This window comes from Parafrankia sp. FMc2 (assembly GCF_041008525.1).
In the GTDB taxonomy this organism is placed as follows: Bacteria; Actinomycetota; Actinomycetes; order Frankiales; family Frankiaceae; genus Parafrankia.
Window position 1 is genome coordinate 1 of the sequence record NZ_JBFLUG010000021.1, and the last position, 57,671, is coordinate 57,671.

Consider the following 57,671-nt stretch of genomic DNA (forward strand, 5'->3'; position numbering starts at 1 on the left):
CCGCGGCGCCACCCTGCGCACCCACCTGGTCAACATCCCCGCCCGCCTCGCTCGCCACGGCCGCGGACACATCACCCTGCACCTGCCCACCAGCTGGCACGCCGAGAACGCCCTGACCGGCCTGTTCCACGCCGTTCACGCGCTCCCACCCGCCCGCGCCGCCTGAACACCACCACCACCCCGCGGCCCGACACGCACCCGGTCAGCACCACCCGCCCCAGGCCCCCGATTCAGGACCCGGACACACCGCCCACGCGAGCGGCTGACCAGCCACACCCACACACGACTACCGAAAGTTAATAGTCGCTACAGATCGACTGGAATGAGCGCAGGAATCAAGCCGGTGCATCCAGGCTCAGGTGCGATGCGATATCGCAGGTAAGCGCACTTATCCCACGACGAACTTCACCATGTACCGCCCGACCGTCGGGCAGGTTCTGAACGTCACCCTCACGGCCCTCTGATCAGCTGGTTACGGCAGGTGGTGTGCCGGGGCGCGGACACACCACCTGCCGTGATCTGGACCAGCCGCCCTGACTCGTGGATGAGGCCGTGGGCCGGTGGGCCTGAACTGGCCATGGTGGGGTTGAACAGGATGAACCGCCACGGCAACCGCGTTCGTCGGCCACCGCCCTCGCCCTTCGCGTGCCCCAGGTAGACGTGGCGGCCCGTCAGCGCGGGCGCGAGGCTGGACGGATGACCGAGGTCGAAGCGTGCGTCCTGGTTCCCGATCGCGGCGGATGCGCGAACGTGGGCGATCTGGCCGAATTTGTAGAGCATTCACTTATGACCTAGGTTCTGCGCCGCTACGCCGAGGGTGGTCGGCAGAGATCAGGGGATCAGCGGCAGTTTCCGGACCCGGGCAAGACGGTCGGTGAGGACGATCATGCTGCCGTCCTTCAGTGCTTCTGCCAGCTGGTCAAGGTTCGCGAGGAGAAGCCGAAGCTGTTCGGCGGGGCGGCGACCACCTTCGCGGCGGAAGAGGATCACGGAAGGGCTGTCGAGTCCGCTCCGGGTGAGGATGCCGCCGAAGTCGGTATCGGCCGAGATCAGAACCCTTCGCTCGTCTCGCGCGAAGGCGAGGACGGTGGAGTCGTCGGCCGCGCCGAGTGCGACGTCTCGAACATGGAGAACGTCGTGCCCAGCCTCGCGGAGACCGGCCGCGAGAGTGTGCGACAGGTTGTTGTCGAGCAGGAAGCGCACGTCAGTCAGGCTGGGATGATCAGCGGCAGCTGCTGCTCGCGGACGGCTTCGGCTCCGAATCGGAGCGCCTCGCGGATGTCGTCCCCATCGAGGTCCGGCAGCTCGGTGATGACCTCGGTGGCGGACATGCCGTCCGCGATCATTCCGACGACCGTTGCTACCGGGATGCGCAATCCACGGATGCAGGGAACGCCGCCCATCTGCGCCGGGTTCACCGTGATGCGGGTGAAGTGCACTGGCCACCCCCTCTCTTACTTCAGCATACGATGATCATGGTGGTCCTGAGGTGGTCGCCACGAGACAGGCTGCAGGGGCGCGGCAGCGTGGTGCTCGTGGGCCCTGCGGCAGCCCGGGAGTTGGTGTCGCGTGCGTGTCCAGCTTCACGGCCCGCGGCAGCTCTCGATCGTCCCGTCCGCGCGTGCGGGTGCGAGGCTGGACCGGTGACTCTGTCGAAGCGTGCGTCGTGGTTCCTGATCGCGGTGGGTGTGTGGACGTGGGCGATCTGGCCTAATTTTCTCCGGAATATCTGGAACGATGACCGATCCTGGGATGACGGTCCGACCAGCTTCTTCACGGTCCACCTGGTCCTGACCGTCACGTCTCTGGGCGTCGGCTCGGTCGTCGGCTGGCTCGGCATCCGAGGAGCTCGCGCGGGTCGTGTCGATGCCGCCGGCGATGTTGCTTCGTCTGACCAGCTGATTGGTTCAAGTCGTTGACATGGGAGTCGCGAGGTCGCCCCTGGGCCCTGGCGCGTGGCCGGTGCCTCCCACTCGCTGGCTGGTGACCGCGGGGTAGCCGGGTGGTAGGGGAGCTGGCTTCGGCCGCGGGATCTGTGACGGCTCGGCGTGGCATGGAGGGCGTCCCGGGTAGCACCGGGAGCGTGGATGCGTCTGAGCTGGACATCGTGGACCGCCCGGCTGCCTCCGCTCGGGGCTGGCGTGTCCCCCTGCTCGCGTTCGCGCGGAATCCTGCCGGTTCCATCTACGGGACGGTGGTGGCCGACTCGGTGCTGGCAGTGGAGTCCGAGCGCCAGACAAAGCTGAATGACCTGATCTACGCCGAGCTGATCACGGTGATCGTGTACTGGTTCGCCCACGTGTACGCCGACTTCCTGGGCTCGCCGCCGAGCGGGAGCCGCCGGGCGAGCCTGCACCGTCTCGCGGTGACGCTGGGCCATGAGTGGTCCCTGGTGACGGCGTCCTTCTTTCCGCTGGCCGCGGTGCTGCTGGCGGCGGCCGCCGGGGCGTCCATCCAGACAGCGGCCCTGGCGGGGATGTGGACCGGGGTGGCCGCGCTGGTGCTGTGGGGGCAGCTCGCCGGCCGTCGGGCCGGGCGCGGTGCCGTGGTCTCCCTCGTCTACGGAATGACCGCTGGCCTGTTCGGGCTCGCCCTGATCCTGCTGCGGGTGCTGCTGCACTGATCTGCGAGCACTGACCCGCGGGTGCCGTGCTGCGGGTGCTGGTCCTCGGTCAGGTGTTGCGGCCGCCGTTGACGCCGATGATCTGGCCGGTGATGTAGCCGGCTTCCTCGAAGACGAGAAAGGCGCAGGCAGCGGAGATGTCCTCCGGGCGCCCGGCGCGGCGGACGGGTGTGCGGTCGATGACGGTCTGCGGGGGCGTCGCGAGGAAACCGGCCTGGGCGGTGCGCAGCATCGGGGTGTCGATGAAGCCCGGCGGGATGGTGTTGACGGTGATGCCGTTCGGGCCGAGTTCGAGGGCCAGGGCCTTGGTGAAACCGATGACGCCGGCCTTGGAGGCCACGTAATGGGTCATGTACGGCACACCGCTCTGGGCGCTGGAGGAGGAGATGTTGACGATCCGTCCCCAGCCGGCGTCGATCATGTCGGGGACGGCGGCCTGGCAGCAGTGGAACGTGCCGGTGAGGTTCACGGTCATGATCGACGTCCACGTGTCGAGGGTGATGTCGAGGAAGCTGTCGTGGCCGGTCCTTCCGGCGGAGTTGACGAGGATGGCGATCGGGCCGAGGTGCTCCCGGACCTCGTCCAGTGCCTGGTCGACGCTTGCACGGTCGGCCACGTCGACGCCGACGGCGTGGGCGGTGCCACCCGCGGCCTGGATCTCGGCGGCGACGCCCTTGGCGGGTGCCGCGTGGAGATCGAGGACCGCAACCCTGGCGCCGTCCTGGGCGAGCCGCAGTGCGCAGGAACGTCCGATGCCCGAAGCGCCGCCGGTCACGACGGCGACTCTGCCCGCGAGTGTCTGGCCCATGTGGCGCCCCTCCAGTGTCAGCTTCCTGTTGCCCGCTCCGTCTACCGGATGGCCGGGATTCCTATTGTTTCCCAGCAAGGACGCCGATGGGCAGGATTGTCCGGCGAACAGGGGAGCAGAGGAGTGGGAGCGAATGGCTCGCGGGGTCTCGGTGCCCCGGCCGATGCGGGATGGAGGAAGGCCGTTCGGGTCGCGCACGGCTGACTGATCGTTTCTACAGTGAGGCACATCGCGCCGCGGGCGGCTTCGGCGGGCGGGCCTTCGAGGTTCTCCGGGGACGAATCTTCGGGGACGGGGCTGGCCGGGAGGGGTCCGCGGGACGTGATGTCGGTGGTCATCGGGTCAGCAGGGAGGACGTCAATGCCGTTCGACGGGGTGTCGCATGTGGGTCTGACAGTTCGGGACCTGGAGCGTAGCTGTGGCTGGTACACAGCGGTCCTGGAATGGAAGGAGCTGGTCCGCGGTCGAGGGGAGACGACGTCGTTCGCCCACGGTGTGCTTCCTGGCGGTCTCAGCGTCGTCCTGCGGCAGCACGACGAGAGCAGAGCGGAGCTGTTCGACGAGCGGCGCCCGGGGCTGGATCATCTCTCGTTCTCGGTGTCGGAGCGAGACGACCTGGACGGGCTGGAGAAGCGTCTCGCCGCGGCCGGCGCGGTCTTCACCCCGACCCAGGAGCTGCCGTTCGGCTGGCTGTTGGCCTTCCGTGACCCGGACAACATCGCTCTGGAGGCCATGCTTGGCCGGGGCTGAGACGCCCGGCCGGCTCGGATAGCTCGGCCGGCTCGGGTGTCTCAGGTGTTGCGGCCGCCGTTGACGCCGATGATCTGGCCGGTGATGTAGCCGGCCTCCTCGGAGGCGAGGAACGAACAGGCGGCGGCGATGTCCTCCGGGCGGCCGACGCGGCGGACCGGGGTACGGGCGGCGTGCTCGTCCACACTCGTCCCGAAACGGCCCTTCTTCTCGCTGTCGCGCAGCATCGGGGTGTCGACGAAGCCGGGCGGGATGGTGTTGACGGTGATGCCGTTCGGGCCGAGTTCGAGCGCCAGGGCCTTGGTGAAACCGATGACGCCGGCCTTGGAGGCCACGTAGTGGGTCATGTACGCCTGGCCGCTGTGGGCGCTGGACGAGGAGATGTTGACGATCCGCCCCCAGCCGGCCTCGATCATGTCAGGGACGGCGGCCTGGCAGCAGTGGAACGTCCCCGTGAGGTTCACGGTCATGATCGACGTCCACAGTTCGAGGGAGATGTTGAGGAAGCGGTTCGAGGCGGTCTTCCCGGCCGAGTTGACGAGGATGGCGATGGGGCCGAGGTGCTCACGGGTCTCGGCGAGGGCCGCGTCGACGCTCGCGCGGTCGGCGACGTCGACGCCGACGGCGAGTGCGGAGCCGCCCTCGGTCTGGATCTCGGCCGCGACCTCCTTGGCGTCGGCGGCGTTGAGGTCGAGCACGGCGACCCTGGCGCCGTCGCGGGCCAGCCGCAGCGCGCAGGAACGTCCGATGCCCGAGGCGCCGCCCGTGACGACGGCGACTCTGCCGATCTGTGATCCGGCCATGTTCGTGTCCTTTCGACGTCGACCGCCCGCGAGGTGAGCGTGCGGCGGAAGAGGATGCTGGCTGCGCTGGACATCCGTCACGGGCGGCGGGAGCCCACCCGGACGCTGGGCCCGGGCCTGCGCCGGTCCGGACGCCCGCCGGATCGGAGGCCGGTCAGGTCGGATGTCCGTCGGCGGGCCTGCCGGGCTCGCCGCGCCGGCCGGGCCCGCTTGTCCCGATGGGCTCGGTGTGCTGGTCGATCTCGCCCAGGGCCTCGGCGGGGAGCTCAAGGCCCGTGGCGGCGAGGACCTCGTCCAGGTAGGCCGTGTTCCGGGCGTCGACGCGCACCGAGGCGACGGGCCTCGTCCACTGCCAGACCAGCGCCAGCTGGGTGGGCGTGCAGCCGACCCGTGCCGCCACTGCCTGCACAACGGCCGGGTGCGCGGGCCCGAGCCCGGATCCGGACGGGTCGGATCCGGACGCGGGCCCGGCGCCGGTCACGCCGATGAAGCCGAGGCCCTCCTCGGCGAGGAGGGGGAGGTGCTCGCACTCGACGGAGCGTGCCGTCGGGCCGTAGGCGGCCTGCAGGGAGACGAAGCGGGCGCGGCCGGTGCGGTCACTGGCGGCGAGCGCCTTCATGAGCCGGTAGGCGGGGATGCCCGCAGCGCCCGTGTAGAGGACCTTGCCGGCGCGCACGAGATCGTCGAGTGCCTCGACCGTCTCGTCCAGCGGGGTCGCCGGGTCGTCGACGGCGATCTGGAAAAGGTCGATGTGGTCGGTGCCCAGTCGGCGCAGGCTGGCGTCGCAGGCAGCGCGCAGGTGGCGGCGGCTGTTCCGGCTGCCGTGGCGGGCCGGGTCGGGTGCCGCGACGGCGGTGGTGGCCAGCACGACCTGTGCGCGCCGGCCGCGCAGAGCCGCACCGGTGATCTCCTCCGCCCGCGCGTGGATGTCGGCGTCGCGCAGCTCGGTGGGGTCGACGAGGTTCCCGCCGGCGTCGAGGTAACGGGTGACGAGCTCGGTCGCGGTCGGCTGGTCGCAGCCCCGGTGGGGGGCGCCGAGGACACCGGTGCCGAGGGCGAGCGGGGAGACGTACAGGCCCCTGCGGCCGAGCGGCTGGTAGCGCATCGACCCGGCGGTGGCAGCGCTGGACGTTACGCGCGGCCCGGCGGGGGTGCCGGGGGGCAGGCGCGGCTCGGCGGTGGCTGCGCTCCGGGCCACGGCACGGCCCGTGCCCGGTTCGGCCACGGGTAGATGGTTCGCTGCTGCTGCTGCTGCTGCTGCTGCTGCTGCCGGCGGCGGTGCCGGCGGTGCCGTGCCACGGGTGAGGATCCCGCTCAGGAAGAGCCGCACGGCGTGCTGGAGGCGTTCGTCCTCGGCCTCGGGAGTGCGGTAGATGCCGTAGGCGGCGAGCCAGGCGGGCATGGCGCCGACCATGGCGAAGAACTGCTCGGCGGCCAGGGCGACGTCCGGGACGGTCACGTCGCCGGCGCGCTCGCGGGCCTGCAGGAGATCGATGATGACCTGAATGCGCGGCGACCAGGTGGTGGCCTGGGAGCTGGCGGCGAACTCCGGGAACCGGGGGGACTCGGCGATGGCCATCCGGCTGAGACGGACGATGTCCGGGTCGACGGAGCGGGCGAGGATCGCCCGGGCGATCAGCGTGAGGGCGGCGGCCAGGTCGTCCGGCAGCGGTTCGAGGACACGGGTGTCGCGTTCCTGGCGGGTCAGCGCCCAGGAACTGACGGCGATGAACAACGTCCGCTTGTCGGGGTAGCGGCTGTACAGGGTGCTCTTGGTGACCCCTGCGGCGCGTGCGACGGCCTCCATCGTGGCCCCGTCATACCCGTGCTCGAGGAAGGTGTCGACGGCTGCGCGGCGGAGCTTCTCGGTGAGCCGGGCGGCCTCCGCGGACGTCGGCCGGCCGGCCCGGGAACGTCCGCCGTCGCTCTGTCTGGGCTCCACCGGAAAAACGTACGAGACCGTCGGCTTCTGGGTCAAGGCATCCCACCGCGCCGCCTGCGAGGCACGGTGCCGCCCCTGTCTCCGGCCACCGTCAGGCCTGATGGCAGGGGTGGTGGGCCGGCATCCAAGGGTGGTAGACCTAAACCGGACGGCATCGTATGTTTTCCTCCATCCCCTTTCCTCCAGCCCACCTGGTTGCAGTCACGGAGGCAGACCATGGCCCACTTCGCCAAGCCCGCCGAGGGCAGCTGGACAGAGCACTACCCCGATCTCGGGACGGGTCCGGTCTCCTTCGAGGACTCGATCTCCCCGGCGCACTACGAGCTCGAGCGCAGGGCGATCTTCCGGCGCACCTGGCTGAACGTGGGCCGGGTGGAGCAGATCGCCCGCGGGGGCGCCTACTTCACCAGGGAGATCCACGCCGCGAACGCTTCGGTGATCATCGTGAGGGACACCGACGGTGAGGTCCGCGCGTTCCACAACATCTGCCGGCACCGCGGCAACAAGCTGGTCTGGAACGACTTCCCGCAGGCGGAGACGAGCGGTTCGGCGCGGCAGTTCATCTGCAAGTACCACGCCTGGCGTTACGGGCTGGACGGTGCGTGCACCTTCGTCCAGCAGGAATCCGAGTTCTTCGACCTCGACCGGTCGAAGTTCGGTCTCGTTCCCGTGCGGTGCGAGGTGTGGGAGGGGTTCATCTTCGTCAACTTCGACGACGAGGCCGCGCCGCTGCGCGACTATCTCGGTCGTTTCGCGGCCGGGCTTGAGGGCTACCCGTTCGGTGAGATGACGGAGGTCTACCGCTACCGGGCCGACGTGGGCAGCAACTGGAAGCTCTACATCGACGCGTTCGCGGAGTTCTACCACGCCCCGGTCCTGCACGCGAAGCAGTACGTGGGCGAGGAGTCACGCAAGCTCCTGGGGTACGGCTACGAGTCGCTGCACTACGAGCTGGACGGTCTGCACTCCATGCAGTCCGCGTGGGGCGGTATGGCCCCGCCGCGGGACCTCAACATGGTGAAGCCGATCGAGCAGAAGCTGCGCAGCGGGAACTTCGGGCCGTGGGACCGCCCCGACATTCCCGGCCTGGACCCGCTGCCGCCGGGCGTCAATCCGGCCGGCCACAAGGCCTGGGGCCTCGACTCGTACGTCTTCTTCCCGAACTTCATGATTGTGGTGTGGGCACCGGGCTGGTACCTCACCTACCACTACTGGCCGACCGCCTACGATCGGCACATCTTCGAGGGCACCCTGTACTTCGTCCCGCCGAGGACCCCGGGCGATCGACTGCGCCAGGAACTGGCCGCCGTGACGTTCAAGGAGTTCGCGCTGCAGGACTGCAACACCCTGGAGGCGACCCAGAAGATGCTGGAGACCCGGGCCGTCTCGGAGTTCCCGCTCAACGACCAGGAACTCGCCGTCCGCCATCTGCACTGGGCCGCCGCCGAGCAGGTGGCCAGCTACCAGAAGCAGACCGGGGCGTCCTGAGCGGCCGGCGCCACCCGAAGCCGATGTGCATCGCGTGGTGAGGGCGGGGGTGCGCGTGCCGCAGTACCGGACTGTCGGTGGCGTTCGGTAGACAGGGGGCATGACGGAACTGGCGGCGGACGGCGCGGGCACCCTCCCGGCGGCACCCCGCGGTGCGGCACCCGGCAGCGTGGCACCCGGCAGCGTGGCACCCGGAGGCGACCCGGCAGGCGGGGGCGAGGCGTCGCGGGAGCGGGCTGAGGAGATGCTGCGCGCCCTCGCCGGTCCCGGCGCTGCGCTGCGAGATGACCAGTGGCGGGCGATCGACGCGCTGGTCACCGGCCGGCGCCGGGTGCTGCTCGTCCAGCGCACGGGCTGGGGGAAGTCCGCGGTGTACTTCCTCGCGACGGCGCTGCTGCGCGGTGGTGCGGGCGGAGGCCCGGGCCGGAGCGCGGGTCGGGTCGGGCCGACTGTGATCGTTTCGCCGCTGCTGGCGCTGATCCGCAACCAGGCGGCCGCGGCCGCGCGCCTCGGCGTGCGCGTCGGGGAGATCCACTCGGGCAACGTCACCGAGTGGGACGAGGTGTACGCCGCCCTGCGGGCCGGTGAGCTCGATCTGCTGCTGGTCGGTCCGGAGCGGCTGAACAACCCCACGTTCCGGGACGATTACCTGCCCGAGCTGGCGCGCACGACCGGGTTGCTGGTCATCGACGAGGCGCACTGCATCTCGGACTGGGGCCACGACTTCCGTCCGGACTACCGCCGCCTGCGGTCGCTGATCGGCGGGCTCGCGCCCGACGTCCCCGTCCTCGCGACGACCGCCACGGCGAACGCGCGGGTGGTCGAGGATGTGAGCGAGCAGCTCGGTGCGGGCGCGGCGGATGCGGCGGGTGCGCAGACCCTGGTCCTGCGGGGGTCGCTGGAGAGGGAGAGCCTGCGCCTCGCCGTGGTCTCGCTGCCCTCGGCCGAGGAGCGTTTCGGCTGGATCTCCGACCGGCTTGCCGAGCTCCCGGGCTCCGGCATCGTCTACACGCTGACCAAGCCCGCCGCGGAGGAGCTCACCGCCTTTCTGCGGACCCGCGGTCACCCGGTGGCGACCTACCACGGCGGGACCGACCCGGCCGAGCGGATCGCCGCCGAGGAGGACCTGCTGGCGAACCGGGTCAAGTGCCTGGTCGCCACCAGCGCGCTCGGGATGGGTTTCGACAAGCCCGATCTCGGGTTCGTGGTGCACGTCGGTGCGCCGAACTCGCCGATCGCCTACTACCAGCAGGTCGGCCGGGCCGGTCGGGCGCTGGAGTCGGCGGAGGCGATCCTGCTGCCGGCCGCCGAGGACCAGGCGATCTGGAAGTACTTCGCGGACACCTCCTTCCCGCCCGAGCACCTGGTGCGGGTGGTGCTCGGGGCGTTGGAGCAGGCCACGCGGGTGATGTCGACACAGGCGCTGCTCGCCGTGGTCGACCTGGGGCCGAGCCGGCTGGAGCAGATGCTGAAGGTGCTCGACACCGACGGTGCCGTGCGGCGGGTAAAGGGCGGCTGGGAGTCGACCGGCGTGCCATGGGCCTACGACGCGCCCCGCTACGCCCGGGTCGCCGCGGCACGCGGCGTGGAGCAGCAGGCGATGCTCGACTACATCGCGACCCCGAACTGCCGGATGGAGTTCCTGCGTCGGGCCCTCGACGACCCGCACGCGAGCCGCTGCGGCCGCTGCGACCGGTGCACGGGCCGGGAGTGGACCTCAGAGGTCTCGGCCGGGGCGCGGGCGGGCGCCCGCACCGAGCTGCGGCGCCCCGGTGTCGTCGTCGAAGCGCGCCGGATGTGGCCGACGGGCATGCGCACGCTGGGCGTCGAGGCCTCCGGGCGGATTCCCGCCGCGGCCGGCGCCCTCCCCGGCCGGGCGCTGGCCCGGCTCAACGACCTCGGCTGGGGCAGCCGCCTCCGGGCCCTGCTCAGCAGCCCACCGGCCGCCCGCGCCGCCGACCCGTACGCCGTCGGCGCCGACCCGGATCCGGGAGCACACAGCTCCGGGTCCGGCGATCCCGACAGCACCGCCGGCTCCGGTGTCTCCGGGCTTGACCGGCCGGTGCCCGACGACGTGTTCGAGGCCGTGGTGCAGATGCTCGCCGCGTGGGAGTGGGAGCGGCGCCCGGCCGCTGTCGTGACGGTCGCGTCGAGGACCCGGCCGCGGCTCGTCGCCAGTCTCGGCGAGCGCATCGCCCAGGTGGGGCGGCTTCCGCTGCTCGGGGAACTGCCCCGGGTCGCCGCCGGGCCGTTCGCCGGCCAGGTCCACAACAGCGCGCACCGGCTCGCCGGTCTGTGGTCAGCCTTCGAGGTGCCGCCCGGGCTCACCGGCGCGCTGGGTGACCTGCCCGGCCCGGTCCTGCTCGTCGACGACCTGATCGTCACCGGCTGGACGATGACGGTGGCGGCTCGTGCCCTGCGCGCGGCAGGCGCACCCGGGGTCCTGCCGCTCGCCCTCGCGGTCGAAAGCGGCTGAGGCCCGAGTCGTGTCTCCGCGCCAGCTCCCCGCCGGTGTCGTGACCTCCGCGATCGGCGGGCTGTACCTCGCCCGGATGCTCACCCGCGAATGCCGCTCGGGCCGGGCCTGAGCGGGCCTGACCGCGGGCTCCCTGAGAACACCGCCGAAAGCTGGTGGTGGGCGGCTGGGCCTGGTCCATAAACCACGTTCCGTGGTCGAGAATGACCGGATCAGTTCGGGGTGGGGGGATCTGGTGGCGCTGCGCGACGTGCCCGCTGCCCGGGTGGCCAGTTTTCTGGCCCCGGGGGAGCGGGTCGAGTCTGTCTTCCTGGCTCAGACCGGGTTGCCCTCGTACCTGGGAGCGGTTCCCCTGCTCGGAAGCACCGTGTTCCTCCCCCTCGCTTCTCGCCTCCCCTGGCCGTACCCCATGGCCGCTCTCGCCGTGTTCTCGGTACTGATACTGGCCGGGCTGTGGCTGCGCATGAGCCGGCTCCAGAACAGAGAATCATCGTCGTCACCGACCGGGCATCCTGGTACTACGGGCCGGCCTGTTCGCCTGGGCCACTCCGAGCGCGGAGGCACCGCTGGCGCGCCTGTCACGAGAGACTGCTCTGGGGCCGCTGAAAGGGTCCTTACGGGTCCCTCCGCCTGGCGGGCGAGAAGCTGTGGATATCCTTTCCCGCCCGTCGGCGTGTCGCCGCCGCGGACGCGATCCTGGCGGGCTCACACCGCGGACGCGCCGGGGTGCGAGCCCCGCTCTGCGGGGTCTCTGCTCAATCGGCGGCTCGGCGGCTCGGCGGCTCGGTGGTTCAATCGGCGGCTCGGTGTCGTGCTCAGGCTGAGACCGACCCTGCCCGTCGGGCAGGGATGCCCGCCGTCACCATGCGCCCGGCGCGCCTGCGGCCTACTGGTTGGTCAGCTTGCCGGCGATCTGGTCGATGAAACCCTGCTCAATGTCCGGCGGCGGGACGTCGCCGACGTTGGTGACGTCGAGCTCGACGGCCACCTGGCCGACGTAGAAGTAGATCGTGTCGAAGACGTAGCCGTAGGTGCCGTACTCGTCCGTGATACCCATCGTGGTGCGGACCAGCGCGGTGGTACCGCGCGGCGTGGGTGGTGTCTCCACCGCGACGATCTCGTATGTCAGACCGTTCTCGTTGGTGCCCGCGAGCTGCTCCTCCAGCGCCCCGCGGTAGCAGTCACCGAAAAGCGGGCTGGACACGATCTCGGCATTCTGGCTGATCTGGCCCGCGGGCAGAATTTTCGCTCGGCTGAAAGCCTGGAACTCGGATTCCTCGGTGCTGGTGAACGTGTCACCCGTCGTCTCGTCCGACGGCGGGGGCGGGTCGTACCCGGGGACGCCGACACACTCGGCGATCTCGGCGCGTATCGCGGTGCCGTCGCTGTCGGGCTCGTCGGCCCCGCCCGAGCTCTCGAAGCCTGCCGTCTCCGGGGCGGCCGTCAGCACGTAGTCGCTGGCCTGCAGGTCTCTTGCGGGCGCGGCGGCCTGCGTGGGCGGGACCGCCGGGCCGGTCGCGGCCACCGGTGCGACGCCCGGCGACGCCGTCGCCGTCGCCGGGGGGATCGCGAGGCTGCCCTCCTGACAGCCGGCGACCAGCACCGCCAACGCCGACGCGGCAATCCCGCCGGACACCGACCGGACTATGTTCCGCCCTCGTCGCATGCCGCCCATCTCCAGCCTCCGTGATATGCACCCGAGTCGTACGTGAACGACGACGACTTCCCTTATCGACCAGCAACACGATGCCGGAGAAAAACGGCTCCGCGCCAATTCCGAGGATGTCGTTCGCGGGACATCGGATGGCCGGGAGACTATTCGACAGGAATGTGGCCGGGTGGCTTCCGCGGGTTGTCGTGATGCCACCCTTGACAGCGGGACGCGCCGGGGATCGCGGCGGGCGCGGCCGTGCAGCGAAAACGCCAGGCCCGTCGGTGACGAGCCTGGCGATGATCAGGTACTGCGGGACCCGGCCGGGCCGGGTGGTCAGGCCTTGCTGATGGCGAGCTCGGCCCAGGACAGGCCGTCGCCGGTCGGTACCGGGCCGCCGGGCGGCAGCGGCAGCAGCGGCAGCTCGACGGCTTTCTCGCCGCGGACCTCTCGGGCCTGGATGTGGGTGGTCTCGGTCATCACGGCGCCGACGACCTTGGTGCCGAACAGATGGTTCATCCGGCCGACGCTGTAGGTCTGCATGGCGCCCGTGCGGTCGACCGCCGTCGCGAGGGACTCGGGGGAGGCGGTGAACCGCGCCGTGAGCGCGTCGCTGTCGGTCAGGGCCTTCTCGCCGGAGGCGACGTGGATGGAGTCGAGGCCTCGGTCGAGGAGGTCCTCGTCGTCGGAGACGTCCTCCGCGGGCTCGAAGCGGATCTCGGCGACGTCGGCGCGGAGGCGGTCAAGGGCGAGCGTGACGAGACGACCTCCTTTCGGGCGAGGCCCGCCGGGTCAGTTCTGCGGCTGGGCGTTGGGCCGGGGGTCGAGATAGGGCGGGTCGGGCAGGGACGCGTGGGGGATGCCCGGCGCGATCGCGGCCAGGGGCGCTTCGAGGTCCTGGCGGCGCAGGACTGACCCGAGGATCTCGCCGGCCCGGATCGAGATGTTCGACAGCAGCGACGAGGAGATCCCGTGCGCGTACTCGCTCGCCCCCGGGATGTAGATGCCGGCGCTGGTGTCGGGCGTGGTGTCGACGCTGTAGTCGCGGCCGACCTGGAGCTGGCCGTCCTGCCCGACGAGGCAGAACGAGTCCATCCCGCCGAGCACCTTCCGTGGGTCGCGGGCGTGGTAGCCGGTGGCGAGCACGACGATGTCGGCCTCCACAGCCCGCCGCTCGCCGGTCGGCAGGTGCCGGATGTGCAGGCGGGTGCCGTCGGCGAGCTTCTCGAACGACTCCACCCGGGACGCGCGCAGGAAGTGCAGCCGGCGCGGCCCGCGGACCTTCTCCTGGTAGGTGCGGCGGTAGAGCTCGTCGATGAGATCGAGGTCGACCGCGGAGTAGTTGGTGCCGCGGTGGTATGTCAGCAGCATCGCCCGGACGCTCTCCGGGGCGTGGTAGAACTCGCCGACCGCGTCCGGGTCGAAGATCTGGTTGACGAAGCCGCTGTTGTCGGCGGGGCTCAGCCCGTACCGGGAGAACACCGCGTACACCTCGGCCTGCGGGAAGCGGGTGTGCAGGTGCTCGGTCACCTCGGCGGCGCTCTGGCCGGCGCCGATCACGACGAAGCGCTGGCGCGGCGTGGTGGGCATCGCGGCCAGTCGGTGCAGCAGGTCGGTGTTGTGCCAGGTCCGCTCGTCGAGGACCACCCCGTCGGGGATGCGAGGCGTCAGCCCGGCGGCGATGACGACGTTGCGGGCCCGGCGGACGACGGTGCGGTCCGGCTGCCCCGGCCGCCGGCTGATCACGTCGATGTAGGTGATGACGCCGTCATGGACGACCGGCCGCAGGTCGAGAACCTCGGAGTCGTACTCGACGAGGTCGTCGAGCCGGCCGGCGGCCCACTCCAGGTAGTCATGGTACTCACACCGCAGCGGAAACATCGTCTTGTGGTTGATGAAGTCCACCAGGCGGTTCTGCGCGTGCAGGTAGGACAGAAAGCTGAAGCTGCTGGACGGATTGCGCAGCGTCACGAGGTCCTTGAGATAGGACACCTGCATCGTGGCCCCGTCGAGCAGCATTCCCCGGTGCCAGCCGAAACGGGGCTGGCGTTCAAGGAAAACCGCGCGTAGGGCGGCCCCGGCGGAGACGCTGCTGTTGTGTTCCTCGATCGCGATGGCCAAGGCGATGTTCGAGGGCCCGAAGCCGACTCCGATGACGTCGTGCACACCGAGTTCCGCGGTCGGTGGACGGTCTCCCACGGCTGCCCCTCTTGTCAGTTGATCTGACCGGACGTATCCGATTAGACGTCGATTTAGGTTAACTTAACTTATGTTCGGGATGGCATGTTGTCCTGTCAAGGAGTTCGCCGAGGTCGGGGCGGCTGGGGCGTGAACTGCGGCCCGAGTGACGAGGGTCTGATGGGGCCGGGTTCGCGTGGCCGCGGGGCATGTGGCCGCAGGGCATGACGGGCGTCGAGTCGGCCGGCCCGCCGGACCTGACGGACTGGCGGGCTGGCGCGCCGGCCCGCGGCGCCGGTCTGGTGGTGGCGGTGCGCTTAGGGGTGGACGCGTCCGTCCACCTCTACGGTAGCTAACTATAGGTTAGCCTAACTTTATATTTGGCGTGAGCGGATCGCTGTCCTCCGGTCCGCCTGGCGAGCGGTCAGTGGGCGCTGGCGGCCACGACCGCCCGGCCCGTGCGGGGGTCGCCGCCCTCGCCGGTGCTGTGCGGCATCGCCGGGGCCTCCCGCGCGAGCTGCCGGCGGCGGGTCCGGGCGGCGGGCACCACCAGCGGCGTCCCGGTCTCCGGGTCGGGCACCACGATGCACGGCATCCCGAAGACCTCCTCGACCAGCTCCGCGGTGACGATCTCGCTCGGGTCGCCCTGCGCGACGATACTGCCGGCCTTCATCGCCACCAGATGGTTGGCGTAGCGGCAGGCCTGGTTGAGGTCGTGCAGCACCGCGACGAGCGTCCGGTTGCTCTCCTCGTGGAGGTCCGCGCACAGGTCGAGGATCTCGATCTGGTGTGCGACGTCCAGGAACGTCGTCGGCTCGTCCAGGAGCATGATCGGGGTCTGCTGGGCCAGTGCCATCGCGAGCCAGACCCGCTGGCGCTGCCCGCCGGAGAGCTCGTCGACGTAGCGGTCCGCGAGGTCCTGGGTGTTGGTGGCGGCGAGTGCGTCGCGGACGGCGTCCTCGTCCTGCCGCGACCACTGGCGCAGCAGTCGCTGATGCGGGTAGCGGCCCCGGGTAACCAGGTCGGAGACGAGGATGCCGCTCGGGGCGATCGAGGTCTGCGGCAGCAGCCCCAGTCGGCGGGCGACCTCCTTTGACGGCAGCGACCGGATGAGCGCCCCGTCGAGGTAGACCGCCCCGGAGCGGGGGCGCAGCATCCGGGCCAGCGCGCGCAGCAGCGTCGACTTGCCGCAGGCGTTGGGGCCGACGATCACCGTGAACGAGTTGTCCGGGATGCGTACGCCCAGGTCGGTGGCGACGACGCGCTGCTCGTAGGCAAGGGTCAGGTCCTCGGCGTACAGCCGCGGCTCACCGGACGACGTGCCCGCCACCGTGCCCGCGAGGCCGGCAGCCGTGCCGGCTGGGGCCGCCGGGGCCGGGGTGTCAGAGGTGGCCTGCCCGGCTTCAGTCCCGTAGGGGGGTGGGGAGCTGTCGGTCCCGTGCTGTGCCGCCGCCTGGCGCCGTCCGCGTCGTATGTCCAAGGCCTCAACCAATCCGATCATATTAAGTGAGCCTCACTTATCGTGTGGGCTGGTCCCGTTGCTGGTCAAGGGCGGTCCGTGGCGACGGGTGCGGCCCGTGGCGGGTTCGTCCCGCGATGATTTGACTCCCGCAGGTAAGCCTGACCTAAATATCCAGGTGGACCAGGGAGCAGTGATCCGGTTGCCTGCCGAGCAGGCGGTGTCGGCGGCGCGAGGGCCCACGTCGGCGGAGGGGAGCCGCGGCGGCTCGGCGGAGCAGCCGGCGCGTCACGCTGTGCGGCCGCTCGGGTTCGCGGCCGCGGTGGCGCTGCTCGCGGCCGGTCTCCTTCTCAGCATCGCTCTCGGCGCCAAACAGCTGCCGCTCGCCGATGTGTGGCATGTGCTGTGGCACGACGACCGCTCCGAGACCGCCGTCATCGTCCACGACCTGCGTGTCCCCCGGACGCTCGTCGGCCTCGTCGTCGGTGTGGGGCTGGGGGTGGCCGGCGCGCTGGCGCAGGCCCTGACCCGCAACTCCCTCGCGGACCCGGGCCTGCTCGGAGTCAACCTGGGCGCCTCGGCGGCCGTCGTCGCCGCGGTCTCGTTCCTGGGGGTGACGACGCCCGCCGGCTATATCTGGTTCGCCCTCGCCGGCGCCGGCGTCGCGTCCGTCGCGGTGTACGTGCTCGGCGCCACCGGCCGCGCCGCGGTGGCCCCGGAGCGCCTCATCGTCGCCGGGGCCGCGCTCAGCGCGGTGCTCGGCGCTTTCACCTATGGCGTGGCCTTCCTCGACCACGAGACGTTCGACCGGCTGCGCTTCTGGGACGTCGCCGCCCTCGACCGGGCCGACCTCGGGCAGCTCGGCGCCGTCACGCCGTTCATCGGCGCGGGGGTGCTGCTGGCCGCCGTGATCGCCTCGGCGCTCAACGCGATGGCGATGGGGGAGGATGCCGGCCGCGGCCTCGGGGTCCACGTGGTTCGTACCCGGGCGCTGGGCGTGCTCGCGATCGCGCTGATGTGCGGCGCCGGCACCGCGGCCGCCGGGCCCATCACCTTCGTGGGGCTGGCCGTGCCGCACGTCGCCCGCGTGATCTGCGGGCCGGACCAGCGCTGGGTGATCGCCTACTCGGCCGTCCTCGCGCCGACGCTGCTGCTCCTCGCCGATGTGGTGGGCCGCCTGATCATCGCCCCCGCCGAGCTGGAGGTCGGGGTCGTCACCGCCCTCGTGGGCGCTCCGGTGTTCATCGTGCTGTGTCGGCGCGCACGGTTGGGCCGTTTGTGAGCGGGCCGGGCGTCAACCTGGCGACGATGACCACGGCCACGGCCACGGCTGGTGCGGGGAGGTGAGCGGGCGATGACGCGGGCGGCGGTGAGCGGTGCGGCGAACGCAACGGTGGACGGGGCGGTGGACGGGGCCACGACGCGCGGGTGGGTCTTCCGCGACCGCGGTGACCGGATGTCCCTGCGGGTCGACGGCCGGGTGGTCGCCGTGTGCACGGGCCTGTTCGCCGCCATCCTGGCAGCCAGCGCTGTGACCATGACGACGGGCGACTACCACGTCTCGGTCGGGGCGGTGGTCGACAGCATCCTCGGCCGGGGCGGCTCGGGAACGGACTTCGTCGTCCGCACGCTGCGGCTGCCGCGGCTGCTCACCGGGATCATGGTGGGTGCCGCCCTCGCGGTCAGCGGGGCGATCTTCCAGACGATGACGGCGAACCCGCTCGGCAGCCCGGACATCATCGGTTTCACCGCCGGCTCGTCCACGGGTGCTGTCCTCGTCATCCTGGTCCTGCACGGCACCGTCTACGAGACGTCCCTCGGCGCACTCCTCGGTGGGGTGGCCACGGCGGTCGCGATCTACCTGCTGTCGTTCCGCCGCGGGGTCGCCGGCCCGCGGCTGATCCTGGTCGGGATCGGGATGGCGTCCATGCTCACGGCGGTGAACTCGTACCTGATCGCCCGGGCCACGCTCGGCGACGCGATCACCGCGCAGACCTGGCTGCTGGGTAGCCTGAACCGGCGGAGCTGGGACAACGTCCGTCCGCTCGCGATCGCCATGGCGGTGCTGCTGCCGGTCGCGTTCTATCTGAGCCGGCGGCTGTCGATGCTCGCGATGGGGACCGACACCGCGCGGGCGCTGGGCGTTCCGGTGGAACGCACCCGGCTCGCCCTGCTCGGGACGGGCGCGGCGCTCGCCGCCTGCGCGACGGCCGCGGCGGGCCCGATCGGTTTCGTGGCGCTGGCCGCGCCCCAGCTCGCCCGGCACCTGACGCGCACGGCGGGGGCGGGGCTCCTCCCCGCGGCGCTGCTCGGCGCACTGCTGGTGGCGGCAGGGGACCTGGCCGCCCAGCGGGCGTTCGCGCCCTCGCAGCTTCCGGTGGGAGTGGCGACGAACGCGGTCGGCGGTCTGTACCTGGTGTGGCTCCTGTCCCGGCAGCGGCGGCGGCTGTGAGGCCGGTATCGATTGACTATCGACAATCATTAAACTTAAGTTTACTTAAAATGCCAGTGGTGCATCGTGTGACGATGCGTGGCTGTCCCGTCGTAGGCACTGCGACCCCGTCTCTTCGCCCCGCGCACCGGGCGCGCCCTCCGGCGCCGCCCGTCCGGGCCGGGCACCCATCCTGGAGTGGTCCCAGATGACCATGTCGGCCGGCAACACCGTCCTGTGGGCACAGCTCCGCTCGATGCCGGGGCCGCTGTCGCTGAGCGTGCTTGCCACTCTCGTCCAACAGCTGGCGATGCTCGCGCTGCCCTGGTGCATCCAGCGCGCCCTCGATGACGGGATCACCCCTCTAGACGTCGGGCAGACGGTGCGCTGGGCGCTCGTCACCGCGCTGGTCTCCCTCGCCTTCCTGCTGGGCGGGATGGGCGGCCAGTGGTGGTCGGGCATCGCGGCCAACCAGGTCGCCCACGGGCTGCGCGGTGCCCTGATCGACAAGGTGACCGTGCTGGACCGCCCGGCGCTGGCCCGCTTCGGGCGCGGCGACCTCGTGATGCGGGTCACCCGGGACGTCGACCTCGTCCGGATGTGGCTGCAGAACCTCGGGATCTGGGTCCGGGTGATCGTCACTCTGGTCGTCGTCCTGCCGGCGCTGGGCCTGCTCGACCCGCTGCTGCTCGTCGTCGGCCTCGTCACCGTCCCGTTGGTCGGCCTGGCCAACGCGTTCTTCCCCGGCCGTTACGACGCCGCCAACGAGGCGCTCTCCGAGGCGCACGGCACCCGCGCGGACGCCGTCGAGGACCTGCTGGCCGCCAGTGCCGCCGTACGGGGCCTGGGCGGCGAGCGGGTACTGGTCCGCCGCCACCACGACCTCTCCCGCTCCGTGACCAGCTCGTCGCTGCGGGTTGCCGGGGTGTCGGCCTGGTGGTCCGCGGTGCCGTCGGCGCTGCCCCGGCTGGCGATCGCGGTCGGCCTGGGCATCGGCGGGGCCGCCGCGATCCGCGGCGACCTGACGATCGGCGGCCTGGTCGCGTTCACGTCCTGGATGACCACACTCGCGCTGGCCGTCGCGATCCTGGTGGATCTGCTGGCCGGCCGCGGCCAGGCCCGCGTCGCCGCCACCCGCATCGCCGAGGTGCTCGGCACCCCGGGGATGGCCGACGACGCCGACCCGGTACCACTGCCCGCCGTCGGCGTCCTGCAGACCGAGGCGGTCGTGGTCCGCCACGACGGGCGCACCGTCCTCGGGCCGGTCGACCTGTGCGCCGCGCCCGGCGAGTTCGTCGCGGTCACCGGGCCGACCGGGTCGGGCAAGTCCACTTTGGCGCGCCTGCTGTGCCGAATCGATGATCCGGATTCGGGCGCCGTCCGTTTCGGCGGGGTCGACCTGCGGTCGGCGGCGCGGACCGAGGTGCTCTCCCGGATCGGGCTCGTCCCGCAGCGCCCGCTCGTGCTCTCCGGAACCATCGCCGACAACCTGCGCCTCGGCCGCGACCTCGAGCTGGCCGACCTGCGGGCCGCCTGCCACGCGGCCTCGCTCGACGAGTTCGTCATGAGCCTGCCCGACCGGTACGACACCGTGCTCGGCGAGCGCGGCGGCACCCTGTCCGGCGGGCAGGGCCAGCGTCTGGCGCTGGCCCGCGGGCTGCTCGGACGTCCTGCGGTGCTGGTGCTCGACGACGTCACCTCGGCACTGGACGTCGAGACCGAGGCGGCCGTCCTGCGGCGGCTGCGCGCGTGGAGCCCGGACGGCGCGCTCGTCATCGTGTCGCACCGGCCGGCGGTGCTCGCCGCCGCGGACCGGGTCGTGACCCTGCCACCCCCCGACCGGACCACCGCATCCGCTGACGGCGGGGCCACGGCGCCGGCCGGCGGCGGGGCGGCCCTGCCCACCACCGGAGGCCACCGTGGCTGAGATCCGCCTGCTGCGCGAGGATCCGGACACCTCCGGGGTGGTGCGCCACGGGTGGGGGTACCTGCGCCCGCACCGCGCCGTGCTCGTGCTGGCGCTCGTCGTCACGGTCGCGAGCACCGCGGCTGTGGTCGGGATCGCCCCCGTGGTCGGCCGCGGCGTCGACGCGGTGATCGCCCGGGACCGCGCGGCGCTGGGATGGGTGGTCGGCGGTCTCGCCGTGCTCGTCCTCGCCCGCATGCTGCTGCTGCGCTGGTCGGAGGTACTGCTGGCCCGCGCCGGCGAACGGGTGGTGCAGGACCTGCGCGACCTCGTCGTGGAACGTCTCGCCGGCGCACCGCTGCGGTTCGTGGAGGCGCACCGCACCGGGGATCTGCTGCGGCGTGCCACCGGAGAGATCGCGGACCTGGCCCTGTTCATCCGCGAGCAGGTGCCGAACCTGCTCGGTGTCGGGCTCACCGTCGTGCTGACGACGGGCGTGCTGATCGTCTACTCGCCGCTGCTGTCGCTGGTACTCATCGTGCTGTTCCTCCCCGCGGCGGTCGCGGTCGTCCGCTGGTTCGACCGGGTGGCCGGCACGGCGTTCGGCGGGCAGGCCACGGCGGACGCGTCGATGACCGCGACCTTCACCGAGACGCTGGCCGCCGGCGAGGCGCTGGTGGTCGTCGGACGTCCCGGCGAGTGGGTCGAGCGGTTCCGCCGGGAGAACGACGAGCTGCTGCGGGCGTCCAACGGGACGATCGGGGCGCAGAACCGGCTGGAGCTGTTCAACCTGCTCGAAGGACTGGCGACGGCCACCCTGCTGCTGCTGAGTGTGTGGCTTGCCCGGGCCGGCCATCTCGGTGTCGGCACTGTCGTGGTCTTCGTGTTGGCCACCCGCAACCTGTTCGAGGGGATGGCCGGGCTGTCCCGGCTGGTCGGGCAGCTGCAGACCGCCCGGGTGGGCGTGGCGCGGCTGGCCGACCTGCTCGACGCGACCGACGTCGCGGCCACCGACATTCCGGCGACTGCTGTTCCGGCAGCCGCTGCCCCGTCCACCGAGGGCCCTGCCGCGGAGGGCGCGGTCGTCGGGGGCGCTGCTGCCGACGGGCCGGCGAAAGGCGGGTTGCTGCCGGCGCGCGGGGAGCTGGTGGCCACAGGGCTGCGGTTCGGGTACGGGGCGACGGGGGACGAGGTGCTCCGCGGGGTGTCGGTGACCTTCCCGGCCGGCGACCGCGCCGGTCTGGTGGGCACCACCGGCTCCGGTAAGACCACACTCGCCAAGCTGCTCTGCGGGCTCTACCAGCCCGACGGTGGGGTGGTGGCGTTCGGCGGGGTCGATCTGAGCACCGTGTCGCCCACCGAGATCCGTCGTCGCATCGTGCTGGTGCCCCAGCAGGTCCACATCATCACCGGCTCGCTTGCGGAGAACCTCGCGCTGGCGCCGGGAGAACCCGACCGGGCGGCGATGGAGCGGGCGGTGGCCGGCCTCGGTCTCACCGAGTGGGTGGCGGGCCTGCCCGGCGGGCTGGACGCGTCGGTCGGGGCCCGCGGCGAGTCGTTGTCCGCGGGCGAACGCCAGATCGTCGGCCTGGTGCGGGCCGCGCTGGTCGACCCGCCGGTGCTGGTGCTGGACGAGGCCACCGCCGATCTGGACCCGGATGTGGCACGCCGGCTGGAGACCGCGGTGGAGCACCTGCGCCCCGGTCGGACCCTGATCGTCATCGCGCACCGCCAGTCCACCATTGACCGGTTGCCGCGCCGCATCGGGCTGGTCGCCGGACGGATCGTCGCCGCCGATGCCGCACCTTCCGTGCCTGGTCAAACGCAGAGCGGCCAGGTTGCCCGCGATCGCGCCTAAGGGCTGACAAAGGCGTACTCCTTAAGCTAACCTCACTTAAGGCCGACTTAGGTCGGCTTTACTCTGTTGGTGCGATCCAAGGAGACGGCAGGCATGTCGACGAATCCCTTCGACGACGAGAGCGGGAACTTCTTCGTCCTGATCAACGACGAGGGACAGCACTCGCTGTGGCCGAGCTTCGCCGCCGTCCCGGCCGGCTGGACCGTCGTTCACGGCGAGGAGACCCGCCAGTCCTGCCTGGACTATGTCGAGGCCAACTGGACGGATCTGCGTCCGCGCAGCCTGGTCGCCCAGATGGCCGCCGCCGCGTCCGCAGGTGCCCCCGACTCTGACGAACCCACCCCGCGGTGAGCTCGCCGTCGAACAGCCATCGCAGGACCGTCCCGCTCGCTCAGCCGCCGGCCACCGTCGCCGCACGCCTCGCCCGCGGCGCCGGCGGGCCGTTCGTGGTCTACGAGCGTGCCGGCGAATGGTCCTTCGGCGTCGGCGTGCTCGCCGAGATCGAGCTGCGGGCCGGCGAGCTGCGCCACCGCACCGGCACCGGGCCCTGGCACGTCGAGCCACCCGGCCCCGCCCCGCTGGGCAGGGTCGCCGACATCCTCGCCGGTCTCGGTTTCACGGACTGGCGGGCGTACGGCTGGGCGGCGTTCGAGCTCAGCCACCTGCTGGCGGGCCTCGCCGTGCCGGCCGGTCCCGACCCGCTGCTGCACCTGGTCATTCCGCGCAGGGAGGTGCGGCTGACCGACGGGGTCGCCGTCGTGCGGTCCCTGGACGCCGACGACCCGCGGGACCGGCCCGACCTGGGTCAGGTCGGCGCGTCCGAGTCGTCCGAGTCGTCCGACCTGGACGACCTGGACGACCTGGTGGAGGTCGTCATGTCGGCGCCGCCGCCGGCAGCCACCGGTCCGCTGCTCACCGTCGACCTCGAACACGGGGTCGACGCCTACCAGCGATCGGTGGCCACCGCGGTCGCCGACATCCGCGCCGACCGGCTGCGCAAAGTGATCCTCTCGCGGGTCGTGCCCGTTGACGGGGACGTCGACCTGGTCGCCACCTACGAGGCGGGGCGGGCCGGGAACACCCCCGCCCGGTCCTTCCTCCTGGACACCGGCTACCTGCGTGCCGCCGGCTTCAGCCCGGAGACCGTGGTCGAAGTGGCCGCCGACGGCCTTGTCTCCACCCAGCCGCTGGCCGGCACCCGCGCTCTGACCGGTGAGCGCGCCACCGACGGCGAGCTGCGGGAGGAGCTTCGCTCCGACCCCAAGGAGATCTACGAGCACGCCGTCTCCGTGCAGGCCTGCCAGGACGAGCTGAGCCGCTTCTGCCGGCCTGGTTCGGTGACCGTCGACGAGTTCATGACCGTGCTCGAACGCGGCAGTGTCCAGCACCTCGCCTCCCGCGTGGCCGGGCGCCTCGCCGCCGGCCGCGACGCCTGGGACGCCCTCGGGACGGTCTTCCCCTCCATCACCGCCTCCGGTGTGCCCAAAGCCGCCGCCTGCGCGGCGATCTCCGGCTACGAGACGGGCCCGCGTGGGCTGTACAGCGGCGCGGTGCTGATGGTCGGAGCGGATGGCTCCATGGACGCCGCGCTCGTGCTGCGCACCGTGTTCCAGCGTGACGGACGGACCTGGCTGCGCGCCGGCGCCGGGATCGTGGCGCAGTCCGACCCCGTCCGTGAGGCCGAGGAGACCCGGGAGAAGCTGCGCAGCGTCAGCCGCTTCCTCGTCGCCGCCCCCGCCCCCGCCCCGGCGGCCTCCGCTCCCGCACCCGCTCCGGCCGATGCGTCCGCCGCCGCCGCGGCCGGCCCGGTGCTCGGGTCCGACATCGAGGCCATCCGGGCGATGGTCGCCGAGCTGCTGGACGAGGAGCCCGCCGCGATCGGCGACGAGGAGAACCTGTTCGAGCTGGGGCTGGAATCCATTGCGCTGATGAAGGCCGTCGGGCGGTGGCGCCGCGCCGGGGTGCCGGTCTCGTTCGGCGAGCTCGCCGAGAACCCGACTGTCGACGGCTGGTTCAAGATCCTGTCCATCCGGGCGCCCGAGGCCGCCCCGGCCGGTGCCCCGGCTCGCCACGGTGAGCCCATCGGCGGGCGCGGTGGCGGCCGTGGTGACGAGGCAACCCCCGTCGGCCCCGGGCTGACCGCCGGCACCGCGGCCGAGTCCGTCGCGGGTCCGGCGCTCGACACCGCGGGGAAGCCGGGTGCGCCTCCCACGGCGGGTACGGCGACCGAGGCGGCTCCGGGAGCGGGCGGCGAGTTCCCGCTCGCGCTCATGCAGCACGCCTACTGGGTGGGCCGGGACGGCGGCCAGCCGCTCGGCCAGGTCGCCGCGCACCTGTTCACCGAGTTCGACGGTGACGGCGTCGACCCCGAGCGGCTGCGTCTCGCGGTGGAGAAGCTCATCGCCCGCCACGACATGCTCCGCATGCGGGTCACCGACAACGGCGCCCAGGTCATCGAGGAGACGTCCGGCTGGCGCGGGCTCACCGTCCACGACCTGCGCGACCTGGACGAGGCGGCGGCCCAGGCCCGACTCGCCGAGATCCGCGACCTGATGTCGCACGAGAAGCTCGACATCGAGGCCGGCGAGGTGTTCGCGACCGCGCTGAGCCTGCTGCCGGGCGATCGCAGCCGGCTGCACCTCGACGTCGACATGGTCGCCGCCGACGCGGTCAGCTACCGCGTCCTGCTCGCCGACCTCGCGCACTTCTACGACCGGCCGGCGGAGGTGCTGCCGCCGCCGGGCTACACCTACCGTGAGTACCGCGCCGCACGCGGCCCGGCCCGGGCAGCCGCCGCGCGCGCCGCGGCGGAATGGTGGCAGGGCCGGCTGCCGAGTCTGCCCGGAGCCCCCGGCCTGCCCCGCGCCGCGGCGACCACCGACCTCACCGCGGCTGCCGGTCCCGCGGCTGCCGGCGCCGGCGCCGGGGCGCAGGGACGTCCGACGGTCTCGCGCCGGTACTTCGTCCTCCCGCCGTCGACCCGCGAGGCGCTGCTCCGGGCCGCCCACAGCCGGGGCGTCACCCCGGCGATGGCGGTGGCCACGGCCTTCGCCGAGGTCCTCGCGGGATGGAGCACCGAGTCGCGGTTCGTGCTGAACGTGCCGATGTTCGACCGCGAGCCTGTCCACGCCGACATCAACCAGGTGGTCGGCGACTTCACCAGCTCGGTGCTGCTCGAGGTCGACCTGACCGAACAGCTGCCGTTCGCCGCCCGGGTGCGCCAGGTCCAGGCCCGGCTGCACGCCGACGCGGCGCACGCCGAGTACTCCGGCGTCGAGGTGCTGCGGGACCTCACCCGCCGCACCGGCGAGCAGGTCCTGGCCCCGGTCGTGTTCACCAGTGCGCTCGGGCTCGGCGAGCTGTTCGACGCCGGCGTCCGCCGCCACTTCGGCGACCCCGTCTGGATCATCTCGCAGGGTCCGCAGGTGCTGCTGGACGCGCAGGTCACCGAGCTCGACGGCGGCCTGCTGGTCAACTGGGACGTCCGCGAGGACGAGTTCCCGCCCGGCGTCGTCGACGCGATGTTCGGCGCCTTCGAGCGGCTCGTCCGCGACCTCGCCGGTGCCGCCGGTGCCGCCGGTGCCTGGGACACCGCCGTGGACGACCTGCTGCCGGGCACGGCCCGCGACGTCCGCCGGGCGGTCAACGACACCGCGGGGCCGTCGCCGTCCCGCCTGCTGCACGAGGCGTTCTTCGCGCGGGCCGGGCACACTCCCGACGCCCCCGCCCTGCTGTGGGACGGCGAGCACGGTCCCGCCGCCCTGACCTACGGCGAGCTGCGCACCCGGGCGCTGGCCCTCGCCGGTGCGCTGGCGCGCCACGGCGTGCACCGCGGTGACCTGGTCGGCGTCAGCCTGCCCAAGGGACCGTCCCAGGTGGCCGCCGTCCTCGGCGTGCTGGCGGCGGGCGGGACGTACGTGCCGGTGGGCGTCGAGCAGCCGTCCGCCCGGGTGGAGCGGATCGCGAGGGCCGCCGGGTTCACCGTCCTGATCACCGACGCGCCGCGTGACGGGGTCCCCCCGGCGATCATCCAGATCACGCCCGACCAGACGACCACCGACGAGGCCCCTGACCCGGCCTCGAACCAGGCCTCGAACCAGGCCGCGAACCAGCACTCGGACCAGGCGACCGACCCGGCCGCCGACCCGGCCGCCGGTCCGGCTGTGGAGCCGGACGTGCAGGCGCCCGCCGAGCTCGGCGGGCTGGACAGGCCTGCCTACGTGCTGTTCACCTCAGGGTCGACCGGCCAGCCCAAGGGCGTCGAGGTCGGGCACCGGGCGGCGGTGAACACCATCGACGACCTGGCCGAACGCCTCGGCCTCGGCGCCGGCGACCGCACCCTGGCGGTGTCGGCGCTCGACTTCGACCTGTCGGTGTTCGACCTGTTCGCGCCGCTGTCCGTCGGCGGTGCGGTCGTGCTGGTCGACGAGCATTCCCGGCGGGAGGCGCGGCGCTGGGCCGAACTGGTCCGCGACCACCGGGTGACGATCCTGAACTGCGTGCCCACGGTGCTCGACCTGGTGCTGTCCGCCGGGGTGGAGCTCGGCGGGTCGCTGCGCGCCGTCCTGCTCGGTGGCGACCGGGTCGGCGTCGACCTGCCGGGCCGCCTGGTCGCTGCGGTTCCCGGTGCCCGGTTCCTCGGCCTCGGCGGCACGACCGAGACCGCGATCCATTCGACGGTGTGCGAGGTCGCCGGCGCCGAGCCGGTGCCCGGCTGGTGGCGGTCCGTGCCGTACGGGACGCCGCTGCGCAACGTCCGGCTGCGTGTCGTCGATCCGCTCGGGCGGGACTGCCCCGACCACGTCGCCGGCGAGCTGTGGATCGGCGGGGACGGTGTCGCCCGCGGATACCTGGGTGATCCGGAGCGGACCGCGGACCGGTTCGTCGAGCACGCAGGCCTGCGCTGGTACCGCACCGGTGACCTGGCCCGCTACCAGCCCGACGGCACGGTCGAGTTCCTCGGGCGGCGCGATCACCAGGTCAAGATCCGGGGTTTCCGGATCGAGCTGGGCGAGGTCGAGGCTGCGCTGGCGACCCTGCCCGAGGTGCAGGCCGGCGTAGCGGTGCTCGTCGACGGTGCCGGCGGGCATCCCGCCGCACTCGGCGCCGGGATCGTCCCCGCCGGTGCCCCGACAGGCACCGAGCTGTCGGCCGCCGTGCGGGAGGGCCTGCGGCGGGTACTGCCGCCGCACATGGTGCCGGACCTGGTCGTCACGTTCGACGCCATGCCGCTCACGGCGAACGGGAAGATCGACCGGAGGGCCGTCACCGCGGCCGTGCGCCGGGCCGTGGGCGGCTCCGGTGACCGCACGCCGCCGCGCAGCGACCTCGAACGGGTCGTGCACACCGTCTGGTGCGACGTGCTGGGGATCACGGAGTTCGGCGTCACCGACGAGTTCTTCGCACTCGGTGGCGACTCCGTCCTCGCCACGGCCGTGGTGCGGCGGCTGCGCGACGAGCTGGACACGACCGCGGTCAGCGTGCGCTCCCTGTTCGCGGCCCCGACCGTGGCGACGCTCGCCGACCGGATCCGCGCGGCCGATACCGTGCCCGGCCGGTCGGAGCGGGTCGCCACGATCGTCCTGGAGATCGCGGCGATGACGGACGAGGAGGTCGCCGACGAACTCGGCGACACAGGAGGCCCCCGATGACCGCTCCGTCGACGGCACCCGTGCCAACCCCCCACCCGGGGGAGGCGAACGAGGGCTGGGTGCGGTGGCCGGCCGAGTTCGTCCAGCGCTACCAGGACGCCGGGTACTGGGGCGACCAGACACTGGACGGCCTGCTGCGTGAGTGGGCCCGCCGGTTCGGACCAGCCACCGCGCTGGTCTCGGGGTCCGAGCGGATCAGCTACGCCGCGCTCGACGAGGCGGTGGACGACCTCAGCGCCGGCCTGGCGTCCCTCGGCATCGGCCCCGGCGACCACCTGGTGGTGCACCTGCCCAACCGGGCCGAGTTCGTGACCGTCGTGTTCGCGCTGATGCGCCTCGGGGCGATCGGTGTCATGGCGCTGCCCGCCCACCGGCGGGTGGAGATCGAGCACTTCGCGCGCCTGTCCGGAGCGGTCGGGTACGTCGTCGCCGACCGGCACGAGGGCTTCGACTACCGGGAGCTGGCCCGCGAGGTGGTCGACGCCGTCCCCTCGGTGCGCCACGTCCTGGTGGCCGGCGACCCCGGACCGGGCTCCGGCCAGGGCGTGTTCACCGGGTTCGCCGAGCTCGCCGCCGCCGGGCGCTCCGCCCGCCTGGCCGCGACGTCCGGTGCTGCCGGGGTGGGGCGGGAGCCGGGTGACATCGCCCTGCTGCTCATCTCCGGCGGGACGACCGGCAAGCCCAAGCTGATCCCGCGCACCCACCGGGACTACGCCTACAACGCCCGGGCCAGCGCCCAGGTGTGCGGGCTCACCGCGGACGACGTCTACCTGGTCGCGCTGCCCGCCGCGCACAACTTCCCGCTGGCGTGCCCGGGGATCCTCGGCGCGTTCGGCGTGGGCGCCACGGTCGTGATGGCGTCGGCGTCCAGCCCGGACGTCGTCTTCGACCTGATCGCCCGTGAGGGTGTCACCGTCACCGCGGCCGTGCCGCCGCTGGTGCGGCTGTGGGTCGAGGCCGCCGGGTGGGAGGGGCCTGACACGACCAGCCTGCGTCTGGTCCAGGTGGGCGGGGCCAAGCTCGACGAGGGTCTGGCCCAGCGGATCGCCCCGACGCTCGGGGCCCGCGTCCAGCAGGTCTTCGGCATGGCCGAGGGGCTGCTGAACTTCACCCGCCTCGACGACCCCGACGAGCTCGTCTTCACCTCGCAGGGCCGTCCGCTGGCCGAGGCCGACGAGATCCGGGTGCTCGACGGGTCCGGCCGGCCGGTGGCCGCCGGGCAGGTCGGGGAGCTGTGGACCCGGGGCCCCTACACCATCCGCGGGTACTACCGGGCCGCCGAGCACAACAGCACCGTCTTCGGCTCCGACGGCTTCTTCCGCACCGGCGATCTCGTCCGCCAGCTCCCGACCGGCCACCTGGTCGTCGAGGGCCGGGTCAAGGACGTGATCAACCGGGGTGGGGAGAACGTCTCGGCCGGGGAGCTGGAGGAGCACCTGCTGACCCACCCGGCGATCGCCCTGGCGGCGGTCGTCGGCCTGCCCGACCCCGACGTGGGGGAGAGCGTCTGCGCCGCCGTCGTCCCCGTCACGGGCGGCGCGGTCCGGCTCAAGGAGATCAAGAACTACCTGCGGGACCGCGGCCTGGCCCGGTTCATGCTGCCCGACCGCCTGGCCGTCGTCGACGAGTTCCCCTACACGGCCGTCGGGAAGATCGACAAGCGGGAGCTGCGTCGCCGGCTCGAACAGTGACACCACCCCGCTGACCCCGGCCGGTGCCCGCCCCTGTCCCCGGCGGCCCGGCCCGCACTCATGAGATCGGTTCGTCCCGCCCCGCCCCCATCTGCCCGTCCGTCCCATCCGTCCCGCCTCTGGATGCCGGCCGCCGCCCGCGGCACCCTGCCTCCGGTCGCGGGCCGGACGGAAGCCGGGGCCGCGGAGCGGGGCTCGCGGCCTGCCCGCGACGTATTCCGGAGGTAGTGGACACGTGGCCAGCCCCGACCCGCAGGAGCGCAAGCGCGAGCTGCTCCGCCGCCGCCTGGCGGCCGAGAGCCTCGCCTCGGCCGGGCCGGCCGACGTGGGCGCGCGGCGCAGCCGGCTGCCCGGCGAGGGCCACCCACTGAGCCCCGGACAGCTGCGGATGTGGTTCCTGCAGCAGCTCGACCCGTCGAGCACCGCCTACAACGTGGCCGCCGCCTTCGACCTCACCGGCCCGGTGGACGCCGCCGCGCTGCACGACGCTCTGCGCGCGCTCGCCGACCGTCACGAGATCCTGCGCACGACCTACCGCTCCACGCCCGGCGGCCAGCCCGAACAGGTGGTGCACGCCGACCTGGAACCGGGCTGGTCCAGCCACGACGTCTCCACCGAGGTGCCCTTTGGAGACTCTGCCGAGCCGGCGGGATGGCGTGAGCTGCTTGTCGACGAGATCGCGCAGCGCGCCGCACGCCACGTCTTCGACCTCACCGCCGCCTCGCCGCTGCGGGTGACCCTGATCCGCACCGCGCCCGAGCGGCACGTCCTCCTCATGGTCGCCCACCACGTGGCCTGGGACGACACCTCCTGGGAGATCTTCTTCCGGGAGCTGTTCGCCGACTACGACCGGCTGCGCGCCGGCGCCGAGGCGGCGCCGGCGGACGCCCAGGCACCGCAGTACCTCGACCTTGCCGTGCCCGCCACCGCCGCCACGGGCACGGACACGGGCGCCGCTCCGGGTGCCCCGGCGGGCGTGGCGCCGGGCGACGCCGGGGCGCTCGCGTACTGGCGCGGCATCCTGACCGGGCTGCCCGAACCGCTGCGGTTCACCGGCGGCGAGCAGGTATCCGTCGCCAGGGACGCCGACGCAGACGCGGACGCCGACCGGGGCGGTCAGGCCGTCCACCGGGCGGCGGCCGGAACGGCGTCGCGGGTGCGGGTCTTCGCCACCGACCACGGGGCCACACCGTTCATGGTGCTGCTCGCCGCGTTCGCCGGGGTGCTGCACCGGCACACCGGTGCCACCGACCTCGTCATCGGCTCCCCGGTGGTCAACCGGGACGCGCCGGGCGCGGACCGCCTCCTCGGCTACTTCGGGAACACCGTGGCCCTGCGGGTCGGCGTCCGGCCCGGCGACACCTTCGCGGACCTGCTGGCGCGGACCCGGCAGACCTGCCGCGGCGCGTTCGCCCACCAGCACGTCGACCTCGAGGACGTCGTCCGCGCCGCCAACCCGGACCGCTCCGACGGAGTCTGGAGCGTCTTCACCACGATGTTCGCGGTGCGGACGCCCGCCGCGGAGCACCTCGCCGCCCAGCAGCTGCGCGGCTCCCGGCGACCACTGCACCACGGCAGCTCCCAGTTCCCCCTCGGGGTCATGGCCGAGATCGGTGACGACCACCTCGACCTGGAAGCCACCTTCCTCACCGGGGAGGTGGCCGCCTCGACGGCCGCGGCGATGCTGCGCCACCTGGAGGCGTTCCTCGACCAGGTGCTGCGGCATCCGGACCGCCCACTGGCCTCCGTCGACCTGCTGACCCCCGCCGAACGTCACCGCATCCTCACCACGTGGAACGACACCGCGGCACCCAGCCCGGCGGCGAGGTGGGTCGAGCTGTTCACCCGGCAGGCACGCGGGAACCCCGGCCACCCGGCCGTCGTGACCACCGACGCCTCCCTCCCCGGCGCCTCCCTCACCTACGGCGAGCTGGCCGCACGCGCCGAGCTGCTCGCCGGCCGGCTGCGCGCGCACGGCGCGGGCCCGGGCACCATCGTCGCGCTGGCGCTGCCGCGCACTCCCGACCTGCTCGTGGCGCTGGTGGGCGTCGCCCGCACCGGCGCCGCCCACCTGCCGGTGGACCCCGACTACCCGGCCGACCGGATCAGCTTCGTCCTCGACGACGCGGCACCGGCGCTGTTGGTGACCACCCGCGCGCTCGCCGCCGACCTGCCCACCCCCGCCGGGACCAGGACCGTCCTCATGGACGCACCCGCCTCCGTGGAACCCGCGCCCGTTCCGCGAGCCGCGGACGGCGGCCCGGACGCGGCGGACCCGGCTGCCCTGACAGGGGCCGGCGCGCTGGCGGGTGCTGCCTACGTGATCTACACCTCGGGTTCGACCGGACGTCCGAAGGGCGTCGTCGTGCCGCACCGGGCGCTGACGAACTTCCTGGACTGCATGGTCGACCTGTTCGGGCTCGGCCCGGCGGACCGGGTGCTCGCGCTGACCACCCTGTCGTTCGACATCGCGGCCCTGGAACTGCTCGCCCCGCTGACCGCCGGGGCCACCGTCCACCTCGCCGGCCAGGACGAGGCCCGCGACCCGGCCGGCCTCGCCGCACTGCTCGCCGCGGGCACCCTCACGCTCGCGCAGGCGACGCCGTCGATGTGGCAGTCGATCCTCGCGGCGGCCGGCGACGCGCGCTTCGGCGGCGTGCGCCTGCTCAGCGGCGGGGAGGGCCTGCCTGCCGGGCTGGCCGGCGCGCTCACCGCCCGCGCCGACGACGTCGTGAACATGTACGGCCCGACCGAGACGACCATCTGGTCGACGGCCGGCCCGGTGCCGCCGGTTGGCCCGGTTGGCCCGGCCGGGGCGACCGCGGCCCGGCCGACGGTGGGACGCCCGATCCGCTCGACCCAGGTGTACCTGCTGGACGCCGGGCTCGCCCCGGTCGCCCCCGGCATGCTCGGCGAGCTCTACATCGGCGGCGACGGCGTCGCCGACGGGTACCTGGGCCGCCCCGGGCTCACCGCGTCCCGCTTCGTGGCCGACCCGTTCGGTACCGGTACGCGGATCTACCGCACCGGTGACCTGGCCCGCTGGACGTCCGACGGCGACCTGGACGTCGTCGGACGGGTGGACGACCAGGTCAAGCTGCGTGGCTTCCGGATCGAGCCGGGCGAGATCGAGGCGGTGCTGTCCGCCCACCCGCAGGTGGGGCGCGCCGCCGTGATCGTCCGGGACGACGGCCCGGCCGGACGTCACCTCGTCGCCTACGTCGTCCCCGCCGCCGCCACCACCGCCGCCGCCACCACCACTGCCGCCGCCACCACTGCCACCGCCGCCGGTGTCACCGCGCCCGACCTGGCGGAGTTGCGTGCGCACGCGGCCGCGGCGCTGCCGGAGCACATGGTCCCCGCCGCGTTCGTGGTGCTGCCGGAGCTGCCGACGACGCCGAACGGCAAGCTCGACCGGCAGGCGCTGCCGCGTCCCGACTTCGCCGCCGCAGCGGGGTCGCGCGTGCCGGCCACGGAGGCCGAGGAACTGCTCTGCGAGCTGTTCGCGTCCGTCCTCGGGGTGGAGCGGGCCGGCGCCGACGACGCCTTCTTCCACCTCGGCGGCGACAGCATCCTGGCCTTCCAGCTGGTGGCCGGGGCGCGGGCCCGCGGGCTCACCTGCACCCTGCGGGACGTCTTCGCACATCCCACCCCCGCGGGCCTCGCCGCGGCCGCCGCCCCGACCGCCGCCGCCGCGGCGACCGACGGGGCGGCTCCCCCCGACGGGATCACGCTCGCCGGGGTCAGCCCGGCCGACGTCGAGCGGTGGCGTGGGCTCCACCCGGACCTGGCCGACGTCTGGCCGCTGTCGCCGCTGCAGTCCGGCCTGCTGTTCCACGCGCTGCTCGACGACGCCTCGGCGGACGCCTACATCCTGCAGTTCGTCGTGGACGTCCACGGAGACGTGGAGCCGGCGCGGCTGCGGGCCGCCGCCCGGGCCCTGTTCGACCGGCACCCGAACCTGCGCTCGGCGTTCGTCTACGACGGGGACGTCCCCGTCCAGATCGTGCCGGCGCGGATCGGTGCGGCCGCCTTCGACGAGGTGTGGACCGAGGTCGACCTGGCCGCGTGGCCGCGGGCGGAGGCCCTGGCCGAGGCCGAGCGCCTGGGGCGCGGCGACCGCCAGACCCCGTTCGACCTCACCGCCCCGCCACTGGTGCGCTTCCTGCTGCTGCGCACCGGCCCGCGGGACTGGCGCCTCGCGGTCAGCCCGCACCACATCGTCCTGGACGGCTGGTCGGTGCCGCTGCTGCTGCGCGAGCTTTTCCAGCTCTACACCGCCGCCGGGGCCGGCCCGCCGGACGTCTCCGCTCCGGCGGAGACAGCACTGCCGCCCGCCCCGTCCTACCTGGACTACCTGCGCTGGCTCGCCGCCCGGGACAGCGAGGCGTCCCGGCGGGCCTGGGCCGCGATCCTCGACGGCGTCACCGAGCCGACCCTGCTCGCCGCCGCCGAGGTGACGGGCGCCGAGGTGACCGCCACGCTGGAGCGCCATGCCGACGCCGACCTGACGGCGCGGCTCGGTGGGCTCGTCCGCGCCCACGGCTCGACCCTCAACACGGTGCTGCGCGCCGCGTGGGCGATCGTGCTGGGCCGCGCCGTCGGCCGCGACGACGTCGTCTTCGGGACGTCCGTCGCCGGCCGCCCGGCCGAGCTGCCCGGCGCGGCGGAGATGGTGGGCCTGCTGCTCGCGACGGTGCCGGTGCGGGTCACCGTCGACCCGGCGGAGAGCTTCGCCGGGCTGCTCGAGCGCGTCCGTGCCGAGCAGGCGGCGACGTTCGACCATCACCACCTGGGGCTCGCCGAGATCCACGCGGCGGCGGGGCTGCCGGAGCTGTTCGACACCCTGCTCGTCCTGGAGTCCTACCCGTTCGACCAGGCCGGCCTGCTCGGGCCGGCCAGCGGCCTGACCCTGGCCGGTCTGACCGGCCACGACGCCACGCACTACCCGCTGACGATCCGGGTGATCCCGGGTGAGCGGCTGCGCTTCACCCTCAGCTACCGGCCGGACCGCCTGGACGAGGCCGTCGTCGCCGCGCTCGCCGACCGCCTCCTCGCCCTGCTCGCCGCCGCGGCGGTGGACCCGCGGCAGCCCGTCGGCGCCATCGGTGCGGCCGGCGAGGCCAACGCGGCCGGCGATGCCAACGCGGCCGGCGAGGCCGTCGCGGCTGGTGCCGTCGAGTCGTCCGAGGGGGGGCTGTCCGGAGCCGAGTCATCCGGGGCCGGGCTGTCCGATGCCAGGGCGGTGACGCTGCCGGAGCTGTTCGAGGCCCAGGTGGCGCGGGTGCCCGGCAACGTCGCCGTGACCTGGGGCGACGTCCAGCTGACCTACGCCGAGCTCGACGCCGCGGCGAACCGCCTCGCCGGGCTGCTGGCCGCGCGTGGCGTCGGCGTGGAGTCGATCGTCGCCGTCGCGGTGCCGCGGTCGGTCGACCTGGTCGTCGCCCTGCTCGCGGTGCAGAAGGCGGGGGCCGCCTACCTGCCGCTCGACACCGCCTACCCGGCCGACCGGCTGGCCTACATGATCGCCGACGCGGCGCCGGCGTGCCTGGTGACGACGTCCGAGGCACTGCCGGCCGTCCCCGCGCGCACCAGGGTGCCGGTGATCACACTGGACGCTCCGCCCGTGGTCGCCGCGCTGGCCGAGCAGGCCTGCGCATTGCTGCCGCCCGAGCGGCGGGCGCGTCCCGGCAACGCCGCCTATGTGATCTACACGTCCGGTTCGACGGGGCGTCCGAAGGGCGTCGTCGTCCCACACCAGACCGTGATCAGGCTGTTCGCGCACACCCATCCGTGGTTCGGCTTCGACGAGACCGACGTGTGGACGATGTTCCACTCGGCGTCGTTCGACTTCTCCGTCTGGGAGCTGTGGGGGCCGCTGCTGTACGGCGGGCGGCTCGTCGTCGTCGACCACCACGTCTCGCGCTCCCCGGAGCTGTTCGAGCGGCTGCTGCGCCGCGAGTCGGTGACGGTCCTCAGCCAGACCCCGTCGGCGTTCGCCCAGCTCGTCGAGGCCGACCGCGCCCGCCACGAAGCCCTGGGCACCACCGGTGCCGACGGGGCCGGTGCCGGGGACGTCCCGGCGGAGCTGGCGCTGCGCTACGTCGTGTTCGGTGGCGAGGCGCTCGACTTCGGCCGGCTGCCCGGCTGGTACGCCCGGCACCGCGACGACGCGCCCGTGCTCGTCAACATGTACGGCATCACCGAGACGACCGTCCACGTCACCTACCTGCGGCTGGACGAGCAGGTGGTCGCGGCGGCACGGGCCAGCCTGGTCGGCGAGCCGATCCCGGGCCTGCGGGTGCACGTCCTCGACCACCACCTGCAGCCGGTGCCCCTCGGCGGTGTCGGTGAGCTGTATGTCAGCGGCGGGCAGCTCGCCCGTGGCTATCTGGGACGTCCGGAGCTGACCGGCACCCGCTTCGTCGCGGACCCGTTCGGGCCCGCGGGCACGCGGATGTACCGCACCGGGGACCTCGCCCGGCGGACCGCCGGCGGCGAGGCAGGCGGCTTCGAGTACCTCGGCCGGGCCGACGACCAGGTCAAGATCCGCGGGTTCCGGATCGAGCTGGGGGAGATCCAGGCGGCGATCGCGACGCACCCGGCGGTGGAACAGGCCGTGGTGCTGGCCCGCGAGGACCAGCCGGGGCAGCTCCGGCTCGTCGGCTACGCCGTGCTCACCCCGGGTGCCCAGGTCGGCTCCGAGGAGCTGCGCCGGCACGCCGCGGCCACCCTGCCCGACTTCATGGTCCCCGTCGCGGTCGTCGGGCTGGACGCGTTCCCGCTCACCGGCAACGGCAAGCTGGACCGCGCCGCGCTGCCCGCCCCGGACCTCGCGGGCGCGTCCACCGGCACCCGGGCGCGCACCGACCGCGAGCAGACGCTGTGCGACGTCTTCGCCGGCGTGCTCGGCCTGGAGCAGGTCGGAGTGGACGACGACTTCTTCACCCTCGGCGGCGACAGCATCAGCGCCATCCAGCTCGTCAACCGGGCCCGCCGCGAGCTGATCAGCTTTACCCCCCGGGACGTCTTCACCCACCGCACCCCGGCCGCACTCGCCGCCTCCGCCGCCTCCGCCGGCTCCCTCGCCGTCCCCGCCGAGTCCGCCGGGCAGGGCGACGCCGCCGGTGCCCCGCAGGGGGATTCCGCGGCCTCCCCTCCGGCTGTGGCCGCGGCCGGGCCCGATCCCGAGGCGATCGGTGTGTTCACCCCGCTGCCGATCGTCGCCCGCCTCGCCGGCTGGGGCGGGCCGGTGCGCCGGTTCAACCAGGCGCTGCTGGTGACCGTCCCCGCCGGGATCACCGAGGACGTCCTGCGTGCGAGCCTGCAGGCTCTGGTGGACCAGCACGACGCGCTGCGGGCCAGGCTGCTGCGGCCGACGCCGGCACTGTGGCTGATGGAGACCCGGCCCGTCGGCTCGGTACGGGTGGACGGCCTGCTGCGCCGGGTGGACGTCGCCGACCTCGACGAGGCCGGGCTGCGCGCGGCCGTCGCCGCCGAGTCCGACGCGGCCGCCGAGGCGCTCGACCCCGAGACCGGCGTGGTGCTGCGGGTCACCTGGCTCGACGCCGGTCCGGCCCGCCCCGGGCGGCTGCTGCTGGTCGGTCACCACCTCGTCGTCGACGGGGTGTCGTGGCGGATCCTGCTCGCCGACCTGCAGACCGCCTCGGCGGCGGTGCGCGCTGGCTCGCAGCCCCGGCTGGACCCGGTCGGCACGTCCCTGCGCGGTTTCGCCCGGGTCGTCGCCGAGCGGGCTCAGGACCCGGCCCGTCTCGCCGAGCTCACCCACTGGACGGAGACCCTCGCGCCGGGCGGCCGCCTGCTGGGCCACGCCCCCGCGACCCGGGCAACTCCCGTCACTCCGGCCACTCCCGCCGCGGCTGTCACAACCGGCACCGTCGCGCAGACCGGCCGGCATGTCGTGGAGGTCCCGGCGGAGGTCACCGCGCCGCTGCTGACCTCGCTGCCGGCGGCCGCACGGGTGGACGTCACCGAGGTGCTGCTGGCCGCGCTGCGCACGGCCGTCTCCGGGTGGCGGCACGGCCAGGGCTGGGACGCCGCGACCGATCTGCTCGTCGACCTCGAGCGCCACGGCCGCGACCCGATCGCCCCCGAGGTCGACCTCGCCCGCACGGTCGGCTGGTTCACCTCGATCGCACCCGTCCGGCTGCCTGCCGGCAACCGGACCACCGACACCGGGACCACCGAGACCGGGGCTGCGGGCGTCGGGACAGCGGGCGGCGGGGTGGCGGGCACGCTTGCCGCCGTCGCGGCCCGCCTGCGCGCCGTCCCGGACGGCGGCGCCGGGTTCGGGATGCTGCGCTACGCCAACGCGGCCGCGGCGCCGGTGCTGGCCGGGCTGGAACGCCCGGAGATTCTGTTCAACTACCTGGGGCGGTTCGGTGCCGACGCGGCGGACGCCTGGGGACCGGCCCCCGAGCTCGACGCGCTGGCCGCCGACCCGGACCAGGAGATGGGTGTCGCCTACCCGCTGACGGTCGACGCCGTCTGCGTGCAGACACCCGCCGGGCCCGTCCTGCGGGCGACCTTCACCCATCTGACGACACTGATCGACCCGGCCTCCGCCGCGGCCCTCGGCGCCGCCTGGCGCGACGCGCTGGTCGCCCTGTCCACCCTCGACCCGTCGGCCGTGTCCGGTGCGGGTGGCACGGCACCGGCACCGGCACCGGCACCGGCGTCCGGTGATCTCGTCGAGCTGTCGCCGCGGGAGCGGGCACGGGTGGAGGCGGCGAGCCCCGGCCCGGTCTCCGAGATCTGGCCGCTGTCACCGCTGCAGGAGGGACTGTTCTTCCACTCGGCGTTCGACCGCTCCAGCGACGCGTACACCGCGCAGTTCGCCCTCGACTTCGGCCACCGGTTCGACGTCGACCGGCTGCGCCGCGCCTGCGAGACGTTCCTTCGCCGCAACCCGACCCTGCGGGCCGGCTTCGTCGGTGACGGGCTGCCCACCCCGGTGCAGTTCGTCGTCACGGAGGTGCCCGCACCGCTGTCGGAGGTCGACCTCACCGGCCTGCCCGAACAGGAACGGCTGGTGCGGGCCGAGCAGATCGCCGAGCGTGACCGGTCCCGGCCGTTCGACGTCGCCCGTCCGCCGCTGTGGCGGCTGACCCTGCTGCGTCTCGGCGACAGCCACGACCGGCTGGTGTTCAACCGGCAGGTGCTGGTCTGGGACGGCTGGTCCGGTGCGCTGGTCATCGACCAGCTCCTCGGCCTCTACGAGCGCGGGGGCGACGACGACGGGCTGCCCGTCCCGGCCGCCTCGTACCGCGACTTCCTGGTGTGGCTGCAGGCTCGGGACACCGAGGCCGCGCGGGAGGCGTGGCGGTCGGCGCTGGCCGACCTCGACGGCCCGACGCTGGTCGTCCCGGAGGCCCGGGGGCTGCCGCCGGTCGAGCCGGGGCGGATCACCGCCGAGGTCCCCGAGGCGACGGCGAGCGCCGTGCGGGAGCTGTCCCGCCGGTACGGCATCACGGTGAACACGGTGTTCAACACGGCCCTGGCGTTCGTCCTCGGCGGCGCGGTGGGCTCCGACGACGTCGTGTTCGGCACCACCGTCGCCGGCCGGCCGACCGACGTCGACGGCATCGACGAGGTCGTAGGCCTGTTCCTCAACACGGTGCCGGTGCGGGTGCGGATGGACCCGCGGGAACCCGTCCTCGCCCTGCTGCGCCGCGTCCAGGACCAGCGGGTCGAGCTGATGGACCACGAGTACCTGGGTCTCGGCGACATCCAGCGCGCCGCCGGCAGCACCGTGCTGTTCGACACCCTGTACGTGCTGCAGAACTTCATCGACGAGGTGGCGACCGAGCAGAGCAGCGACCGGTTCGGGATCACCGGTGGCACCAGCATCGACCACACGCACTATCCGCTCACGTTCGTGCTGTTCCCCGGCACACGCATCACCGTGCGCCTGGAGTACCGCCCGGACGTCGTCGACGTCACCCGTGCCCGCGCGCTGTTCGACCGGTTCCTCGGACTTCTCGACGAGCTCGTCCGGGACGTCTCCGCACCCGTCGGGTCGGTCGAGGTGCTGCTGCCGGCGGAGCGGGCGGCGCTTGCCGCCGACTGGTCGCGCCCGTTCCTTCCGGTCGGGACGGAGACCGTCGCCGACCTGCTGGCCGCGCAGGCGGCCCGCACACCCGAGCTGACCGCGCTGGTCCTCGGCGACGAGCGCGTCATCTACGCCGAGCTCGACGCGCGGGTGAACCGGATGGCCCGGCTGCTGCTGGCCCGCGGCGCGGGCCCGGAGACGGTGGTGGCCCTCGGGCTCGGCCGCTCGGTGAACATGGTCGTGGCGCTGTTCGCCGTGCTGCGTACCGGCGCCGCCTACCTTCCGCTGGAACTGGACCACCCGCCGGCCCGCCTGCTCGGCATGGTCGCCGACGCCGGCGCCGGGCTCCTGGTGGCGACCACCGCCACCGCCGCCTACCTGGACGGCCCCGCCGCCGGTGCCGGCGCGGCGCGCCTGCTGCTGGACGACCCGGCGACGGCCGCGGCGCTCGCCGCCACCGACGGGGGTGCGCTGTCCGACGCCGAGCTGGGCGCGTTCGCCCGCGGCCGCGCGGACCGCCTCGACCACCCGGCCTACGTCATCTACACCTCGGGCTCGACGGGACGTCCCAAGGGCGTCGTGACGCCGTACCGGGGCCTGACGAACATGCAGCTCAACCACCAGGCGGAGATCTTCGCCCCCGCGGTGGCGGCGGCCGGCGGGCGGCGGCTGCGCATCGCGCACACCGTCTCGTTCGCGTTCGACATGTCCTGGGAGGAGCTGCTCTGGCTCGTCGAGGGACACGAGGTCCACGTCTGCGACGAGAATCTGCGCCGGGACGCCGAGGCCCTGGTGGCGTACTGCGACACGCACCGCATCGACGTCGTCAACGTGACCCCGACCTACGCCCACCACCTGATCGAGCTGGGCCTGCTCGACCGCGCCGACGGGGGGCACCGGCCGCCGCTGGTCATGCTCGGCGGTGAGGCCGTCTCGGAGGCGGTGTGGAGCCGGCTGCGCGACACCGAGGGCACGGCCGGCTACAACCTGTACGGCCCGACCGAGTACACGATCAACACCCTCGGCGGCGGCACCGCGGACAGCACCACGCCGACCGTCGGCCGGCCCATCCGCAACACCCGCGCCTACATCCTGGACGGCTGGCTGCGCCCGGTGCCGGACGGCGTCCCCGGGGAGCTCTACATCGCCGGCGACGGGCTGGCCCGCGGCTACCTGGACCGGTTCGGCCTGACCGCCGCCCGGTTCGTCGCCGACCCCCACACACCGGGCGGGCGGATGTACCGCACCGGCGACCTCGTCGTGCGGGGAGCGGACGGGAACCTGGACTTCCTCGGCCGCACTGACGAACAGGTCAAGATCCGCGGTTACCGGGTGGAGCTCGGGGAGATCACCACCGCGCTCGACCGCCACCCCCGGGTCAGCCAGGCCGCGGTCGTCGCCACCGACGACACCGGCGCGCCGGGGACCCGCCGGCTGATCGCCTACGTGGTGCCCGCCGAGCTGACCGCCGCCGACCGGGCAGCCGTCGAGGCCGACCAGGTCGGCGAGTGGCAGCAGGTCTACAGCGACGAGTACGTCCAGATCCCGACCGCGGTGCACCAGGAGGACTTCGCCGGATGGGACTCCAGCTACGACGGGCAGCCCATCCCGCTGGAGCACATGCGTGAGTGGCGGTCGGCGACCGTCGAGCGCATCCGCGCCCTCGCCCCGCGCCGCATCCTGGAGATCGGCGTCGGCACCGGCCTGCTGCTCGGCCAGCTCGCACCGCGCTGTGAGAGCTACTGGGGGACGGACTTCGCCCGCCCGGTGATCGACAAGCTGCGCGCCGAGGTCGCCGCCGACCCGCAGCGGCTGTCCGGCGTCGAGCTGCGCTGCCAGCCGGCACACGTGACCGACGGCCTGCCCACCGGGTTCTTCGACGTCGTCGTGATCAACTCGGTGATCCAGTACTTCCCGAGCCCGGACTACCTGCGCTCGGTCCTGCGCGCCGCGCTCGACCTGCTCGTGCCCGGCGGCGCCCTGTTCGTCGGCGACGTGCGCAACCTGGCCCGGCTGCGGGCCTTCCACACGGCGATCGAGGCCGGCCGCTCCGGCGGCGCGGACCACGGCGGCGACCTCACCCGGCTCGCCGCGGCCGTGGAGCGGCGGGTCCGGCTCGACAAGGAGCTGGTGCTGGCACCGGAGTTCTTCACCGAGCTCGCGCGGGAGACCGGCGCCGAGGTGTCGCTGCGGGTCAAGCGCGGCTCGTTCCACAACGAGCTGACCCGCCACCGGTTCGACGTCGTGCTCTCCCGCCCCGCCGCGACCGGCGCCCCGGACGGGCCGGCGGTGCATCTCGCCGGTGCGCCGACACTGCGCTGGGGGAGCCCGCAGATCACCGACCTGGCCGTGGTCGAGGCACACCTGCGCGAACAGCGCCCGGCGCTGTTGCGGGTCGCCGGCGTCCCCGACGCGCGGGTCGCTGCCGAGCTCGCCCTGGCCGCGCGCGTCAGCGGCGTCGAACCCACCGGCCCGGCCGCCGCGGTCGACCCGGAGGAACTGTTCGCGCTGGCCGACCAGCTCGGCTACGAGCAGCACCTGACACTGTCGGCGACCGATCCGGGGCTGCTGGACGCGGTCTTCGTCCGCGCGGAGGCCGTGACGGCCGGTCCGCGGGTCGGCGGCTACCTGCCGGACCCGGCGGGGGAGCCCGTCGGGCCGTTCGCGAACGACCCGACGGCGGCCCGCGGCGACGCCGCGCTCGCCGCCGTCCTGCGCGCCGACCTGACCGTCGTCCTGCCGGACTACATGGTCCCCGCCGCCTACGTCACGCTGCGAGAAATCCCGCGCACCGCCAACGGCAAGCTCGACGTGGCCGCCCTGCCCCCGGCCGAGCCGTCGGTGCCGCTGGTCGCCTCCCGCCCCGCGTCCTCGCCGGCGGAGGTGGTGCTGTGCACCCTGTACGCCGAGGTGCTGGGTCTGCCCGAGGTGGGCGTGGAGGACGACTTCTTCGCCCTGGGGGGCCACTCGCTGCTGGCTACCCGCCTGGTCAGCCGGGCCCGCGCGGACCTCGGCGCCGACCTGGCCATCCGCGACCTGTTCGAGGCACCGACGGTGGCCGCCCTCGCGGAGCGCGTCACCGCGGCCGGCGGTGCGTCCGGCGCGGCGGCACCGGCGGCATCGCCCCGCCCGCGGCTGCGCCCGGCGCAGCGGCCCGAGCGCGTACCCCTGTCGTCGGCGCAGCAGCGCCTGTGGCTGGTCGACAGGTTCGCCGACGGCACCGACGCCTACAACTACCCGCTGGTGATCCGCCTGCATGGCCGGGTCGACGTCGAGGCGCTGCGGCTTGCCGCGGCGGACGTGGCGGCCCGCCACGAGATCCTGCGCACCGTCGTGACGGAGCACGAGGGGGAGGGCTACCAGCGGATCCTCGCCCCGGACGAGGCTCTCCCGCCGGTCCGGGCCGTCGACCTGACCGGGGCCGTCGACCTGATTGGGGGCGCCGGCCCGGCGGCCGGGGCCGACCCGACGGGAGAGGCTGCGCTTGAGCGGGCGGTCGAGGAGTTCGTCGCGGAACCGTTCGACCTGCGGTCCGACCCGCCACTGCGGCTTGCCGTGTTCCAGACCGGGACGCCGGGATCCCCGGTGGAGTCGGTGCTCGCGGTCGTCCTGCACCACATCGCGACCGACGAGTGGTCGGACCGGCCGTTCCTGGAGGACCTCGACGCCGCCTACGCGGCGCGCCGGGCAGGCCGGGCCCCCGGCTGGGAGCCGCTGCCCGTCCAGTACGCCGACTACACCCTCTGGCAGAGTGAGCTGCTCGGTGACCCCGCGGACCCGGCGTCGCTCGCCGGCCGCCAGCTCGCCTACTGGCAGCAGGCGCTGCGCGGCATGCCCGAGGAGATCGCGCTGCCGCTGGACCGGCCGCGCCCCGCCGTCCGTGACGGCGCGGGTGGGCGGGAGATCCGCGAGCTGTCCGCCGCGACCGTGACGGCGCTGCGCGCCCTGTGCGCGCGCACCGGCGCGAGCATGTCGATGCTCGCCCACGCGGCGATCGCCACCCTGCTGCACCGGTTCGGGGCCGGTGACGACATTCCGCTGGGGGTGCCGATCGCGGGCCGAACCGACACCGCCCTCGACCGCCTCGTCGGCTTCTTCGTCAACACCCTGGTGCTGCGCTCCGACCTGTCCGGGGAGCCGACGTTCGCCCAGCTGCTGGCCCGCACCCGGGAGACCGACCTGGGGGCCTTCGACCACGCGGACGTGCCGTTCGAACAGGTCGTCGCGGCGGCCAACCCGCGCCGCTCGGCCGGGCGCAACCCACTGTTCCAGGTGATGACCGGCTACCACCACCTCGTCGAGGACGAGCACACCCTGTTCGGCCTGCCGACGACCTGGCTGCTCACCGAGGCCGGCACGGTCAAGTTCGACCTGGACGTCACCTTCGTCGACCGGGTCGCGAGTGACCGGATCACCCTGCTCGTCGAGTACGCCCTGGACGTCTGGGATCCGGCTACCGCCCGCGGCCTCGCCGACCGGCTGGCCGCCCTCCTCGACGCGCTCGCGCGGGAGCCGGACCGCCCTGTCGGCCGCCTCGACCTGCTCGGCCCGGCAGCTGTCGGTGCCCGGGGCGATGCGCGGGAGCAGGCGCGGCGCGGGCTCGCCGGCCCGCGCCGCGAACCCGCGCGGCCCACCGCCGTGGAGTTGTTCGCCGCTGCAGCCGCCGCCGTCCCGCATGTCCCGGCGCTGGTCACCGGGGGCGAGGAGCTGACCTTCGCCGAGCTGTCGGCGCGGGTCGACGCCATCGCCGCCCTGGTCGCCGGCCGCGGCGCCGGTCCCGAGGATGTCGTCGCCCTCGCGCTGCCACGGGCCCGGATGGTGCCCGCCCTCCTCGGCGTCATGGCGGCCGGCGCGGCGTACCTGCCGCTCGACACCGACCACTCCGCCGAGCGGCTCTCCTTCCTGCTCACCGACGCCGCACCGCGGCTCGTGCTCACCACTGCGGCACTCGCCGGACGGCTCCCGGCGATCAACGCCGAGGCCGACTCCGCCGTCAGCCCCGACGCCGGCTCCGGCTCCGGAAGCGGCTCCGGCACCGAGGTGATCGTGCTCGACGACCCGGCTGTCGCCGCGGAGATCGCGGCGGGTACCGGCGGCCGCTCCGCCGTGCCGGCGGGCCGGCCGCTGCCGCGGCCGGACAACGCCGCCTATGTGATCTACACCTCCGGAACGACGGGACGTCCGAAGGCCGTCGTCGGCACGCACCGGGGGCTGGCGAACCTGTTCGCCGCGCACCGGGCGGACCTGATCGGCCCGGCGGTGGCCAGCCGCGGTGACGGGGAGCCGTGGCGCGCCGTCCACGCCGCGTCGTTCAGCTTCGACGGCTCGTGGGAGCCGCTGCTGTGGCTGCTCGCCGGGCATACCGTGCACGTCGTCGACGAGGCGACGATGCGCGACCCGGCGGCGCTGGCCGGGTACGTGACCGAGGCCGGAATCGACGTCCTCGACGTCACCCCGACCTACCTGCGGGAGCTCGTCCACCACGGCTTCCTCGACGGCGACCGGCTGCCCGCGGTGATGCTCGTCGGCGGTGAGGCGACCGCGCCGCCGCTGTGGGAGCGGCTGCGCGCCCTGCCCGGGGTGAGCGCGCACGACCTGTACGGCCCGACCGAGTACAGCGTCGACGCCTACGGGTGGCACGGTGACGGCACTGCCGGGCCGATCGCGAACACCCGCGCGTATGTGCTCGATGCCGGGCTCGGGCCCGTCCCGGACGGCGTGCCCGGCGAGCTCTACCTGGCCGGTCCCGGGCTGGCCCGCGGCTACCTCGGGCGGCCGGGGCTGAGCGCCGGCCGGTTCGTCGCCGACCCGGCCGGCCCCCCCGGCGGGCGGATGTACCGCACCGGCGACCGGGTGCTGCGCCGGGCCGACGGGACGCTGGTCTTCCTCGGCCGGGTGGACGACCAGGTCAAGGTGCGCGGGTTCCGGATCGAGCCGGGTGAGGTCGAGGCGGCGCTGTCGGCGCTGCCCGGCGTCGGCGCCGCGGCCGTCGTCGTCCGGGAGGACACCCCGGGCGACCCGCGCCTGGTCGCCTACGCCGTCGCCGACGGTGTGGGCGGTGCCGCGGGTGTTGGTCCCGGCGTGCTGGATCTCGGCGCGCTGCGGGCCGAACTCGCCCGGACGCTGCCCGCGCACCTGGTGCCGGCCGCGTTCGTCGCCGTCGCCGAACTGCCGCGCACCGTCAGCGGCAAGCTGGACCGCGCGGCCCTGCCCGCCCCGGACGACCAGGCCGGGCCGGTGGGCCGGCGCCCGCGCGGGGTCCGCGAGGAGCTGCTGGCCGACCAGTTCACGGCCGTCCTCGGCACGGACGCCGTCGGCGCCGACGACGACTTCTTCGCCCTCGGCGGACACTCGCTGCTCGCGATGCGGCTGCGCAGCCGCATCCGGGCGGTGTTCGGCGTGGAGATCTCCCCGCGGGAGATCTTCGACGCGCCGACCGTCGCGGGCCTGGCGACCCGCCTGGAGGGGGCCGCGGCCGCCGCGCGTCCCGCCCTGCGTCCCGCCGAGCGGCCGGCCCGCCCGCCGCTGTCGCACGCACAGTCCCGGCTGTGGGTGCTCGGGCAGGTCGAGGGACCCGGCGCCACCTACAACATCCCCGTCACCTGGCGGCTGGACGGTCCGCTGGACGTCGACGCACTGCGCGCCGCCGTCGACGACGTCGTCGCCCGCCACGAGGCGCTGCGCACCGTCTTCCCCGCCCCGGACGGCGTGCCGCACCAGCGGGTCCTCGACCCCGCCGAGGCGCACGTGGCCGTCGACCTGATCGACCTCACCCCGCCCGGCGCCGACGCCGATGCGAGAGCCGGTTCCGGCAGCGACGAGCTGGCCGGGCATCTGGAACGGGCCGCGGCCGGCGTGTTCGAACTCGAGGCAGACCTGCCGGTGCGGGTCACCGTGGTACGGCTCGGGTCGGACCTGCACGTGGTGCAGTTCCTCGTCCACCACATCGCGGCTGACGAGGGCTCCGACCGGGCGCTGGCCCGCGACCTGTCGACGGCCTACCGGGCGCGCCTGCGCGGCGAGGCCCCGGACTGGGCGGCGCTGCCGGTCCAGTACGTCGACTACACGCTGTGGCAGCGCGAGCTGCTCGGCGACGAGAACGACCCGGCGAGCCTGGTCACCGCCCAGCGGGAGTTCTGGCGGCGCGAGCTGGCGGGCCTGCCGGCCGAGCTGGCCGTGCCCACCGACCGGCCCCGCCCGGCCGAGCCGTCCCACCGCGGCGGCGTCGTCGAGCTGACCTGGGACCCGGAGCTGCTCGACCGGCTGCGCGAGCTTGCCCGGGCACACAACGTCAGTCTGTTCATGGTGCTGCAGGCGCTCGTCGCCACGCTGCTGCACCGGCTCGGTGCCGGTGACGACATCCCGATCGGCAGCCCGGTGGCGGGCCGCACCGACGAGCGGCTCGACGAGCTGGTCGGTTTCTTCCTGAACACGCTGGTGCTGCGGACGGACCTGTCCGGCCCGGTGAGCTTCGGCGAGCTGCTCGGCCGGGTCCGTGCCGCGGACCTCACCGCGTTCGACCACCAGGATCTGCCGTTCGACCGGGTCGTGGAGGCGGTCAACCCGCCCCGGTCGCTGGCCCGGCACCCGCTGTTCCAGGTGATGGTCGTGCACCTGCCGGCGGCCGACGCCGCCGGCGGCCTCGACCTGTCCGGGGTCGCGGCCCGGCCGGAGCCGGTGCGCGCCGCCACCGCCAAGTTCGACCTGTCGTTCGACTTCCTGGAGCGCCCGGCCACCGGCGCCGCGCAGGCGGCCACCGGCACTACGCAGGCGGTCACCGGGACCGAGCTGACGGTCGGCCTCGCCTACAGCGCGGACCTGTTCGACCGGGGGACGGTCGAGGTGCTCGGCCGCCGGCTGCGGCTGCTGGCCGAGGCCGTCCTCGCCGAGCCGGCCAGGCCGGTGGCGGAACTGCCCGTCCTCGACGGCGCCGAGCGCGAGCTGGTGGTCGGCGGGTTCAACCGCACCACCCGCGAGGTCACCGAGCTGACCTGGCCGGCGGCGTTCGAGGCGTGCGTCGACCGGGACCCGGCCGCGGTGGCCGTCGTCTGCGAGGACGTCGCGCTGACCTACGCCGAGCTGGACGCGCGGGCCAATCGGCTCGCCCGCCTGCTCACCGCCCGCGGCGCCGGGCCGGAGTCGGTGGTGGCCGTGGCGGTCCCGCGTTCGGCCGACCTGGTCGTGGCGCTGCTGGGGGTACTGAAGGCGGGGGCGGCCTACCTGCCCCTCGACCTGGACCACCCGGCCGACCGGGTCGCCTTCATGATCGGCGACGCGGGTGCCCGGCTCGTGGTCTCCTCGCGGGGCCACGCCGAGGAGCTGATCGCCCTCGGCGGCCTGGGCCCGGACGGAGAGCGCCCCGAGCTGGTGCTCCTCGACGATCCCGAGACGATCGCCGCGCTCGCCGTCTGCGAGCCGACCCGGCCGGCCACCGCCCCCACCGGGCTCGACAGCGCCGCCTACGTGATCTACACGTCGGGGTCGACGGGACGTCCCAAGGGCGTCATCGCCACCCACGAGGGCATCGGCAGCCTGGTCGCGACAGCCGTGGACCGGCTGGGGGTGGACCGGGCGTCGCGGGTCGTGCAGTTCGCCTCGGTCGGGTTCGACGTCACCGTGTTCGACCTGTGCATGGCTCTGTGTGTCGGCGGGCGGGTGATCATGGTGCCGGCACACCGGCGGGTCGCCGGGCCGGAGCTGACCGACTACCTGGCCGAGCAGGGCGCCACCCACATGATCCTGCCGCCGGCGCTGGTGGCCGCGCTGCCGGCCGACTGTGAGCTGCCGGCCGGCGCCGTGCTGGTGGTGGGCACCGAGACGGTGCCGATCGAGACGGTGCGCCGCTGGTCGCGCCACCTGCGGGTGGTCGCCGCCTACGGTCTCACCGAGGCGACGGTCAACTCCACGCTGTGGCGGGCGGACCCGGACTGGTCCGGCCCGGTGCCGATCGGTGTACCCGACCCGAACACCCGCACGTACGTGCTGGACGGTGCGCTGCGCCCGGTCGGCGTCGGTGTCGTCGGGGAGCTGTACGTGGGCGGGCGCGGGCTGGCCCGCGGGTACCTCGGCCGGCCGGGCCTGACCGCGTCCCGGTTCGTCGCCGACCCGTTCGGCGGCCCCGGCGACCGGCTGTACCGGACGGGCGACCGGGCCCGCTGGCGTCCCGGCGGCATCCTGGACTTCCTCGGCCGGTCCGACGACCAGATCAAGATCCGCGGCCACCGGATCGAGCCCGGCGAGGTCCAGTCCATGCTGATGCGGCACCCGGACGTCCGGCAGGCGGTCGTCCTCGCCCGGGCCGACGGCGGCGGCCCGTTGCGGCTCGTCGCCTACGTGGTGCCCGAACGGGACGGGCTCGACCCGGCCGAGCTGCGGGTGTACACGGCCGAGTCGCTGCCCGAGTACATGGTGCCGGCGGCGGTCGTGCCGGTTGCCGGCCGGCTGCCGATGACACCCAACGGCAAGCTCGACCGAGCGGCGCTGCCCGTGCCCGACTTCGCCGCCTCGGCGGCGGGACGGGCCCCCGCCTCCGCGGCGGAGGAGCGGCTGTGCGCGCTGTTCGCCGAGGTCCTCGGGCTGCGGGGCGGCGGCGGGACACCGGCGGTCGGCGCCGAGGACGACTTCTTCGCCCTCGGCGGCGACAGCATCATCGCGATGCAGCTGGTGAGCCGGCTGCGCCGGGACGGGCACGACGTCCGGCCGGCGCAGGTGTTCCGGCACCGCACCCCCGCCGCGCTCGCTGCGGCGCTCGGCCTGCCCGCCGGAACGGGCGGAACGGGCGGAACGAGCGCCGCCGGCCAGCCGGGTGACGGGGTCGGTGTGGTGCCACCGACGCCCCCGCTGCTCGCGCTGCGGGCCACCGGCGCGGGCGTGGAGAGGTTCTCGTCGCCGATCCTCCTGCAGGTCCCGGGCACGGTCACCCTGCCTGTGCTGGGTGCCGCGCTGGCCGCGCTGGCCGAGCGGCACGACCTGTTGCGGGCGCGCCTGGTGCGCCCGTCCCGCAGCCCGCTGCCCGACGGGTGGCCGGCGGTCAGCCCCGACGGCGGCGAGGCGTGGTATCTCGACGTCCCGCCGGCGGGCGCCGACGGCGCCGTCGGTGTCGGCGGCTGGCTGCGGCGGGTCGAGGTGGGCACCGGTGACGACCTCGGCCGGCTGCTCGCCGACGAGGCCCGGCGGGCGGACGGCGAGCTGGACCCGGACGGCGGTGAGATGGTCCGCGCGGTCTGGTTCGACGCCGGGCGCGACACCCCGGGCCGGCTGCTGATCCTGGTGCACCACCTGGTGATCGACGGCGTGTCCTGGCGGATCCTGCTCGACGATCTCGCCGCCGCCTGGCGGACGCTCGCCGGTGGCGGGATCCCGGTGCTGCCGGCGGTGCCGACGTCCTACCGTCGCTGGGCCACGGAGATCACCGAGCGGGCCGGTGGCACCGCCTGCGAGGCGGAGCTGGCCTTCTGGCTGGCGACGGTCGAGGGCGGCGCCCCGCTGCCGTCACGCCCGGCCGGCCCGGTGCCGGCCCTCCCACCCGCCGGTGTGGCGCTGCGGACCGAGCCCGCCGCCGATCATCGGCCGGAGCTGGGTGCCGGGGGCGCGGTGACCGTGACCGTTCCCGCCGGCTGGGCCGGTGATGTTCTGACCACTGCGCCTGCCGCGTGGAAGGCCGGCGTCGACGACGTCCTGCTCACCGCGCTCGCGCTGGCGGTCGCCGACTGCCGCCGCCGCTGGGTCGCAGACGGAGCGGGCGAGGCGGACAGCGCGGCCGGCGCCGGCGCGGGCGGGATCGTCGTGGCGTTGCAGAGCCACGGCCGCGGGGAGCCGACCGCCGCGGACGCGGACCTGACCCGCACCGTGGGCTGGTTCGCCGACGTCTACCCGCTCTGCCTCGACCAGCGCCCGGTCGACCTCGACGCGGGCGAGAGCGGGCCCGTCCCCGCCGCCGCGCCGCACACCCCGCCGGACGTCCGGTCGCACCATCCGCTGGACGTCCCGTCCGATGTTCCTCTGGACGACGAGCTCGGCGCGGCCCTCGACGCCGCGGTGGCGGACGTCCAGCGGCGGCGGGCCGCGGTGCCCGGCGCCGGTGGCGGCTACGGGCTGCTGCGCCACCTCAACCCGCGCACGGCACCGGTGCTCGCCCGGGCGACGCCGCCGGAGGTCTACCTCAACTACGAGGGCCGGTGGTCGCGGCCCGAACCCGCTGACTGGGACGTCGCGGCGGAGGACGAGGGCCTGTTCGCCGGCTGGAACTCCGAACGCCCCGGCCCGTTCCCGCTGACAGCCATCGTCCGGGTGCTCGACGTGGCGGGCGGGCCTGAGCTGGTCGCGCGGTGGACGTCGGGCCCCGGTGGGCCGTCCACCGAGGCGGTCGCGGACCTGGCTGCCGCGTGGACTCGCGCGTTGTCGCTGCTCTGCACACGGGCGAGGCAGTTGCGGCAGCACACAAAAACTGTCGTACTCCCTGTTAATTAGGTTAAGCTAACCAAAAATTTCACTTAGCGGATGCGTTGTCGCGATATCGCTACGTAAGCAGAGAGTCGAGGAAGCAGTGCGGGGAATAGTGAGATCGTTGGCGGCGCTGTGCGTCGCCGGCGCGGTGATGGCTGGGGCTGTGGCCTGCGGGGACGATGACGACAGCGGTACGTCCCAGGCCGGGGGAACCACGGCGGCGACGGGATTTCCGGTCACCGTCAAGCACGCTTTCGGTGAGACCATAATTTCCGAGGCGCCGAAGCGGATCATCGCGCTCAGCTATGAAGAGGACACTCTGGCGGCTCTCGGAATCACTCCGATCGCCTACGGACTGAACCCCTACCAGGAGGACGGGAAGTTCCCGTGGCTGGAGGGAAAGATCGACCTCGGCGACAGCACCGCCATCGACACCAGCAGTGACCTCAATCTGGAGCAGATCGCCTCGCTCGACCCCGATCTGATCCTCGCCACCAACCTCTACGGGCTCGAGGACTACTACGACCGGCTCGCGGAGATCGCGCCGACGGTCGCGTACGAGACCGAGGCCGGCATCGCCACCTGGCAGGAGGTGAGCACCCAGATCGGTCAGGCGGTCGGCCGGGAGGCGGACACCGCGACGGCGGTCGCGGCCACCGAGAAGGTCATCACCGATGCCGCCGCCGACCTGCCGGGGCTCAAGGACAAGACCTTCAGCTACAGCTACTACTACGAGACCAACGGCCTCGCGGTGATCGACGACCCCGAGACCGTCTCCGTCCAGCTCTACGGCCAGCTCGGGATGAAGCTCTCGCCGCGGGTGACCGCCAGCGTCGTCGACCGCTCGCTGAGCATCGAGAAGATCGGTGAGCTCGACGCCGACTTCCTGATGATCGGGTTCGCCACCGAGGACCTGCGCACCGAGCTGAAGGCGAACGAGCTGTACCAGAAGATTCCGGCGGTCGTGGACGGCCGGGCCCAGGAGGTCGACGCGTTCACCGCGGGCGCGGTCAACAACCCGACTATCCTGAACATCCCGTGGCAGCTCGACGAGCTGAAGCCGACCCTGGAGAAGGTCGCCGGCACGACCGGCTGACCGCCTCCGTTCCAGGACGGGCCGGGACGTCGGCCGGGCGGTGCGCGTGATCGCGCACCGCCCGGCTTCGTCGTGAGGGGGCCGGCCGGCGCTGCTCAGGCCCGGCCGCCGCCGGCCGGGCCCGGCCAGAGTCGGTCAGGCCTGGTCGGTAAGGTATCCGCCCATGGTGGTGAAGTAGTCCGTCGCCGCCAGCTCGCGGCCGTCGTCGAGGCGTACCGTGCGGACGAGCAGCCCGCGGCTGCGCCCGTGCCGGGCCTGCGCGCCGGCGACGATGACGACGCCGTCCCCCTCGCGGATGAAGATCCGTCCCGGCGTGCCGCCGTAGCAGCCCTTCGAGACCTCCGCGGCCACGATGCGGACCCGCTCGCCGTTGCGGTAGGTGAAGGCGTTCGGGTAGGGGTCGCACTGGGCGCGGACCAGCCGGTCGAGCTCCTCCGCCGACCAGGTCCAGTCGATGAGGCTGTCCCGCTCCGAGCGCTTGTGGAAGAAGCTGGCCTTCGAGCGGTCCTGCGCGGCCCAGTCGGTGCGCCCGGTGGCCATCAGGTCCAGCCCCTCCACCGCCATCGGCCCGAACAGGGCGACCGTGCGGTGGAACAGGTCGGTGGTGGTGTCCCGCGGCCCGACCGGCACCCGGTGCTGCAGGACGATGTCGCCGGCGTCCAGCTCGTCGGTCATGATGTGAGCGGTGACGCCGACCTCGGGCTCGCCGTTGATCAGAGCCCAGATCAGCGGCGCGAACCCGGCGTAGGCGGGCAGCAGCGAGTCGTGGATGTTCAGCGTCCCCAGCCGCGGCAGATCGAAGATCTGCGGCGGGATCCAGGTCCGCCAGTTCGTGGCGACGATGGCGTCGGGCTCGGCCTCCTTGAGCATCGACATGAGATCCTCGTCGTCCGGGCGGTTGCGGATCGCCAGCGGCACGCCGTGTTCGGTGGCGAGGTCGGCGACCGAGTCGTCCCAGATCTTCTCGTACGCGTGGTCGCTCTTCTCGTGCGTCACCACCAGGGCGACCTCGTGATGGGAGTCGAGGAGCGCCTGCAGCGTGCGATGCCCCCAGGTCTGGTATCCGAACATTACGACCCGCATGTCTGATGTCTCTCCTCTGTTCGGGGCAGGCAGGCGGGCAGGCCGACCGGCCTGTGCAGGCGGCGTGGACGGGCGGGACCGGCACGGCTGAGGGCGCCAGGGTGAGCTCGGGTGGCCAAGGTGGCCGACGCGATCCGGGGCTCCGTCGCCACCGCGTGGCTCGGGAGCGCCGGACGGCCGGTGCGCCGGATGTGCCGGGCCGCCCGGGGAACGACGCGCTGACGCCCGCGGGGTTCGGCCACAGTACCGTCTACTTAGGTGAAGTTCACTTATGTTGAACGTCTAGTCTGATATGTGTCAAGCGATCCCGATCGGCGACGGACGTTCCGGGTGCGACGCCGATGGCGTGGCCGACCCCGGGCCGGTCAGTTGCCGGTACCCGCCGGCGGTGTGCTCGCGGCCGGGCCCGTCGGGCCGGGTCCGGGCGACGAGGACACGTCCGGGCTCTCCGTGATCGGCGGGGTGCTCGGGGGCGAGGTCGACACCGGCGGCGTGGTGACGTTGACCGGGGGTGTCGTCTCCACGGGCGGGTTGCTCGTGACCGGCAGCGACTGCGGCGGCGGCGTGGTGGTCCGGCGCGGCGGGCGGGTGTAGCTCGGCCGGTCCGGGGTCGTTGTCACCGTCACCGGGACCTCCGGGGTCGGCGACACGGCCGGGGACTCCGGCGCGAGCGAGGGCGGGGACGAGGTGCCCTCCGCGCTGGTTCCCCGCGATGGCTCTCCGCCTCCGGACAGCAGCAGTGTCAGCAGGACCGCGATACCAGCCACCGCCGCCACCGCCGCGCCGGCGATGATCGCGAGCCTCGGTGACTTCCCGCTCTGCCCCGCGCCGTGGGCGGGATCGCCGCGGTGCTCACCGCGGCCGGGTGTCGACGCCCGGTGGGAGGCCGACCCGCGGGCCGCCCGCTCGCCGTCCCTGTCCAGCGAGAGCAGCCCGGCCGCCATGTTCGCGTCGTCCTGGTCGAACAGGTCCGCCGGGGGAGTCAGCGCGCCGATCTGCGTCAGGTCGTCGTGCGGGCCGGTGGAGGCGGTCGCCCGAGGCCCGGTCGTGGGCGTGTAGCTGACCGACGTCAGGGCCTCGTCCGCCCCGGGCAGCCCCATGACCGGCGGGACCGGGGTGATCTCGTGACCCGGCAGCAGCCGGTCCGTCGCGCCGAGGTCGGCCGCCGGTGGCGGCTGGATGTCGGTCCGCGACAGCGGCGCGGGCGTGGGGGGCTTCGACAGTCCCGGCAGGCTCCCGTGCGCCGCCGCGCCCGCGGCCAGGTTCTCCAGGCCGTCGTCCGAGCTGGCGGGGTCGTCGGCGGGCTCCGCCTGCCGGCTGCGCGGATTCGTCACCACCGCCGGGACGGGGGTGGCGTTCCGCGCGATCGGGGTGAGCCGCCGGCGGATCTCGTCGACGTCCGGCCGAAGCTCGGCGGGGCGGTCGAGCAGATCGGTGAGCAGCCCGCGCAGCGGCCCGGCAAGCCGGAACGGCCGGCGGCGGCCCTCGACGACCGCGCTCAGCACGGCGTAGGTCTCCGGCCCCTCGAAGGGCGGGCAGCCCTCGACCGCGGAGTACAGGGTGGCGCCGAGCCCCCACAGGTCGCTGGCGGGCGTGCCGGACGACCCGCGCACCCGCTCCGGGGCGATGTAGGCCGGGGAGCCGACCAGGGCGCCGGTGCCCGTCAGGGTGACGTCGCCCTCGGTCGCCGCGATGCCGAAGTCGGTGAGGCGGACGCGGTTGTCCCGGCCGAGCAGCACGTTGCCCGGCTTGACGTCGCGGTGCAGGACCCCGGCCGAGTGCGCCGCGGCGAGTGCGTCAGCCAGCGCCAGGCCGATCGCGGCCACCTGGTCGAAGGGCAGCGGGCCGTGGTTCTTGATGGTGTCACCGAGGCTGTCCGCGTCGATGAGCTCCATGACGATCCAGTGCCGCTCGTGCTCCTCGACGACGTCGAAGACCGAGACGATGGCCGGGCTGTGCAGCCGGGCCAGTGCCCGGGCCTCGCGCAGCACCCGGGCGCGGATCGCGTCCCGCTCGGCCTGCGCGCCGGCCATGGGAACCAGGATTTCCTTGATAGCGACAGGCCGCTGGAGCAGCTCGTCCTCGCCGCACCACACGACGCCGGCACCGCCGCGACCGATAGGTGCGTCGAGGCGGTAGCGCTGCGCTACGTAGCGCGGAGTGCCATGCCGAGAAGTGTCGGGGGGCACGCTCGCCGATCTGGCCATCGAATCAAGTCTGACAGACGAATTGGCCGCGGCGGGAGTAACCCCGCTCGCCGGCGGGACGGCAATCGGACAACGGGCGACTCATGCTGCCGGCCGGAACGTCGAGAGGAGCTGACGCATCAGCGGCTCGTTCGCTGCCCACAGCTCCTCGGCCGTATGCCAGTACAGAGCGTATCCATGCCCGTTTCGCACAGCGCCACGGTTGAGCACATGCACCACCGTCCCCCCACCGGAGGCGTAGGTGAACTCCCAGTCGGCCTGCCGTGCGCCGTCAGCCCCGTCGCCTGGTTCGATCCGTACCCGCCGGTAGTCCCGCACCTGATCTCGGAAGCTTGTCTCGTTCCTGCGCCAGGCCTCGATCGCAGAGGTGTTCGCCCTCGCGATACTTCCGATGCGCATGAAGGTACCAGTAGCAGTATCCACGAAGTCCGCATTCCCCACCCCGCCGCGGCCCGGCCGGCGTTCCCACGTCGCCGGGTAGGCGACCGACCAGCCGCTCGGATCCTCGTAGGACACCCATCCCGACGCCGGAACGGCCGGGGTGGAATCGGTGGCGACGACGTCGCTGTTCCCGTCTGCCGCGCTGCCGGAGTCCACCTCCCCGGCCGCAGCCGGGCCTGGCCCGGGGGCCTCCTCGCCGCCGCCGCGCAGGGCGAGAAAGATCACTGCGAGGAGCACGGCCACCACGGCCAGCGCGATGAGAATCACAGCCCGACGTCCCGCTCCGGAGCGCGCCTCGGCCCCGCGCACAGCGCCGAGGCCCGCATCGTCGCGGTCATCGGCGCTTCCGGCGACCCCGAAACCGGCAGCCGCGCCGGCGCCGGTGCCGGCGTGCACACGGGTATCCGTGATGCCTCCGGCGCCCGTGCCGCGCCCGGGGCCGGCGTCCGCCCCGGGAACGGTCCAGGGGGACGCTTCGCCAGGCTCGGGGGCAGTGGTGGTTCCCGCCGCCTGCGCGGCGGAAGCGACCGTCCCGGCTGCCGCTGGCCCGGCCGTAGGTGGCCCGGCCGCAGGTGCTCCGGGTGACGGGACTGGCCCGTCCGTCCTGTCCGCCGTGTCGGCGGCCCGCGGGCCCGCTTCGTCGGCCGTCGGGGGCTCGTCCTGGGCCGGCCGGGCCCGGGCTGGTATCCCGCCGAGCGCGCGCATCCGGTCCAGTCCGCGCATGCGGTCGAGCCCGCGAGCGCCGTCGGCAGGACGTGGTCTGTTCGTGTCCTGAGCCTGGGCGTCGGCGGCACGCAGCCGGTCCATGGTGCGGATGCGTTCCAGCCTGCTGGTGAGCCGGGTTGCGGTGAAGCGGGGCGCCGTTCCCGACTGCCCGGTCCGCCGGGAACGGACCACGGTGGTGTCTGTCCCGTCCGTGCCCACCTCCGGCGTGTCCACCGCCTCGCCATCCTGTTCCCGGGCGGACCCGGGGGCGTCAGGGCCCACCGGCGCGATGGCGGGTACGGGGAGGGCGGCCGCGGGGTTCAGGACGGTGACGTCCGCGCCGGTCACGTCTCCGGGAGAGACGCCCACCGCGGGCGTCTCTGTGGCAGGTACGTCTGTGGCAGGTGGGTCTGCGGCAGACGCCGACACGGGGGATTCGGGCGCCGCGGATGCGGGTGCGTGCGCGGCGGCCGCGGGGACGGCGGTGACCCGGACCGTCGCGTCGCCCCCGGCGGTGACCGGAGCCTCGCCGGCGTCAGGGGTGGCGCCGGTCGGGCCCGTGGTGGCAGCCTGCCCGGTGAGGATCCGGGTCTCGTCGAGAACCGGGCTGGTCCCGGCCCGGGCCTCGGGCGGCGGGGGAAGCTGCGGGGTGCCCGCCGTCGGTGTGACTCCGGTGACGGAGGGGCGGGACGGCCGGCTGCGCGCCCGCAGCGGACGCCCGCGGCCGTCATGCTCGAGGATCTCGCGCATCCGGGCGCGGGCTGTCGACAGGCTCGGCCGGCGTGCCTCGCTGGAGGCCATCAGCCCGTCGATGACGGGCGCCAGCCGGCCCGCGGCCCGGAAGGGCTCGCGGCGGCCCTGCACCACCGCGGCGAGGACGGACATCGGGTCCGTCCCGGGGAACGGC

General features: G+C 73.7%; 28 protein-coding genes (1 of these 28 running past the window's edge). 15 read left to right on the top strand and 13 right to left on the bottom strand.

Translation table 11 applies throughout. From position 1 onward, the window contains the following. Nucleotides 1–450: 450 nt before the first annotated feature. The 3 genes from AB1460_RS10245 to AB1460_RS10255 are packed head-to-tail and all read right to left on the bottom strand — an operon-like array spanning nt 451 to nt 1,439. Nucleotides 451–780 (bottom strand): hypothetical protein, encoded by a 330-nt coding sequence (locus tag AB1460_RS10245; protein ID WP_368960597.1) that lies wholly within the window; start codon nt 778–780, stop codon nt 451–453. A gap of 51 nt (nt 781–831) precedes the next feature. Next, nucleotides 832–1,203, bottom strand: a complete 372-nt coding sequence (locus AB1460_RS10250) for a DUF5615 family PIN-like protein (RefSeq protein WP_368960598.1) — start codon at nt 1,201–1,203, stop codon at nt 832–834. Between the two features lie 5 nt (nt 1,204–1,208). Next, nucleotides 1,209–1,439 carry a DUF433 domain-containing protein gene (locus AB1460_RS10255; protein WP_368960599.1) on the bottom strand — a complete coding sequence of 77 codons (231 nt, stop codon included), beginning with the start codon at nt 1,437–1,439 and terminating at the stop codon, nt 1,209–1,211. Nucleotides 1,440–1,643: 204 nt separating this feature from the next. Between AB1460_RS10255 and AB1460_RS10260 the strand changes: the two genes are divergently transcribed. Continuing rightward, nucleotides 1,644–1,919, top strand: coding sequence for an SCO4848 family membrane protein (locus AB1460_RS10260; RefSeq protein WP_368960600.1), 276 nt, complete (start codon nt 1,644–1,646; stop codon nt 1,917–1,919). A gap of 164 nt (nt 1,920–2,083) precedes the next feature. Next, nucleotides 2,084–2,623 (top strand): hypothetical protein, encoded by a 540-nt coding sequence (locus AB1460_RS10265; RefSeq protein ID WP_368960601.1) that lies wholly within the window; start codon nt 2,084–2,086, stop codon nt 2,621–2,623. A gap of 49 nt (nt 2,624–2,672) precedes the next feature. Here the strand turns inward: AB1460_RS10265 and AB1460_RS10270 are convergent, their stop codons facing one another. Then, the gene (locus AB1460_RS10270) at nt 2,673–3,431 is read right to left on the bottom strand and encodes an SDR family NAD(P)-dependent oxidoreductase (RefSeq protein ID WP_368960602.1); all 759 of its coding nucleotides are present in this window, start codon (nt 3,429–3,431) and stop codon (nt 2,673–2,675) included. Between the two features lie 360 nt (nt 3,432–3,791). Between AB1460_RS10270 and AB1460_RS10275 the strand changes: the two genes are divergently transcribed. Beyond that, the gene (locus AB1460_RS10275; RefSeq protein WP_368960603.1) at nt 3,792–4,181 is read left to right on the top strand and encodes a VOC family protein; all 390 of its coding nucleotides are present in this window, start codon (nt 3,792–3,794) and stop codon (nt 4,179–4,181) included. Between the two features lie 41 nt (nt 4,182–4,222). Here AB1460_RS10275 and AB1460_RS10280 read toward each other — a convergent pair whose 3' ends face one another. Both AB1460_RS10280 and AB1460_RS10285 read right to left on the bottom strand, forming a co-directional pair. Beyond that, nucleotides 4,223–4,984, bottom strand: a complete 762-nt coding sequence (locus AB1460_RS10280) for an SDR family NAD(P)-dependent oxidoreductase (RefSeq protein ID WP_368960605.1) — start codon at nt 4,982–4,984, stop codon at nt 4,223–4,225. A 154-nt stretch (nt 4,985–5,138) separates the two neighbouring features. Next, nucleotides 5,139–6,926: an aldo/keto reductase gene (locus tag AB1460_RS10285; RefSeq protein ID WP_368960607.1), complete on the bottom strand. Its 1,788-nt coding sequence runs from the start codon at nt 6,924–6,926 to the stop codon at nt 5,139–5,141. A gap of 216 nt (nt 6,927–7,142) precedes the next feature. Here AB1460_RS10285 and AB1460_RS10290 point away from each other — a divergent pair, with 216 nt between their 5' ends. Both AB1460_RS10290 and AB1460_RS10295 read left to right on the top strand, forming a co-directional pair. Next, nucleotides 7,143–8,414 carry an aromatic ring-hydroxylating oxygenase subunit alpha gene (locus AB1460_RS10290; protein ID WP_368960608.1) on the top strand — a complete coding sequence of 424 codons (1,272 nt, stop codon included), beginning with the start codon at nt 7,143–7,145 and terminating at the stop codon, nt 8,412–8,414. Between the two features lie 100 nt (nt 8,415–8,514). Further along, complete coding sequence (locus AB1460_RS10295; protein ID WP_420497236.1) at nt 8,515–10,890, top strand: RecQ family ATP-dependent DNA helicase; 2,376 nt, start codon at nt 8,515–8,517, stop codon at nt 10,888–10,890. An 886-nt stretch (nt 10,891–11,776) separates the two neighbouring features. Here the strand turns inward: AB1460_RS10295 and AB1460_RS10300 are convergent. The 3 genes from AB1460_RS10300 to AB1460_RS10310 form a co-directional block, all read right to left on the bottom strand. Further along, nucleotides 11,777–12,556 carry a hypothetical protein gene (locus AB1460_RS10300; RefSeq protein WP_368960609.1) on the bottom strand — a complete coding sequence of 260 codons (780 nt, stop codon included), beginning with the start codon at nt 12,554–12,556 and terminating at the stop codon, nt 11,777–11,779. 321 nt (nt 12,557–12,877) lie between these two features. Further along, entirely contained in the window at nt 12,878–13,084 is a 207-nt protein-coding gene (locus AB1460_RS10305) for a hypothetical protein (RefSeq protein ID WP_368960610.1), read from the bottom strand. A 249-nt stretch (nt 13,085–13,333) separates the two neighbouring features. After that, nucleotides 13,334–14,740: a lysine N(6)-hydroxylase/L-ornithine N(5)-oxygenase family protein gene (locus AB1460_RS10310; protein WP_368960612.1), complete on the bottom strand. Its 1,407-nt coding sequence runs from the start codon at nt 14,738–14,740 to the stop codon at nt 13,334–13,336. Nucleotides 14,741–14,943: 203 nt separating this feature from the next. On the opposite strand from AB1460_RS10310, the gene AB1460_RS10315 reads away from it, so the two are divergent. After that, complete coding sequence (locus AB1460_RS10315; protein ID WP_368960614.1) at nt 14,944–15,075, top strand: hypothetical protein; 132 nt, start codon at nt 14,944–14,946, stop codon at nt 15,073–15,075. Between the two features lie 68 nt (nt 15,076–15,143). On the opposite strand, the gene AB1460_RS10320 is transcribed toward AB1460_RS10315, so the two are convergent. Continuing rightward, the gene (locus AB1460_RS10320) at nt 15,144–16,049 is read right to left on the bottom strand and encodes an ABC transporter ATP-binding protein (protein WP_368960655.1); all 906 of its coding nucleotides are present in this window, start codon (nt 16,047–16,049) and stop codon (nt 15,144–15,146) included. 322 nt (nt 16,050–16,371) lie between these two features. Here AB1460_RS10320 and AB1460_RS10325 point away from each other — a divergent pair, with 322 nt between their 5' ends. The 9 genes from AB1460_RS10325 (at nt 16,372) to AB1460_RS10365 (ending at nt 52,328) form a co-directional block, all read left to right on the top strand. Next, entirely contained in the window at nt 16,372–17,460 is a 1,089-nt protein-coding gene (locus AB1460_RS10325; RefSeq protein ID WP_420497237.1) for a FecCD family ABC transporter permease, read from the top strand. 72 nt (nt 17,461–17,532) lie between these two features. Further along, nucleotides 17,533–18,630 (top strand): FecCD family ABC transporter permease, encoded by a 1,098-nt coding sequence (locus AB1460_RS10330; protein ID WP_368960615.1) that lies wholly within the window; start codon nt 17,533–17,535, stop codon nt 18,628–18,630. Between the two features lie 187 nt (nt 18,631–18,817). After that, nucleotides 18,818–20,536 (top strand): ABC transporter ATP-binding protein, encoded by a 1,719-nt coding sequence (locus AB1460_RS10335; protein WP_368960616.1) that lies wholly within the window; start codon nt 18,818–18,820, stop codon nt 20,534–20,536. Further along, nucleotides 20,529–22,373 carry an ABC transporter ATP-binding protein gene (locus tag AB1460_RS10340; RefSeq protein WP_368960618.1) on the top strand — a complete coding sequence of 615 codons (1,845 nt, stop codon included), beginning with the start codon at nt 20,529–20,531 and terminating at the stop codon, nt 22,371–22,373. Before AB1460_RS10335 ends, AB1460_RS10340 begins: the two co-directional genes overlap by 8 nt. A 93-nt stretch (nt 22,374–22,466) precedes the next feature. Beyond that, the gene (locus AB1460_RS10345) at nt 22,467–22,724 is read left to right on the top strand and encodes an MbtH family protein (RefSeq protein WP_368960620.1); all 258 of its coding nucleotides are present in this window, start codon (nt 22,467–22,469) and stop codon (nt 22,722–22,724) included. Further along, nucleotides 22,721–28,024, top strand: a complete 5,304-nt coding sequence (locus AB1460_RS10350) for a salicylate synthase (protein ID WP_368960621.1) — start codon at nt 22,721–22,723, stop codon at nt 28,022–28,024. Before AB1460_RS10345 ends, AB1460_RS10350 begins: the two co-directional genes overlap by 4 nt. Beyond that, nucleotides 28,021–29,715 carry a (2,3-dihydroxybenzoyl)adenylate synthase gene (locus AB1460_RS10355; RefSeq protein ID WP_368960622.1) on the top strand — a complete coding sequence of 565 codons (1,695 nt, stop codon included), beginning with the start codon at nt 28,021–28,023 and terminating at the stop codon, nt 29,713–29,715. The genes AB1460_RS10350 and AB1460_RS10355 overlap by 4 nt, the downstream gene beginning before the upstream one ends. A 235-nt stretch (nt 29,716–29,950) precedes the next feature. Then, complete coding sequence (locus AB1460_RS10360; RefSeq protein ID WP_368960623.1) at nt 29,951–51,256, top strand: amino acid adenylation domain-containing protein; 21,306 nt, start codon at nt 29,951–29,953, stop codon at nt 51,254–51,256. 88 nt (nt 51,257–51,344) lie between these two features. Continuing rightward, complete coding sequence (locus tag AB1460_RS10365; RefSeq protein ID WP_368960625.1) at nt 51,345–52,328, top strand: ABC transporter substrate-binding protein; 984 nt, start codon at nt 51,345–51,347, stop codon at nt 52,326–52,328. Between the two features lie 135 nt (nt 52,329–52,463). Here the strand turns inward: AB1460_RS10365 and AB1460_RS10370 are convergent, their stop codons facing one another. The 3 genes from AB1460_RS10370 to AB1460_RS10380 all read right to left on the bottom strand — a co-directional run. Continuing rightward, the gene (locus AB1460_RS10370) at nt 52,464–53,411 is read right to left on the bottom strand and encodes a methionyl-tRNA formyltransferase (protein ID WP_368960626.1); all 948 of its coding nucleotides are present in this window, start codon (nt 53,409–53,411) and stop codon (nt 52,464–52,466) included. A 365-nt stretch (nt 53,412–53,776) separates the two neighbouring features. Then, nucleotides 53,777–55,618 carry a serine/threonine-protein kinase gene (locus tag AB1460_RS10375; RefSeq protein WP_368960627.1) on the bottom strand — a complete coding sequence of 614 codons (1,842 nt, stop codon included), beginning with the start codon at nt 55,616–55,618 and terminating at the stop codon, nt 53,777–53,779. Between the two features lie 81 nt (nt 55,619–55,699). Then, nucleotides 55,700–57,671: the 3' portion of a serine/threonine-protein kinase gene (locus AB1460_RS10380; RefSeq protein WP_368960628.1), read on the bottom strand. 668 nt of this gene lie beyond the right edge of the window; 1,972 of the gene's 2,640 nt are visible here — the last part of the coding sequence; the start codon falls outside the window, past its right edge; its stop codon occupies nt 55,700–55,702.

Excerpts from the sequence above, each read along its gene's own strand:
- AB1460_RS10315 (WP_368960614.1), top strand. The coding sequence starts at position 14,944 with ATGACGGGCGTCGAGTCGGCCGGCCCGCCGGACCTGACGGACTGGCGG.
- AB1460_RS10375 (WP_368960627.1), bottom strand. The coding sequence starts at position 55,618 with ATGGCCAGATCGGCGAGCGTGCCCCCCGACACTTCTCGGCATGGCACT.
- AB1460_RS10345 (WP_368960620.1), top strand. The coding sequence starts at position 22,467 with ATGTCGACGAATCCCTTCGACGACGAGAGCGGGAACTTCTTCGTCCTG.
- AB1460_RS10245 (WP_368960597.1), bottom strand. The coding sequence starts at position 780 with ATGCTCTACAAATTCGGCCAGATCGCCCACGTTCGCGCATCCGCCGCG.
- AB1460_RS10300 (WP_368960609.1), bottom strand. The coding sequence starts at position 12,556 with ATGCGACGAGGGCGGAACATAGTCCGGTCGGTGTCCGGCGGGATTGCC.
- AB1460_RS10305 (WP_368960610.1), bottom strand. The coding sequence starts at position 13,084 with ATGCAGACCTACAGCGTCGGCCGGATGAACCATCTGTTCGGCACCAAG.
- AB1460_RS10355 (WP_368960622.1), top strand. The coding sequence starts at position 28,021 with ATGACCGCTCCGTCGACGGCACCCGTGCCAACCCCCCACCCGGGGGAG.
- AB1460_RS10290 (WP_368960608.1), top strand. The coding sequence starts at position 7,143 with ATGGCCCACTTCGCCAAGCCCGCCGAGGGCAGCTGGACAGAGCACTAC.
- AB1460_RS10295 (WP_420497236.1), top strand. The coding sequence starts at position 8,515 with ATGACGGAACTGGCGGCGGACGGCGCGGGCACCCTCCCGGCGGCACCC.
- AB1460_RS10335 (WP_368960616.1), top strand. The coding sequence starts at position 18,818 with ATGACCATGTCGGCCGGCAACACCGTCCTGTGGGCACAGCTCCGCTCG.
- AB1460_RS10330 (WP_368960615.1), top strand. The coding sequence starts at position 17,533 with ATGACGCGGGCGGCGGTGAGCGGTGCGGCGAACGCAACGGTGGACGGG.
- AB1460_RS10270 (WP_368960602.1), bottom strand. The coding sequence starts at position 3,431 with ATGGGCCAGACACTCGCGGGCAGAGTCGCCGTCGTGACCGGCGGCGCT.
- AB1460_RS10275 (WP_368960603.1), top strand. The coding sequence starts at position 3,792 with ATGCCGTTCGACGGGGTGTCGCATGTGGGTCTGACAGTTCGGGACCTG.
- AB1460_RS10280 (WP_368960605.1), bottom strand. The coding sequence starts at position 4,984 with ATGGCCGGATCACAGATCGGCAGAGTCGCCGTCGTCACGGGCGGCGCC.
- AB1460_RS10370 (WP_368960626.1), bottom strand. The coding sequence starts at position 53,411 with ATGCGGGTCGTAATGTTCGGATACCAGACCTGGGGGCATCGCACGCTG.